Genomic DNA, 57,671 nt, shown 5'->3' on the forward strand with positions numbered 1-57,671 from the left:
TCCGAGAAACAGCGCCTAGGTGCGCTGTCCCGTCACCAACATGCCGGGACGGCACACCTAGGGCGTGTATCGGAAGTGGATCTTCAGATGGGATGATCTTGTTCTGTGGCACGTGGAGACCTGACCGATACGCAGTGGGCTCGCCTGGAGCCGCTGTTGCCGAGGGGCAAGAGACCGGGGCGTCCGCCGGTATGGACCAGGCGGCAGCTGATCGACGGCATACGGTTTCGCACCCGTACCGGCATCCCGTGGCGGGACGTGCCGGAGCGGTAAGGGCCCTGGGCCCGGGGGTACGACCTGTTCCGCCGCTGGCAGCGGGACGGCACCTGGCAACGGATCTTCACCGAACTGCAGGCCCGGGCCGACGCCGAGGAGCTCATCACCTGGGACCTCAGCATCGACTCCGCTGTCTGCCGGGCGCACCAGCACTCCGCTGGGGCGCGGAAAAGGGGGAGCTGCAGGCCGAGCCGCCGGGCGGCGTCGCTGTCGAGCCGGATGACCACGGTCTTGGACGATCGCGCGGCGGCCTGACCACCAAGCTGCACCTGGCGGTCGAGCAGGGCCAGAAGCCCATGTCCATCGTGATCACTGCCGGACAGCGTGGCGACTCCCCACAGTTCGAGCCCGTCCTGAAGAAGGTCCGCGTTGCCCGCCTGGGTTCCGGACGTCCGCGCACCCGGCTCGACCGGGTCCGTGCAGATAAGGCGTACACCTCCCGCAAGAACCGTGCCTACCTGCGCCGACGTGGTATCCGCTGCACCATCCCGGACAAGGCCGACCAGGCTCGTAACCGCAAGAAGCTCGGTTTCCGCGGCGGCCGGCCGCCCAAGTTCGACGCGGAGGACTACAAGGCCCGGCACGCGGTCGAGTGCAGCATGAATCGCCTCAAAAGGCACCGTGCCGTGGCCACGAGATACGACAAGCTTGCGGTCCGCTACGAGGCGACCGTCCTCATCGCGGCCATCAACGAGTGGCTGTGACCAGCGCACGTGATGCACGCTGACAAGGAGTCCGCAAGCATGGAACTGCGGTCACTCCCCAGCTGCGGCGAGGAGGATCTGCGCCAGTTCGCTTGGCTGAGAGAGCATCGGCCAGTGGCCAGTGTCCATCTCGATCAGCCGCCAGTACTCGCTGGTCAGCAGCTTGGCCACGTCGTCGCTCGGCTCGGGGTCACCGAGCGTGCACTTGATGTACGTCGCCGGGAGATCGCCGAGTGGCCGTTCCAGCGCGGCGGGTTCGGTCAGTGTGGCGCCCGGGTGCGGCGTCGAACCGGCCACGATCCGTGCGATCTGCTCATCGGTGAGACCGTGGCCCTGGTAGTGGGCTGCGGGCGCGACCGGCCAGAATCCTCCGTTCTCGGCGATCGATGCCCTCACCATCGCCCCGCCGTCCGGCCAGGCGGAGACGAACGGTTCGCCATCGGCCGGAACACTGGCGTCGACGAAGACCACGCGGGCCAGCCGGTTGCCGATCTGCCCGGCGGCCTGACCGACTGGGATGCCCGAGTAGCTGTGACCTACCAGGATGACGTCACGCAGACCCTGGCGCTCGACCTCGTCAACGATGTCCTGGACGTGGGTCTTCTGCCCCGCCGGCATGCCATGCTTCTCGGCGAGGCCGGACAGCGTCAGAGGGTGGACGCCGTGGCCAGCCGCACCCAGATACGGCACCACCTCGTCCCACGCCCACGATCCGAGCCGCGCACCTGCAACCAGCACGAAGTTCGCCATGGCCGCACCGTAGCGGAGCGACACGACAACCGCTCCGGAAATACTTTCGATACAGGCCCTAGGGATTACGGCGTGCGCCGGGAATGGCCGCTACTCCGCTCGCGACCATTGCGGTGGTCAGCCCGGCCAGTTGCAGCACGATGCCGCCGAAGCCGAGTGCATCGGCGCCCGGGTTCGTCAGAACGGCGAGGGGCTCGGGGTTGATGAACACACCGAGGATGAAGGCGCCGCTCAGCGGGATGCACAGGAGCGGTATGGCCCGGCCGGGGACCAGCGCGACGAGGACGGCGAGCGCGGCGAACATGGCCGGCCCGGGGCCGTCCCAGCGCAAGCCTTCGGGTGCGGCGTCGCCGATGGCGTCCGCCAGCAGTCCCGCGATGACGATCCATACCGCGGGGCGGCGCGGATTCTCCGCGCTGAGCGGCTTGACGAGGGGTGCGGTCCGTTGACGGAGGTTGTGCCGGATGGCGAGTGCACCGGCTACGGTCGAGGTACCGAGACCCAGCAGCATGACGGCGTTGCCCGCGACCATCAGGGTGGTGTCACTGGCGAGGTTGGCGGTCAGATTTCCTCCGGCCAGCCCGCCGCCCACGATCCACAGGGAGAGCACCACAGCCGCCACCGGCGACCAGGGTGACCGCCGGTCCAGCCATACGATCGCCGCAGCCGCAGCGATGTAGACGAGGCCGGGCGGAAACCCGGGGAACCGGGCCGGCTCGCCGATCCACTGCAGCACGAGGCCCGCACCCGCCAGCAACTGGCCACCGATCGCCCCGGCAGTGGCCGGCGAGAGCGAGCGTAAGGGCGGCGGGGGCTGGGCGACAGGGCGCGGAGCGCCGGTGCGGGGCTGTGGGAACGCGTGGGGTGAATTCTTCATGGCCACGAGCATCGGCCGGTACGGCGCTGCCCGCGTCCACCGGCGGAAGGCTGTCGGCGTACTCCCGCGGGGGCAGCCGACTTCCCGTCGGCCGACGGGAAGTGCGTGCTCCGGCCCTGCGTGCCGGGTCTTCTCCTTCGAGGTCCGGCCCGCCGGTGGTCCTCGTCCCGCTCGCGCCGCGGGCTCACGCCCGCCGTGTCCGGGTGCCGCTACGGCGCGGGAGGTGACGCGGGCGGCGCCGCGCAGCGCAGCCGCGCCGGATCGGTTCGGGTCAGGGCCGCCGGGACGTCCAGCTGCCAGCCGGTCTCGTACGCCTCGGCGAAGCGCTCGTCGCCGAGTGCGGCCCGGCTGCGGCTGCTCAGCGTGCGGACCTGCGGATCGGTGGGGTCGTGGGCGCCGCGCAGCCGGGCCGCCGCGCCGAGCAGGACTGCGGCTTCGCGGTGGTGTCCGTACAGCGCGGCGAGGCCCGCCACGGTCACCGCCACCGTCGCCACGATCGGCATGTCCCTGCTGTCGACTGCCGCCACGTACGCCCCGCCCAGCACCTCTTCGGCTCCCGGCCCGTCGCCGAGTCCGAGACAGAGCGTGCCCCGTACCACGCCGACCAGTGCCTGCCCCTGGTGGCCGTCGAACAGGACCTGCTCGGACAGTCCGGCCTCGACCGACTCGACCAGCTCGCGCGCCCGGACCAGATCGCCGGTCCGCAGCCACAGAGCGGCTTCCCGCGCGTCGAGCAGAATCGCCGTCTCGGGCAACGCCGAGCGCAGCGCGCGCTCGCGGGCCCTGGCGGTCATCTCGGCCGCCCGTGCGGTCTCGTCGAGCCGCACGTACAGATCGATCAGACGCAGGTCGACGAAGATCTCGTCTCTGAGGCTGAGCGAGCCGAACTCGCGGGCGAGCCGTTTGGCCTGGTTCAGGTCGGCCAGTGCGCCGTCGAGATCGCCGTCGTACTGCCGGACCAGCGCGTGCAGCGGCAGCGCCTTGGCCAGGCCCCAGCGGTCGCCCGCCCGGGTGAAGCACTCCAGCGCGGCGCGCACGTCGCTGCGGACCCCGGCGAACCGGCCGTCGTTCTCGGCGAACTGGGCCCGGAACATGCGGGCCATTCCGGCCAGCCACACGTCGGGCCCGTCGACCAGCTGCTGGAGGACCGTCGTCGGCACCTCGGCCTCCGCCAGGGTGGCCAGCCCGACCGCGGTCAGCGCGCCGCGGAGGCCCGGCAGCTCCGGACTGCTCAGCAGCCGGCCGGCGAGCGCCCGCAGTTCCTCGCGCCGCTCCTTGATCCAGTCGTTGGCCGACGCCCCCTGGGTGGCGACGGTGTTGAGCACCAGCAGCCCCTCGGCGACGTCGCGTTCCGGGCTCGGCCGTCCGGTCGGCAGCGCGACCACCTCACCGAGCCAGTAGGCCGCGTCGGGGTGCCGGCCGAGCATCTGCCAGTACCAGACCAGATTCAACGCGAGCGTGATCGCGCCGGTGGTGTCCTCGGTGGCGCAGAGGTGGCGCAGGACGGCGAGCACGTTGTCGTACTCGGTGTGCAGCGTGTGGAGTGCGTCGAGCTGCCCGGGGCCGCGCAGCAGTGGGTCGTGGTGGGCGACCAACTCGGCGAAGTAACGGGCGGCCAGGTCCCGCACGCTGCTCAGGGTGCCCTGCTCGGCCAGCCGCTCCAGGCCGTACTCGCGGATGGTCTCCAGCATCCGGTACCGGCCGGTGTCCGGCGCGAGCTGCAGCAACGAACGGTCGGCCAGTCCCGCGAGCAGTTCCGGGACGTCGGCGAGCGGCACCGCGGTACCGGCACAGACCGCGGCGGCCGAAGCCGGTGTGACGCCGCCGGGCAGGACCGCGACGCGCTCCGCGACCGCGCGGGTGTCCGGGCCGAGCAGGTCCCAGCTCCACGCGATGACCGCGCGCAGCGTGCGATGCCGGGGGAAGGCGGTCCGGCTGCCGGTGGTGAGCAGGCGGAACCGGTCGGACAATCCGGCGGCCAGGCCGCCCAGGGAGAGCGTGCGCAGGCGGGCCGCGGCCAGTTCGAGTGCGAGCGGTATGCCGTCCAGGCCACGGACGACGCGCAGCACCTCGCTTACGTTGTGCTCGTCGACGTCGAATCCGGGCCGTACAGCCGCCGCCCGCTCGGTGAACAGGCGCACCGACGCCGTACGGCGGGCCTGCTCGGCCTCTTCGTGCGGGGCGGGCAGCGCGAGCGGGCCGAGCGGGACCAGCGCTTCGCCGTCGACCGCCAGTGGCTCCCGGCTCGTGGCCAGCACCCGCAGCGCGGCACAGCGGGCCAGCAGCGCCGCGATCAGGTGTGCCACGGCGTCGATCAGGTGCTCGCAGTTGTCCACCAGGAGCAGGTTCTCCCGGCCGTCCAGTTGGTCAGCCAGCACGTCCAGCTCGCCGACCGGGTCGCCGCGCAGCTTGGCCGAGGCCTCGAACAGTGCCGAGCCGCGCAGCCCGATCGCGGCCAGCAGCGCCGCCCCGACCTTGGCGGGCTCGGTGACGGAGGCCAGGTCGATCATCCACACGCCGTCGCGGTACTCGTGCCTGTGGCGGCGGGCGGCCTCGACCGCCAGGCGTGTCTTGCCGGCGCCGCCGGGACCGAGCACCGTCACCAGGCGTCCGGAGGCGAGCAGCGTGCCGATCCGGGCGAGGTCGTCGTCGCGGCCGATGAAACTGGTAAGCGGCGCGGGCAGATTGCTCGGTCCTACCTGCGCGGTACCGGGGGCGGGCTGCTCGGCGCGCAGCAGACGCAGGTGGCGTTCGCTTAGGGCGGCGCCCGGGTCGGCGCCGAGGATGTCGGCCAGGCTCTCGCGGACCTGCTCGTACAGGGCGAGGGCATCGGCCTGGCGCCCTTGGGCGGCGAGTGCGTCCATGAGCAGCGCGGCGGCGCGCTCGTGGACGGGGTGTTCGGCGAGCAGTGCGGCCAGACGGGCGGCGGCCGTGTCGGCGCGCCCCAGCGCCAGTTCGGCGGCGGCGAGGTCGGCGACGGCCTCGGTCGAGGCGTGGGCCAGCCGGGTCGCGACGGCGGGCGTCACCGCGGCGACGGCCGTGGGCTCGGCGCCGGGGCTGCCGCCCCACAGCGCCATGGCCTCGCCGAGCACGGCCGCCGCGGTGTGCGGGTCGTCGGCGCGCAGGCGCTCACGGCCGTCCGCGGCGAGCTGCTCGAACCGCAGCGCGTCCACGTCGGCCACGTCCACGGCCAGCCGGTAGCCGCCCGCGAGCCGCGCGACATCGCCGGCCGAGCCGAGGGCCCGGCGCAGCCGCGAGACGAGGGCCTGCAAGGCGTGGGCCGGGTCGGCCGGCGGGTCCTCGGCCCAGATCGCGTCGATGAGGCCGCTTCCCTCGACGGCGTGCCCGGCGGCGAGGGCCAGCCGTACGACCAGAGCCTGTAATCGGGAGCCGGGCACGGGCAGGGCGGTGTCGCCACGAGACACCCGAAAGGCGCCGAGCAGTGTGACACGAAGCCGCGATCCCCCGTCCATCAGCTGATCCTCGCACGCGCACGGCCGGGTCCTCACATCAGAGCGGTGCCCGCGTGCCGTCGTGTCAACGCCGTGTGCGCGCCGTGTGAGCGGGCCGCGGCAAAGTTGGCGTGTCGCCGAGAACCGGCTTCTGAAAGGGAGATCTCATGCATGACGTCGTGATCGTGGGCGCCGGCCCGGTCGGTCTGTTCCTTGCCTGCGAACTCGGCCTCGCGGGCTGCTCCGTCCTCGTACTCGAACGGGAGCCGGAGCCCGGCTCCCCCTGGCGGGCGGACCCGCTCGGCATGCGGGGCCTGTCCGCCGGGTCGGTCGAGGCGTTCTACCGCCGCGGGATGCTGCACCCGCTGCTCACGGCGTCGGGCGTCCACGATGGTCCCGGCCCCGCCCCCGACGCGGACGAGCCGTCACCCCCTCGTGACGTGGGCCACTTCGCCGGCATGGTGCTCGATCCGGTCAAAGTCGACCTGGCCGCCCTGCCGTTCCGGCTCCCCGGCCCGGCGATGGACGGCGTACTGACGAACCTCGAAGCGGTCGAGACGGTGCTGTCCGAGCGGGCTGCCGAGCTGGGCGTGGAGATCAGGCGCGGCGTCACGGTCTCCGCCGTCGTACAGGACGACGAGAGCGTGGTCGCGCACGACGGCGAGCACGAATACCCGGCGCGCTGGCTCGTCGGCTGCGACGGCGGGCGCAGCGCGGTACGCGGGCTCGCGGGCTTCGCGTTCGTCGGCACCGAACCGCTCTTCACCGGCTACGTCATGCTCGCCACCGTCGCCGGCCCCGGCAAGCTGAGCCCCGGGATCAACCTGACGCCGACGGGCATGTACATCCGGATGCCCGCCGAGGGGCACATCGGCATGATGGACTTCGACGGCGGTGCGTTCGACCGCTCGCAGCAGCCGACGTCCGGCCATCTCCAGGCGGTGCTGCGCCGCGTGTCCGGCACCGAAGTGACGTTACGTCACGTCCATCGCGTCTCGACCTTCACCGACCGGACGATGCAGGCGACGGCCTACCGGCGCGGACGCGTCCTGCTCGCGGGCGACGCCGCGCACATCCACTCCCCCCTCGGCGGACAGGGCCTCAACCTCGGCATCGGCGACGCCATGAACCTGGGGTGGAAGCTCGCGGCGACCGTGCACGGGGACGCGCCGGACGGGCTTCTCGACACCTACACCCGCGAGCGGCATCCGATCGGCGCACGGGTGCTCGACTGGACGCGCGCCCAGGCCGCGGTGATGACGCCGGGCCCACATGGCCAGGCGCTCCAAGGAGTGCTGCGCGACCTGCTCGGGACACGTGACGGAACGACCCACGTGTTCGAGAAGGTGTCGGGCACGTCGATCCGCTACGACCTCGGCAGCGAGCAGCCGCTGATCGGCCGCAACGCCCCGGACCTCCGTCTCGAAGACGGCACCCGCCTCGGCGAGCTGTTGCAGGACGGGCGCGGCGTCGCGCTCGATTTCAGCACCGATCGCGGCCTGCGCGAGGCGGCGACGGGCCGGCGGAGCCGCCTGCGTTACGCGGCCGGGCCGGCGAAGAACGACCTCGGACTGGGCGCCGTGCTCGTACGGCCGGACGGCATCGTCGTCTGGGCAGGCGACCGCGACGTCGACCGGCAGGCGTTCGAGCGGGCCGCCGACCAGTGGTTCGGCACCGCGGGAGTCTGAGCCGCCGCTCGGTTTCCTGGTGGGTCTTTCCTGGTCCTCGTTCCTCGCTCCCCGGCAAAACCGCTCTGTTCCCTGGTGGGCCTTCTCATTCCCCCACCCGTAACTCTTTCCCGACCAACGTTTCCTCCCCGACCAACGTTCCTTACCCGACCCACACTTCAAGGAGCACACATGACGATCACTCTCCGCCCGGGAACCACTGCGATGTTCACCGGCGATTCGATCACCGACAGCCAGCGGTTGCGGAGCGAGGACGGCCTCGGATTCGGCTACCCGCTGCACATTGCGGGCGAGTGGGGCTTCCGGCACCCGGACCGGCCCGTGACCTGGCTCAACACCGGGATCGGTGGTCACAAGGTGATGGACCTCGAAGCCCGGTGGCAGGCGGACGTGCTCGACGCGCGCCCGGACGTGGTGTCGGTCCTCGTCGGAATCAACGACATGGGCTGGCACACGCTGGACCCTGCGGGGTACGTGATTCCCGTGGAGGAGTTCCGAGCGGGTTACGACCGTCTGCTCGCGCCCCTCGCCGAGACGGGCACGGAGCTGATCCTCATCGAACCGTTCATCCTGCCGATCCGCGGCGTCGTCGAGGCCGGGGTCGGCACCGTGCTCATCGGAGAGAAGGAGCGCAAGGAATGGCGCGCCGACCTGGACCCGAAGATCCAGGCCGTGCGGGAACTCGCCGACCGGTACGGTGCCCATCTGCTCCCCGCCGACGACATGTTCGCCGAACTCTCGGCGTCGGCCGGACCGGAACACTGGTCCGAGGACGGCGTACACCCGACCCCGGCCGGTCACGCCGCGCTCGCGGCGGCCTGGTTGCGCCTGGTCGCGTGATCGGATCCTGCGGTGGCCCACGGCACCGGTGAGCGATGAACGGTGGCCGGTGACGGTGGCCGAGAGGAGCTTCGCCGGTCGGCACGCCGCTCCGCTGCGGGCGTAGGAGATCTCGTCTTGGCGGAGCAGGGTGGCGCGGGTGGGCGTGGGGTATGCCATGGGCACGGTATGCGCGTTGAGCCGTCGGGGCCGCGCGCTCCTGGGGTCCGAGGCGTCAAGTCCAGCCCTGCGCACGGAAGGCCCCGATCCTTTGATCCGACCTGCCCAGTATCACCTGCTCCTGCTCCCGGACGGCTCCTGGGACGCGGTGGAATGCCTTGCCGCCATGATCCGCCGTCGCGCCACGGTGCCCACCGTGATCGTCGATGTGTCGGCGGTCCACCGGTTGACCATCGACGCCCTGGCGATCCTGGTCCGCAAGGCGATGCGGCTGCATTCGGTCGGCGGGGAGATGCTCCTGGCCGGCCCGCACCCTGCCGTGCGCAAGCTCATCCTGCGCACCGCGACCGGCTCTCTTCTTCCCGCCTACGCGGGCAGTGCCGCTGCGGTCCGTGCACTGGCCCAGGACGGCCGCACCTGGCACCGGACGAATCTGGCTTCCGTACGGGGCGCGCTCTTCACCGACTCGTCGGTGGTGCACGGCTGCTGAGGACGCTCGGTGCCGGTCGTGTGAAGGGTGTCGTGGTACGCGTTGCCCACTACGGGACGCGGTCGTTGACCTGCCGTGAAGGTCTTCCCCGAACGATCCGACCGAACCGACCGAACCGGCAGACGCAGTACGGGCCGTGCCAGGGCGGATCCGGCGCCCCTGCCCTGTGGCGGCTCCCGGTCCGGGACCGGGAGCCGCCGCACTGATTGGTGAAGGGGATGAGGCAGGACGTCAGGTGCGCGTGGCGCGGCTGCGCGCGGTGCGGCTGCGCCGGATGAGCACCGCCCCGCCGAGCAGGAGCGCGGCGCTCGTGGCAGCCGCGGCACCTGCGTGATCGCTTCCCGTCTGCGCGAGCGTCGGCACCGTGGGCGGCTGGGCGGCCCGCGCGACCTCGCGTCCCGCCCCACCGGCCGCGGTCACAGCGGACGACGCGGTCCGGTGGTACGTAGCGGGCAGCGGCCGGGAGTCCACCGCGCCTCCGACCTCGGCCGGGGGCCGGTGACCCGGCAGCCGGGGATCGGTGGGCGGCTGGTGGCCGCTGCCCGGGCCGTGAGCAGTACCGGGGGCTTCGTGGGCGGGAGGCTGGTGGCCCGGGGGCTGGTGACCGGGAGGCTGGTGGTGGCCCGGCGGCTTGTGGCCTGGGGGCTTGTGCCCCGGAGGCCGGTGGCCGGGGGGCTGGTGATCACCGGGCGGCTTGTGGCCGGAGGGCTCGTGCCCCGGGGGCTGGTGACCAGGCGGCTTGTGGCCTGGAGGCTGGTGACCGGGAGGCTGGTGACCGGGAGGCTTGTGGCCGGAGGGCCGCTGGCCGGACGGGGGGTGCTGCCCGCCCGGGTGGTGCTGCCCGCCCGGATTGACGCATTGGTTGCCGAAGGCGGGGTTGAGCAGGCCGATGACGTCGACGGTGTTGCCGCAGACGTTCACCGGCACGTGCGCGGGGACCTGGAGCAGGTTGCCCGCGAGCACGCCCGGGGACCCGGCGGAGGTACCGCGCGCACCGGCGTCGGCGTGAGCGCCTGCCGCACCGCCGGCCAGCATTCCGGTCGCCGTCGCGGCGATCAGTACGCTTCTCTTCACGATGTGTTGCACGTGTGGTCCTTCATCTTTCCGAAGATGACGAACCGGGCACCCGGCATCGGCCGGATACCCGCATCCCGAAGGGGATACCGCTCAGCACCCCGAGCCGGGTGGCGTCGCCCGAACGGCGAACACCCGCTCGATCAGCCCCGTTGGTCAGCCGCAGCGGAGACCGTCAGCGGTGCTGAGCGCGTCGTATCGGACCAAACGAGTGACCCGCCCGAAGGAAACGCTCGACTTTCCCCGCGCCCCCGTGGCCAAACGGTTCACCCGTCACCCGAACACCACACGGGATTCCCTGCCGATGTGGCGCCCCGTACGGTCACGACCACTGCGGTTCGGCCACGATCTCCAGGACCGCGCAGCCGAAGGTGAACCCCTGTCCGAGACCGGACAGCACGAGCTTGTCGCCCGGGCCGACGGCCTTGGTCTCCAGCAGGTGGGCGAGTCCGGCTATCTGGTCGCCGGCGCCCAGGTGGCCGACTTCACGCCCGTACTCCCACGTCGTCTGCGCGAGGGCGAAGCCGAAATCCCGCTCGACCGCGTCCCAGTCGACCACCGACCGCCCGACGACCGGATACACGAACCGGGCGACGTCCTGGAGCCGGACGCCCGCCTCCCCCACCACCGCCTCCTCCACCGCCCGTTGCCCGGCCACGATGGCGGAGGCCAGCCCCTGCACGTCCGCGATCGACCTGCCCGGGGCTGCGGCGGCAAAGCCGGGAACGTAACACGCGTCGTGGAGAGTTGGCAGCCCGATTGCTGCCGGGGCGGGCCGTATGCCCCGGCAGCAATCGGAACTTCCAGCCGATCGGGCCGCTCCGGCCGATCCGGCCGATCAGACCGCTCAGACCGCTCAGACCGCTCAGACCGCTCAGACCGCTCAGACCGCTCAGACCGCTCAGACCGCTCAGACCGCTCAGACCGCTCAGACCGATCGAGCCGCTCAGGAGGCGGGGACGAGGGTCCGTTCGCGAGCGAGGGACGACGTGGTCGTGTCGCTGTTCAGGGTGAGGTGGCCGTCGGGCCACAGGACGACCACGTCGTCGTTGCGGGTGTCGCCGCCGAACGCGCCGACCGCGGCGAGGCTGACGGTGTTCCAGGACGACTTCGCGGGAAGCAGCCGGTGTTCGGCGGTCAAGCCCTTGGGGCCGACGCCGTTGTAGTTGGTGACTTCGCCGTCGGACCAGCGCACGAACAGACCCTGGTCGCCGGTGGCCGGGTCGAGGTCCGTGGCGGCCAGGTCCCGGGCGTGGGGCCAGGTGGTGTTGGGGGCGGCCAGGCGGCTTTCGGTGTGGAAGCCGTTGGCGTCGACGTCGGTGAAGAGGGTGACCAGGCCGTTGTCCCACCGGACCACGACGTCGTCGCGGCGGGTGGTGCCGCCTCCGAAGCGGCCCGCTGCCATCCCGGCGGCCTTGGTCCAGGTGGAGTTGGGCGCCTTGAGCTGGACGGCGTTCTTGAGCTTGTTGGTCTCGTTGACGTCCTTGTAGAGGGTGACCTTGCCGTTGGTCCAGCGCACCAGGAGGTCACTGGTGCCGTCGCCGGTGAAGTCGCCGGCGGTCATGACCGCCGCCTTGGTCCACTCCGGGTCCTTGGCCAGCTGGACGTCCTTGGCGAAACCGTAGGCGCCGTTGCCAGGGTAGAGGGAGACCTCGCCGTCCGACCAGCGCACGATCAGGTCGCTGGTGCCCTTGCGTACCGACGCGCTGTGGAAACTGCCGGTGGTCATGGCGCGGGCGTGCTTCCAGGTGCCGGCGCCGCCCATGGTGGACTTGCCGTCCAGCGGGAGGTCGGCGGCGGCCTGGCGGTAGAGCCAGACGGCGTCGTCGTCGAACTGGGAGGTGTAGGAGGTGTGGTCGTACAGGCCGCCGGTCTTGTAGCCGCCGATGACGCCTACGAGATTGCCGCGCCGGCCGTCGAAGTCCTCAAGGAACGGACCGCCGCTGACGCCCGACCGGTAGCCGTCACACTGGATTTCCATGAAGCGGCCCGCGTAGGCGCGGGTGTCGTTGGTGCACTGCAGCGGCGTCTTCTGACCGCCGGGGTAGCCGATGGCCGTCACACTCCCGCGGGCCAGGCGGGTGGAGTCGACGGGTGTGAGGGTGTTGCCCGGCCCGGCAGCGTCCTCCAGCAGCTGCCCCTGGGCATTGGCACCCACGCGCAGGAAAGCGAAGTCCACGTCGTCGTCGGCCGGGGCCTGCTGGTAACGGTGGTCGATCCAGACCTTGCCGTCCAGCAGGGGGAAGATGCCGTACGGCGCTTCGCCGGCCTGGCCCGCCTTCGTGGCCCCGGCGCGGTAACCGGGCACGAAGGCCGCGGAGCGCAGCGAGGTGTTGCCCTTGAGGCAGTGCGCCGCGGTGACCACCATGCTCTTGGACTCGGAGGCGACGATGCTGGCGGTGCAGAACTGGTTGGAGGTGGCGGCCCCGTCGCTGCCGCGCAGCAGGAACACCCCTACCGTGGCGATGCCCTCGGCCACCTGATGGGTCGGCTCCGCCGACCGCTTGCGCCGCACGCCGGGAGCCTGCGTGCCGCCCTCGCTCTTCGCCCCCTCCTCGGCCGTCTCCACCGGCACCGCGCTGCGGATACGTTCCGGCGTCCAGTAGCGCGCCACCTCCCGTGCCTTGCGCACCTGCTCAGGAGTCACCTCGCCCGGCGGGGTCGCGGTCGGCGCCGCCGTGGAAACGGCGGCAGAGCGGTACGGGGGTGGCGGGGTGGCGCCGGAGGCAGCCGCAGCGGAGACCGCGGGAACGGCGAGGGTGATCGACGCCACGCCCAAGGTGGTGGCGCGCGTCCAGAATATGCGTCTCATGAAGTGCTCTTTGCGAAGAAGCGGACTCGGCCGGCATTCCGGCTGAGGGAGTGCGAATGCGGTTTCAGGACACCCGCGGCCCGGTCACGGGCCGGGTGACGGGCCCGGTGACGGTCAGCGGGACGTCCAGGACGTCCCCGGACGGGGTGGTCAGGCGCAGGATGTACGAGCCCGGGTGCGGGCCGGTCCGCAGCGGCGGCAGAGTGAGCCGGCCTTCGGCGTCCGCGGGGGCCAGGAGGAGGGAGCGCACCGGCCGGCCGTGACCGTCCTGGAAGGACGGCCCGTCCGGACCGGGCTCCGGCTTCCCGTCCAGGTCGGACTCCGGCTTCCCGTCCTCGCCGGATACCCCGCCCGATACCTCACCCGGTACCTCGCCGGGCACCGGCTTCCCGTCCTCCCCGGCGGTGAGCACGGACGCGGCGATCCGCAGGCCGGCGGCGGCGTGGCCGTGCCGGGTGATCCGTAGGAACGGGAGCTCGGACAGGAGGCTGTCCGGGTCGGCCCGCAGCGGCACGGGCGGGTGCTTCCGGTCCTGGTCCCACAGTTCCAGCAGGTAGGAAGCGGGCCGGACGGTGACGGTGAAGTCGGCAGCCGGGCTGCGGTCGCCGGACACCGTCGTGCCGGACGCCGTAGCGGTGAGGGTGAAGCGGCCGGGGCGGTCGCCGGCCCGCAGTGCGGGCGCGGTGGCGATGCCGTCGCGGTCCGCCGTCACCGTCGCGGTGGTGGCCCCCTCCGGGAAACGCACCTCGGCGCCACGGAACGTGACCTCGGCGCCGGGCACGGGGTGGCCATGGGCGTCGACGGCCCGGACCTGCGGCTGCCGGCCGACGGCCGCTCCCGCTTCGGCCTCCAGGCGCGGGTCGCCGAGGCGTTCCAGCCGTACGACGGTGTGATGATCCGCAACCGGGACCGGATCGGGGGCCGGACCAGGCCCGGGGCCGGGGCCAGGGGCGGGCTTGTTGGACGGGCGGGACGGCGTGGTGCCACCTGTGGCGCCGCCGGATGTGTCAGAGACATCGGCCATCCGGGACGGCGTCGTCCGATCCCTGTCCGGCCGCGCCAACTGGCCGGGCCGGGCGGGACGGTGCGCCGGGGGGCGCGGAGTGGGCCCGGCGGCCGGGTCGGGGTGGTGGGGCGTGGCGGGGGCGTCGTCCGGAACTTCGGTGATCCTGGTGCCGCGGTAGGTGTCCATCCACTTCCGTACGGCGTTCACGTACGCGCGGGAGTTGTTGTAGCTGAGGATGGCCTTGTCGAGGTCGGCGGAGCGGCTCAGATCGCGTTCCCCCGCGCACAGGTAACGGGCGGTGCCCAGGGCCGCGTCGAAGATGTTGTTGGGGTCCTTGACGCCGTCACCGTTGCCGTCGGCACCCCAGCTCCCCCACGTCGAGGGGATGAACTGCATCGGACCGACCGCACGGTCGAAAGCGGCGTCGCCGTCCCACCGGCCCCCGTCGGTGTCCCGGATCAGGGCGAACTGCACGCCGTCCAGACGCGGTCCGCGGATCGGCCGCGCCGTCGTACCGTCGGTGTGCAGCCCGTAGCCGGAGGCGTGTACGGACTCCACCCGCCCGATCCCCGCGACCAGCTGCCACGGCAGATGGCACAACGGCTGGCTGCCGCGCAGCGTCTGCTCGGCCCTGCGGTAGGCGGCCAGGGCGGTGGCGGGGATACCCACGGAGCCGGCCGTCTCGGCACCGTCACCGGCCGGGGCCTTCGGATCGTTGCCCTCCCTCAGGAGGTTGGGCAGGTCCAGCGCGGGGACGCCGCGGTGCCGGGACTGCGGGCTGTCGGTACCGGCGTCGGCCTGGCGGGCGTCGGCGCGCGACGGGCCGGCGACCTGCAGGGGGCTGAGCGATGCGGCAGCGCTCAGGCTGGCGGCCAGCGCGCAGGCGCACAGGCTCTGGCGCACCCGGCGCGCGACCAGTGCGGGCAGGGTGGGGAACGGGTTCACGGGCGGACGGGTCCTTGGCGTACGGAGAAGTGAGAATGGCGCGGCGTCAGGGACGCCGGCTCGTGGAGGCGTACCGGCGCAGAAGAGGCACGAGGAGGGCCGGTACGAAGCTCAGGGCTCGGAGAGCGGACGATACGGCCGCGGCCCTGGCGGAAGTCTCGACGGAAAGCCCAGCGGACGGCCTGTAGAAAGTCTTGAGGACGGCCCGGCGGACGGCCTGAGGGAAGTCTTGAGGACGACCCGGCGGTAAGTCCGACGGAAGGTCCGATGGAAGCTCCGGCGAAAGGCCCGGCGGACTTCTTGGCGGAAAGCCTGGCCGGCCGTCTGGTGTGACGGCCGACCAGGCCGCGGTGCGGTGCGCGCCTCAGCCGACGAGTTGGACCTCGCCGTGGGTTCCCTGGGCGTCCACGCCCGGGTAGATGCTGAGCGCCGCGTCGGACCAGCGCACGATGACGTCGTTGGGCCGGTCGTTGGCGACGAAGGCACCGGTGTCGACCACGGTCGCGTTCTTCCAGGGCGACTTCGCCGGGCGGAGCTGGATCTCGCCGTGCAGGCCCGCGGTGTCGATGCCCTGGTAGATGGTGGCTTCACCGTCGGACCAGCGCACCAGCAGGTCCGCGGTCTTCTTGCCGGTGAACTCGCCCGCGCTGATCTGCGTGGCGTGCGTCCACGTGCCGTTGGCCTTGGCCAGCACCTTCTGGCTGGCCGGCTTGACGCCGTTGGTGTCCAGGTCGGGGTGCAGGGTGACCCGGCCGTCGTCCCACACCACGAGCAGGTCGTCGCGCTGTGCGTTGGCCGTGTACCGGCCGGCGCTGATCTGCGTGGCCTTCGGCCATGTCGTGTTCTTGGCCGGGGCGAGCGTCTTCTCCCCGTGGAAACCGTTCTTGTCCACGTGGGTGTACTGCGTCACCTCGCCGTCGACCCAGCGCACCACGAGGCCGTCCGAACCGTTGCCGAAGCCGGCGCCGGTGATCTGCCGGGCGTACTCCCAGGTGCTCTTCTTGGCCGGTGTGTTCGGGGCCGCCAGCCGGTATTCGGCGACGAAGGGGTGCTTGGCGTCCTTGTCGTCCCCGCCCTGGTAGAGGGTCATCTCGGCGTCGTTCCAGCGCACGATCAGGTCCATGTGCCGGGTGCCACCGGCCGAACCGCCGGTGAAGTAGCCCGACGCGAAGTGGGTGGCCTTGCCCCACGGCGCGTCCGGGAAGACGCTGCGGTAGCGGACCTTGCTCACCCAGTCGCCCAGGTCGTCCACGCGGGCGTCCACGGCGTCGGTGCGGGTCTCGTCCACGCCCAGGCAACCGCCCTGCCAGGAGGTGCTGTTGACCGCGACCAGCTCCGGTCGGCCGCCCGTCTCGCGCAGCGCCGGGCCGCCGGTGTCGCCCTTGCACACCGCCGCGTCCTTGCCGGTGATGCCCAGCTTCCCGTCCTGGACCGTGCCGACCGTGAAGGCGCCCGCGTGCAGCTTGCCGGGCACCCACTCGGTCTTCGTCCGGCCGAAGCCGGTGACCTGCAGCGGCTCACCGGCCACCGGGGCCGTGGTGCCGATCGCCACCGGAGTGACGCCGGTGACCGGCTTGGCCAGCTTGGCCATCACCACGTCCCGGCCCTGGTACGGCACGAGTTCGGCGATCTCGACCACGCTGCCGCCCGTACCGGACAGGTCGGTACGGCCGATGGTGGCCGTCGTCGGCCACTTGGGCTTGCCCTCGGCGGGCTGCGCGCCCTGGGCCGGGTCGTCGGCGAAGCAGCTCGCGGCGGTGAGCACCCACTGCTTGTCGACCAGTGCGCCGGAACAACTCCGCTTGCCCGCACCGATGTCCAGCTTGGCGGTGAACGCGTAACCACCGGAGGCCACGGGAGTACCCGCGACGGCGTGGGCGGTGGCGGTGGTCAGGGCGCCGGCCGCGACGGTGGTGGTGAGAATTCCCGCGAGCCATCCGGCGCGGGCACGTCTGCTGTACATATTCCTTTTTCTCAATTCCCCGTGGTGCTGAGGCAGTTAAGAGCCACAGCCTCGTCAGTCGTTGACGCTGAGCTCGATCAGGACGGCGGGCTTGCCGCCGGAGCCGACGTCGGCCACACCCACCGGGGTGACCTGGTTGGCGCCACCGGGCGTTTCGACGGTCTTGGTCTTGCCGTCCGAGGTGAGCTTGGCGCGCACGACCTGGTTCTCGGTCCAGATGCCGGTGACGTCGGGGACCTGCAGCGTGAGGTTGCCCTTCTTCGCCGTCACCTTGAAGCAGTATTCGACCGTGTCGAATTTCTTGTTGGCCTCGACCTTGATCTTCCAGTCCTTGGCCGCGCACTCGGTCAGGAGGATGTGCCCGTCGCCCTTGACGAGCTGAACACCCTTCTCTCGCAGAATCGTTTCTGCGCCGGGGTAGGCGAAGTCTTCGACCGCGGAGGGCGGGGTGTCACCGGCCGCGCCAGCGGGCTGCGGAGCGGCCTGGGCAGCGGCGAGTCCACAGACCCCGGCGACAGCGGCGGCAACGGCGATGACGCCGGCGGCCCGCTTTCCACGCATGCGAAGTATCAACGCAAGTTCCTTCCAGGAGGCATGAGTCGACGGCATAAGGCCGCGCATAAGGGCCCCATAAAGGCCGGGACGGAATCTATCACCAGCAGTCCTGGGGCGGAAATGTGACAGCCCGTCGCATAACGACAAGGAAACAGTTCCCCGGTCCGTACAACCTCGCCCGCCTTCGAGCGTCCGCGAGCACAGCGATTCCTGGGCGACAGTTTCAAGCCAGGCCTCCGCAGCCGTACTGGTCCCCCTTCCCCGATGGGGATATCCAAACCCTCCGGGACGGTTATGCTCACCGCGCCCCTACCGCACCCTGGTAGGCGCAACAAGCAAGAGAGGCACACTCGGTGAAACAACGAGCCTTCTTCTTGAAGGCGAAAAGAAAGTGGTCGCACGCGTCGCGCGTGGCGATTCTGGGCGCCGTTCCACTGGCGCTCGTGGCCGGTTCCCTTTCGACCACGCCCGCCCTCGCGGACGGCACCGACGGACCGGACGCGGTCCCGGGCACCGACCGCGGCCGGGTCGTCGAGTTCTGGAAGTCCGGCGGGCCCGGGGTCAAGGCGGCGGCCGAAGCCGCGCTGCTCGGCTCCGACGACGACGTACAGCGGTTCCTGACGGATGTGCAGATACGCGCCCAGGCTCAGGACGACCGGCTGGAGGGGCTCCAGATCCATTCGCTGGGCGGTGCCAACGTCCAGGCGGCGGCCGAGAAGGCGCTGAGCGGCACCCGTGAAGAGCTGGCAGCCTTCGTCAAGGACGGCTGGGAGAAGCCGCTGGCGGCCGACCAGCGGGTGCAGGCCCTGCAGGCCATCAGCAACGGCGGCAACAACGTCCAGGAGGCCGGCAAGGCCGCCCTCAACGGCACCCCCGAGGACGTCTCGGCATTCGTCAACGGCGGACGCACCACCGCCGAGCGGGCCGACGACCGCATCCGGGTCCTGCAGGTCCTGAGCACCGGCGGCCCGGCCACCAAGGAAGCTGCCAAAGTCGCCCTGTCCGGCTCCGCCGACGACATCAAGGAGTTCCTCGACGTCGGCCAGGACGTGGCCGACGCCCGCGACCAGGAGCGGGCGAGCATCGAGCAGTTGGCCGAGCAGGCCCGGCTGGCCGGAGTCCGCGCCAAGCGCGAGACCGACGCCGCCAAAGAGGCCTCCGACCGCGCGGTAAGGGCCTCCGAGCAGGCCCGGCAGGCCGCCAAGAAGGCGGCCCAGGAGAGCGCGGCGGCCAAGAAGAACAGCATCGAGGCGGCGACCGCGGCCAACGAGGCCGCCGAGGCCGCCCGCGGCGCGGCCCGCGCCGCCCAGCAGGCCATCAGCGCCGCCGCCCGTGCCAACTCCTCGGCCCGGGTCGCCGCCAACGCCGCCTCCCGCGCCGCGGCCGCCGCGGCCGGAGCGGCCAACGCCGCCGCGCAGGCCAACAGCGCCGCCGCCGGCGCGGCCGCCGACGCCTCCAAGGCGAGCGCGGCCCGCAAGGCCGCCGAGACCGCCCGCGACGCCGCCAAGGGCGCCAAGAAGGCGGCCAAGGCCGCCGAACAGGCGGGCGTGGCCGCGACCGAGGCGGGCAAGGCCGCCTCGGCCGCCCTGAGCGCCGGCGCCAACGCCGACGCCGCCGCGACCGCGGCCACCCAGGCCAGCGGCTACGCCGACGCCGCCGGAGTCGCCTCCGGCGAGGCACGCGCCGCCGCCGGACAGGCCCGTCGGCACGCCGCTGAGGCCACCCGCGCCGCCAACGCCGCCTCCGCCCTGGCCCAGCGCTCCGCTGCCGCCGCCTACCGGGCACGCGACGCCGCCAACAAGGCAGCCGACCACGCCGAGCGGGCAGCCGCTGCCGCCAAGGAAGCCGCCGAGCACGCTGTCGAAGCCGACAAGGCCGCCGACCAGGCCGAAGCGCACGCCAAGGCCGCCAGAACGGCCGCCGAAGCCGCCACCGACGCGGTCAAGCAGGCCGACACCACCCATCAGCTGGCCCGCGAGGCGGAGGCCGAGGACCTGGCCATCCGCACCGCGGAAGCCGTCGAGAAGGCCAAGGACCTCAAGGAGGAGGACGACCTCCGCAAGGCCGAGGACGCCGCCGACGCCAAGGAGTTCCAGGCGCTGAACGCCGAGGCCGACAAGCTGGCCACGGAGGCCGCGGCCCCCGGCGCCGCCACGGACGAGGTCGCCGCCAAGGGCCGTAAGGTCGCGTTGCGCGCCCTCAAGACCCGCGGACCGTGGAGCCAGGCGACGGCCGAGGCCGCCCTGGCGGGTGAGAACCAGGCCGTGGTCGCCTACGTGCGCAACGGCCGGCAGGAAGCCGCCGCGCAGGACGACTACGCCCGGGTCGAGCGGCTGGCCGACGAAGGCGTCTCGGAAGGGGTTCGGCAGGCCGCCGAGAAGGCACTGACCGGCGGCACCGAGGCCATCGGCGCCTTCTTGGGCACCGGCCAGCACCAGGCCGCGAACAGCGAGTACCGGGTCAGGGCGCTGCAGATCAACAGCACCGGCGGCACCCAGGTCAAGGAGGCCGCCAAGGCGGCACTGAACGACGGTTCGCCCGAGAAGCTGCGGACCTTCATCGACCAGGGCCAGTACACCGCCAGGAACGCCGACGAGCGGGTCACCGCCCTGCAGTTGATCAGCGCCGGTGGCCCGGAGACCAAGGCCGCCGCGAAGATCGCGCTGGCCGGCCCGCCGCAGCTGCTGCACACCTTCGTCGAGGCCGGCCAGTACATGGCCCGCCGCAAGGACGATCTCGCGGCCACGCACAGCGCCCAGATCGAGCGCCTGATCGCCGGGGCCGCCGCCGTCGCGGCCACCGCCCAGCAGAACGCCCACCTCGCGGGTGAGCAGGCCGCACGGGCCCGTAAGGCCGCGGACCGGGCCGAGCAGTACAAGAAGCAGGCCCAGGCGTCCGCTGCCGAGGCCCAGAAGTACGCCGACCAGGCCAAGAAGTCCGCCGAGAGCGCCGAGGCCTCCGCCCGTAAGGCAGCCGAATCCGCCAAGCAGGCCCGTGAGGCCGAGGCGAGCGCACACGCCGCGGCGCGCAAGGCCGAAGCCTCGGCGGCCCGCGCCGAAGCCTCCGCAGCCTGGGCCCGGTCGTCCGCCGACGAGGCCTGGACCGCCGCCGACAACGCCCGGTCCTCCGCCGTCCAGGCAGGCAAGGACTCCGAAGCGGCCGACAAGGCTTCCAAGGACGCCAAGGAGATCGCGCTCAAGAAGCAGCGGGAAGAGGAAGCCCGTCGCCGCGAGGAGGCGGCCCGCAAGGCCAGGGCCGCGTTCCAGAAGATGCAGGAGGAGGCGAAGGACGAAGCCGGCGACGAGGAGGACGGCTTCGGCTGGCAGGACGGCCTGCACCTGTTCCTCGACGGCGTCGGCAGCACCAACATCCCCTTCGTGGCCAACGCGGCGAACGCGGGCAACTGCGTGTGGTACGGCGCGGAGGGCGAAGCCATCGACGCGGCCGCGTCCTGCGTCGGCATCGCCCCGGGCGGCGGTTTCGCCAACGGCGCCAAGGCCGCCAAGGGGGGCAAGAAGCTCTGGAAGTTCCTCAAGACCAAGTTCAGCGGCAAGAAGCCCAGGTTCGGTGGCGTACGGGGCTGCAACAGCTTCACCCCGGAAACGCCCGTGGTCATGGCGGACGGCTCCACCAAGCCCATCCGGGCCGTCACGGTCGGTGAGCGGGTTCTGGCCACCGACCCCGTGACCGGCAGGACCGAGGCGCAACCGGTCGAGAACGTCATCACCGGCAGCGGCCTGAAGCACCTGACCACGCTCACCGTCGACACCGACGGCGACGCGGGCGACGCCTTCGGCACCGTCACGGCGACCGCCGGCCACCCGGTGTGGACCCAGGACCTCAAGGCCTGGACGAAGGCCGGCGAGGTCAAGCCGGGGGCGCTGCTGCGCACGTCCGCCGGCACCTGGGTGCGGGTCACCGCGACCCGCCAGTGGACGGCGTCCTCCGAGGTCTTCAACCTCACCGTGCGCGATCTGCACTCGTACTACGTCCGTGCGGGCGGGGCCTCGGTCCTGGTACACAACACGGGTGAGCTGTGCGAACTGGCCGCGAAGATCGACCTGCCCAACATCAAGATGACCGGCACGGTCGCCGGCCATCTGCGGGAGTGGGGCAGCAACATGCGCATGTCCCGCTCGTACATGAACGCGCCGCGGCTCACGGCTCAGGAGATCATGGCCGCCGGCAAGCCCATGGCGGACCCCCGCGGTGCGCCCAACGCGGTGGCCTGGGAAGTTCCCGGGGCGCACGGTGGCAAGCTGGGGAAGTGGGAGCTGGTCATCGACACCTCGACCAACACGATCCTGCACTTCCTCTACAAGGGTAACTAGGGAAACAGCGTTGATTCTGCTTCAGAAGAGCGGCACCGCACTGGCCGGGCGGTTGCTGTACTCGGAATCCGAGTACAGCTTCCGGTACGCCGTCGCGGACCGCACGGACATGACCGGACGCGTCGGACCCGACGGGGTGGCCAGCCTCTCCATCGGGACGCTCCAGATCGAGGTCGGCGTGGCGACACGGCAGCTCCTGTTCGTCTGGGGGCTGCACCCCAGGCAGAAGTGGCAGACGTCGCCCCTCACCCCGCCGGACGCCGGGCCGGGACGGCTGACCGTCGCCCCGCAGGAAGGCGGGTTCACGGCCGGTGAGGCACGTGCCCTCGATCCGGGCATGTCCTGGCTGGATGCCTGGCCCACCTGGTTCGATCCGGACAGCGGGTGGGTCCGCACCGCCGCGGACGAGTCTCCGGACGACGATCTGACGCAGATCGCCGACGGGGTCGTCGCGGGCCGGATCGCCGAGCGCCTGCACTCCCTCTGGCTGAAACCGGAATTCATCGCGTAACAGCATGACCTCACAGAAAGTGCCCCGCCGGAATCTCTCCGGCGGGGCACTTTCGCACTTTCGCCTCAGTTTTCGTCACGCGGTTGCTCGCGACGGAGTTTCAGGACCTCGCGGGCGAGCGCCGGAAGGGGGCGGCCGGTGGTGAAGGCGCAGGCCCGCAGGCGCGCCAGGGCCTCGCTGACCGGGATGCTCAAAAGGCCGGCCAGAACCCCGACCGCACGGTAGGTGGTGCCCCAGTGGTCGTCGATGATCCGGGCCGGACGCCAGGGCAAGGGAGCGTCCGCGGCGAAGTAGGGCAGGCACCGGTCGGCGATGACGACAGCCGCCTCCTCCAGTGCCTGTGTCGCGCCGGTGAGCGAGTCGTCGTCCAGGCGCAGCGGCTCGTAGCACAGGCAGTCGGCCGTGGCGAGCGTGTGCGGCCCGAGGTTGAGGGGGAAGGCGCAGACGGCGCCGGCGTGGTCGAGTTCCTCGTGCAGGCGGGGAGCGAAGAACGGATACGGCATGGGATGCGCCCGTACGTCCGGGTAGAGCACGGCCCGGCCGGTGGCGGCAGCTTCGGGGCCGGGCCCCTCCCCCGTCTCGTACTGCACCTCTTCCAGGCGTAGCGCGGCCGGACCGGTCGCCGCGAGGAGCTGGCGGTCGGCCGAGGCGGTGGCCAGGCACAAGGACACGTCGTCCACGGGCAGACCCTGGCAGATCGCTCTGCACAGCCGTTGCGGAAGGCGGGCATCGTCGCGTTCGCGGGCCGCTGCGCGCACCAGGCGTGCCGTCCTGTGACCGAACGGTGTCACGGTCTCCCTCCGGGAATCGTCGGTTCCTGTCGGACGAGTGCCCTTGTCAGGGCGGAGTCAACACGAGTCGATGTCAACACGAGTCGATACGGGACTTACGGTGGGCAGCGGTTGCCCGGCGCCCTCACGGGGATCACGGGGAACGGCCTGCAGGTGCCCGGCACTCCCACGAGGAGCCGCCTGCATGCTCGCGGCCCCTACGGTTGGGAACCGGTCAGGTCAGGGCCCCGGCCCCGTACCGGACTGACCGCTTCGAGAGCGCTGCCCAGCCGCAGGATGGTCGCCTCGTGGTACCAGCGGGAGACCAGCTGTACGCCGACCGGCAGGTTGTCACCCGTGATGCCGAACGGCAGGGCCAGCGCGGGCAGTCCGGTGAGGTTGAAGGGAACGGTCGCCCGCATGATGCCGCGCGCCGGGACGGTCACGCCGCCTGCCTCGAACTCCTTCCTGCCGTGCGGCGGAGCAGGGATGGGGCATACGGGGCACAGCAGTGCGTCGTAGCGCTCGAAGTATCCGGCGAACAGCGAACTCAGCCGTTCGACCTGCTGCTGCGCCGCGACATGATCGGCCGCCGCCACCTCGGGCGCGGCGAGCGTCCGCCGGAGAACGGTGTGCAGCTCGGATTCACGCCCGGCCGCGGCCTGGCGGAAGTACGGCACGATCTCACCGGCGTACAGCACCGCGCTCAGCGCCGTCCCGTCGATGCTCTCCAGGCCGGCCGGAGCGGCGGGTTCGACGACGCAGCCCAGTTCCCGCAACGCGTCGGCCGCGGCCTCCACGGTGGCCGTCACTTCGCTGTCCACCGGGCCGAATGCGGGGGCGCTCGCCCAGCCCACCCGCAGTCCGGCGAGCTGTCCCGGCTCTCCGGCCGCAGCCGGGGGCGGGAGCAGGAACGGCGGCGCGTGCCGTACGTACCCGTCGACACCGTCGGGCCCGGCGAGAACCGCGAAAGCAGCCGCGATGTCCCGCACGCTGCGGGCCATCGGACCCACGTGCCAGTACCGGCGGGGCACCTCCGGCCAGTGTCCGGTGACGGGTATCCGGCCCCGGGTCGCCTTCAGCGCGACGATACCCGTGTCGTGGGCCGGGCCCCGTACCGAGATGGCGACGTCGCTGCCCAGCCCGAGCGGGGACATCCCCGCGGCAATCGCGGCGGACTCGCCGCCGCTCGAACCGCCCGGGGTGCGCTCGACGTCCCAGGGGTTGCGGGACCTGCCGACGAGCGGGTTGTCCGTCTCGGTCCAGTAGGAGAACTCCGGCAGGTTCGTCTTGGCCAGGGGGATCGCCCCGGCGGCCCGGAGCCGCGCGACCGTGGTCGCGTCGGCGTCCGCGATCCGGTCCTTGAACAGCGTCGAGCCGCGGGTGGTCACCGCACCGGACACGTCCAGCGAGTCCTTGACCGTGAAGGGCACGCCGTGGAACGGGCCGAGGGCCGTTCCGGCCGCCACGGCCCGGTCCGCCGCTTCCGCCCCGGCGAGCACCTGGTCGGCGAGCACCGTCACCATGGCGTTGACCTTCGGGTTGACGGCCTCGATCCGGTCCAGATGTGCGTGCGCCACCTCAGTGGCGGACACCTGCCGGGTGCCGATCAGCTCAGCCAGTCCCGTCGCGTCCAGTCGATGGAGCTCGATCTCGTCCATCGTCACCTCCTCGCGCGTCACGGTAGCAACACCGGGAACGTCCGCCACCGGCGCACCATCACGGCAATACGGGACCACTTCCCCTGCGCAGAGCGCCTGTTGGGGAGCAGCCCGCACGAGACCCACTACCGCTACGGACCTTCACGGCGCAAGGCGGCCGAAGACTCACCCACCCCCTCACCCCACCGCACATTCATTCGAAATCGGCCGATATACTTCCGTCCGGACAATTCCCTACACAAGGGGACGCGTGAACGCGGAACAACAGACCGGAATACGGGTCGAAATGGCGTACCGGGCGACGATCGAAGATTTCCGCGAGGCACTGCGAGCCCGCATGCGGGCCACGCGGGCCGGGCGGCGGGTGCGGCGGCTCATGACGCTGATCGCCGTACTGCTGCTCGCCTTCGCGACCGCGTCCTGGCTGCTGAACGGGACCGTCGACATTCCCCTCATGGCCATGCCAACGGTCCTGCTCCTCGTGATGCTCAGCGCACCCCGGATGCAGGCCCGCCAGTTCTACCGGCTGGCCGACGCAGGGGGCGCGTGCCGCACGGTGGTGGACGAGAGCGGCATCACCGTGACGAACCAGCAGCAGTCCAGCGCCCTCGCCTGGCGGGCCATGGCCCGCTATACCGAAACACCGCGCGTGTTCGTGCTGTTCAGCGGCGACAAGAACGCCTCAAGCCTGACGATCCTGCCCAAGCGCGGCGCCCCCGGACCCGGTGACGTGGACCGCCTGCGCACCCTGTTCGATCAGCATCTGACTCGCGCCTGAGCCGACGCGCCGCCACTGACCGTTCGGGGCCGCTTCTCAGGTGCGCCGGGACCAGAAGGCGACGAACGCGATGTAGGAGATGGCGGCCGTGGCCACGAACCAGAAGTAGGGGTCACCGCTCCTCCCGGATGCCAGCTCGCCGATGAAGGCACAGAGATTCCCCACGGTGAGCACCACACCCGTACCGGCCCAGGCGCGCCCTCCGATGCGGGCGAAGCGCTCGTCGGGATTCTTCTCGGTGACGCCCTGATAGGTCTCGCTCCGGCGCCCCAGCAGCACCAAGGCGAGACTGCAGACCGCCAGGATCCCGAACGCCACCAGACCGACGACGAGGCGGCCACCGAAAGCCGCGGCCACGAGACAGGCGCCTCCGAGGACGAGGAAGAAGCCGGGGACGGACCGCCCGGCCGTGTTACCGGTCTTCTGCCGGGCTCTCATCGACATGGAACATCTCCTCAACGCCAACCTCGAAGAACTTTGCCATGGACATGGCGAGCGGCAGGGAAGGTGTGTACCGCTCGGTCTCGATGGCATTGATCGTTTGCCGTGAGACCCCGAGGGCCGTGCCCAGTTGCCCCTGGGAGAGCCCTCGTGACGACCGCAGTTCCCTGACAGTGTTGCGCACGCGTAAAGCCTACTTGTCACCTCATGGTCGATGTCAAGCGCGCTTTACAGGGCTGGCGGGGCCGCGGGGCAGGCGGTTGCCGATGGGGCATCGGGGAGAACGCCGGGACAGGAGCAGCGCGCGCAAAAGCCGGGCGGCGTCACCGCCGCCCGGCGGGTGTCCCGGACCGGTCAGGCTACGGAGTGGTGAACAGCCACCACGAAGTCGTGCCGTTCTGCGAACAGAAGAACGACTGCCACTGGCCGGCTTGCTGGCCCTGGTTTCCCGCGACCCAGCAGACCTCGAAGCTGGCATACGGGCCATAGACCGCCGTCGGAGCGGCGGCCACAGCCCTGCTGACGGATTCCTCGGCCCGCGGCGCTGCCGCCGCGGCCGACGGCAGCGCGAACCCCGCAGCGGCCAGAACGGCCACGGAAACCACGCGCAGCATCTTCCTGAGCATGAGCATTCCCCCTCATCGTCGCCCGTGACGAGGACGACCCTAGGGCTCTCCCACTCAGCCGCACGATCACCCACACGGGTCGCCCGGACACCGGAAAGCAGTTCCCCGCACACCTCATCGGCAGACCCGGGTCAGGGCGTGACGGCGTACTCGGTGAAGTCTCCGCACGTGCGGAAACCCAGCCGGCGGTAGACCGGCTCGCCGTCCGCCGACGCCTGCAGGACGGCGGTCCGGAAGCCCTCGTCGCGGGCGGTGTGGAGTGTCGCGAGCGTGATCGCGCCCCCGTAGCCGCGCCGGCGGTCCGTCGCGAGGGTTGCGATGTTGTAGATCCCTGCCACGCCGGCGTGGAGGAAGACCTCCGCCGAGCAGACCGGCCGGCCCGCCACGTAGCCGACGAGGTAGCGGGCCGGACTGTCAGCGGCAAGGGCCCACTGGGCGGTCTCGGCGTAGAAACGGCGGACGGTGGCGGCCGGCGGGTTCCACAGCGCGGCCAGCACCGTGGCGTAGTCGACGAGTTGTTCGCGGGTGCTCACCGGGCGGATGTCCAGACCGTCGGCGTGCGGCTGCGGCTGGGCCTCGCGGAGGCCCAGCCACATCCCCGCCTCGGTCTCCGAAGGCGTCACGCCCGCAGCCTCCAGATGCGCGGCCAGACCGGCCGGTGCCGAGGCGGGACCCACCCACCACGAGAAGGGGCGGCCGGTGGCAGCGAGCTCCCGGACGGTCCGGCGGACACGCGGTGCGGCCGTATCCGTGGCGAAGCGCGCCGCTGCGACGATGTTGAAGGTGTCGTCGTCCAGTCCGCTGTCGGCGATCAGCAGGTCAGCCGTCTCGACGACCGTGGCGCCGCCCAGCCGCCGATGGAGGTGGCAGGCGTGTTCGGCGAGGTTCAGCTCCATCCTGATCTGTAGATCGGCCTGGTCGGCGGTCAGAGGCTCCGGTTCCGATTCCGATTCCGGTTCCGATGTATCCATGGTGTCTCCATTCAATGCTTGTGGTTGCGTCCCGGCATCCGGTTTTGCCACCGCCCGTCGCACCACGCCCCCGTCCGGCCTCAATGTGCTTGCGCGTCGCTTCAGCCAACAGCGGAACCGGGAGCGTGGGGTGCTCCCGAGGCGTTTCCGCAGCAGTGCCACGACCACGCCGACGGGCCACGAGCACCGCGCCACCGGCAGACGTGACGAGGAGTCAGTGCATGACCGCAGCACCCGCCATCCCCGCGGCCCATCGCGAGGTCCACCTCACGGCCCGCCCCGCGGGACCCGGATGTGCTGCCGGCCCAGGCCGCGCACCTCTCCCAGGGCGCCGCCGCCTACCTCGGCGTCGTACGGGTCGGCGAGGTCCGTGAGGGCGACACCGTGTTCGTGACCAGCGCGGCCGGCGGTGTGGGCTCCCTGGCCGGGCAGATCGCCAAGCTGCGCGGCGCGGCCCGGGTCATCGGCTCCACCAGCTCTCAGCGCAAGGCCGACTTCCTGACCGAGGAGCTGGGTTACGACGCCGCCGTCCTGCGCGGTGCCGGTTCCCTCACGGAACAGCTGCGGGCCGCCGCGCCCGACGGTCTCGACGTGGTCGTCGACCATGTCGGCGGCGAGCAGTTGGAAGCGGCCATCGCGGTGGCGCGGCGCGGCGCGCGCATTGCGATGATCGGGGCCTTGGCCGGGCAGCTCGGTGACGCCCCCGCCGCGAAGATCGACCCGGTCGCCGTCATCACCGGCGATCTCACGCTGCGCGGCGCGTCCCTCTACAACCACTTCGACATAGTCCCCGAGTGGACCGAGGTTTTCGGACGCGGACTGCGCGACGGCACGCTCACGTTTCCGCGCACTGTATTGAAGGGCCTCGACCAAGCGCCGCGCGCTTTGCGAGAGCTGACGGAAGGCAAGCTCACCGGGTCGGTGCACGTGGAACTGTGACTCGAACGGGTACCTGCGCTGCCTGGAGGACCCGGTGACCTACGTCGACGCCGCGTTCGCCCCGCCCCCGCCTGACTCCCGGGGCACCAGGAGGGCTCTGCGGTTCGCCCCTGCGGTTCGCCCCTGCGGACTTCTCCTGCCAGGCTCTGCGACCGTTCTGCCAGTACGTCGACTCCGGACTGGCGGACCGAGTGACTCAAGCGACGTTGCCGGGGCGAACCCAGACCTTGCCGCAGTGGTACTGGCCTGGGAACAGACCCTGCCAGCCGCGTGGCCGGGCGGGTCATCACGGCCTGGGATCCTCGCTTCGTGCTTGCGAGTTCTGATCAGCCGGCGCCAGCGGCATCCTGATCAGGACGGCCTGGCTGGTCATCGCCCGGCTCCGGAAACGGTTGACGGCCAGGAGGGGGAGAGATGGCCCGGCGGGTTTACTTCCCGCTGCCACCGGAGCTGCGGAGATCGTCCCGAATGTCCGGACCGAGGGACCCGGCTAGGGACCCGGCTGCGGAATGCGCGGCTACGTCTTGGTGCGCGCCCTGAGGAGGCGGGCCCGCGTAGACGCGCCGAGCGGAGCTGAGCACGTTCACGAGCACGCGGGCCGGCCCCGGCTGGAGGCGTCGGCGATTGTGCGGCAGCTGATGGAGGCAACCGGCCCATTGCACGCGCTCTACACCACGCGTCCGGCCCAGCTGTTCTTACAGGGGGTTCGCTCCCCTGGCCGCCCCGTGCGGCGGAGCGCTGGTCTCCCGTATGCCCACCCGGCCTCCCTCCGCCGCTGCCGCACCCTCCCTCCGAACCAAGCATCAAGAGGTTCAGCGGTGCTCTCACCGGTGACTACGGCCCGGCACTCTTGTGATGAGTGGTGCCGGGCCGTGGGAACTTCTTCAGGCTGACGACGGACCGGTCCCCGGTTGAGGGGGGCGGGGACCGGCGTGACCGGTGGCAGATGGAACAGGACCGCCGCGGCGACGAGGAAGGCGATTGCGTTGCCGACGGCCATCAGTTGATAGGCAGTGAGCGTGCTGAGCTGCGCCACGCAGCCCGCCAGCACGGCACCGAGGGAGATGCCGAGGTTGGTCACCGCACGCAGATAAGCCCGGAACTCCTGCGACCGGTCCCCGCCGTAGTGCCGGATGAGCGGGGGGGCGGGCGGCTGTCCCGGCCGCCCTCGCCCCGGCCACCCCCGGCCACCCCGGCCGCCCCGGCCGCCCCATCTGATCAGCCGATGGGCTCGGCCACGATGAGCTGGAACCGCTCGAAGGACAGCTTCACGGTGTTGTGCTGAGCAGTGGCGATTCCGAGTGACTTGCCGGTGAACGGGTCGGTCAGGCGGTACCGCGTGCGGCCAAGACCGCGCAGCTCGACCGTACCGTTCCACTGGTTGGCGTAGAAGGCGTAGTGGAGGGTCCGCTTCTTGGCCACGACATGCGCCTCGGGCTTGTCGAAGCCGATGTCGTACAGCTCGCCGCGGTACTCGCCGGTGGACAGCATGTTCTTCTCGTACAGGGACACCCACTTGCGCCAGAGGACCTCCTTCTCCGGGGTGAGGTCGGTCGCCTTGTCCGGGGCTCCGGTTCCGGGGAGGGTGAACTTGGTCGACAGGACGGCTCCGACGCCGTAAGAGGACGCGAAGTCGTTTCCGCCGTCGCTCAGTTCGACGTGGTCGCCGGCGTAGCTGCTGCCCTTGCCCATCAGCGCCTTCATCGACTTGCCCTTGCTCCGGACCTGGTAGGAGGACTCCGGGTCCGAGCTGGGGTACTGGTCGACGTAGGGCAGGTTGTGGAAGGCGAAGGCGGTGCCGCAGGGGCAGAGCTCGACGAGGGCGTCGGGGTTCGCCTCGTGCGCGGCTTCGTGGATCGCCTTCCAGAACAGGGCCACGCCCTCGGTGGATTCCTCGGGGCGGGCGTGCCGGTGCTTCGGGTTGTAGCAGGGCGCGACACCGTTGAGGTGCTGGCCGTCGATCTTGAGCCCCTCGTAACCCCAGTCGCCGATGAACCTCTTCGCCTGCTCGACGAAGTAGTCCACCGTCGGCTGGTAGGCCGGACAGAGGGTGTAGGCGTCCCACCAGGTGACGTCCTGCTTGTTGCCGTTGCGGTCCAGCAGCAGCATCTCGGGCCGGTCCCGGAACAGGTTGCTGTCGGGGTCCGCCGCCAGCGGGGCCCACCACAGGCGCGGCCGCAGACCGGCGTCCCGTATCTCCTTGGTGAAGGCCCGCATGTCCGCTTCGCCGCGCGGGAACTTCGCCGTGTTGATGTCCCAGTCGCCCTCGTTGGTCTGCCAGCCGTCGTCGAGCGCGGCCCAGCGCAGGCCGACCTCGTGCGCCTTCGGCAGCGCTCCGGTGACCTGCTCGGTGGCGAAGTTGCGCTCGTAGCCCCAGGCACACCAGATGGGCTCGAAGGCCGAGGCGGGGACCTTGGGGGCGCGCTGGCCGATGTCGCTCATGTAGTCGCGGTACCGCTGGAGCGGCACGAAGTGGTCGCCCGGGAGGGCGGTCAGGAACGTGGTGTCGGTGCTGAGCCGACGGCCCGGCTTCAGGGTGCGGGCGGTGTCGTCCTGGATGGCGATGCTCGCTCCGGCGTCCGTCTTGCGGACCGGCATGCGCAGGACCGTCGCCACGGGCTCGACATGCCCGACGGACAGGCCCGCGCCCCGGCGCCAGACGGTCGCCAGCGGGGTGCCGCCGCCGTAGTCGGAGGAGTCCATCCCCAACGAGTTCTCCTGGACATAGCCGTCCTTCACCGGCATCACCCAGTCGCGGCGGTCCGTGTACGTGGTGCCGGAGAAGGTGTAGAAGCCGCCGGGGGTCTCCAGGAGTTCGTGGGCTCCGTTGCGCCACCCGGTCACCTTCAGCGCGGTGGAGGATCTGTTGGTGTAGGTCACCTGCATCACGATCATGCCGGTAAGGCGCTTGAAGGAGGTCAGCTCGACCGTCTTCTGTACGCCTTCCTTGGACGTGCCCTCGATCGTCACCCGGACGCCCGCGCCATGGCGGGGGTGCCGGGTGTGCCGGGTCCGGTGCCCGCGGTAGGCGAACGCCTCGATGGCCTTACCGCCCACCAGCAGGGCTTCGCCGGCGTCGAAGCGGGTGAGGTCGACGCCCTTGAGCGCCACCCGGCTGCGCAGTTGGTCGTCGAACTCCAGGGTGATGGAGGTGTCGCCGACTCCGACGAGGTCAGGACCCGAGTTCGGTGCGGCGACCGCGGGTGAGGCGCCCATGGCCACGGCGGGGAAGGCGGCCAGGCCGGCACCCCCCAGCGCCACCTTCAGTACGCTTCGCCGGTTCATGTCCGTCATGTCGAACTCTCTTTCGGTCGTGCGTGCCCGACTGGGGCAGCCGCCTTTTGTCCGTCGTGGTGGATCGTCGAAGCCGAGCCGCACGCTCGCGACGAAGCGACCGTCCGTAAGGCTGGTCGTTGCCTGGTCTCCTACCGGTTTTCGCAGTGGATCGGCTGGGGTCGGGGGACGGCGTACCGTCCGAACGGGTACCCCAGTGCGAGGTCGCCTCCGGCAGTAGCGGGCGGGCATCCTCGGTGAGCTGTGACAACGCTGCCTCGATCACCGGCGGGTGCCCGGGGCACGGCGAAACGGAAGGTTACTCACGGGCGACTTCTTCATCACCGGGTGGCCTGCTTCGGGAACGTAAGCGGTATTCGAGTGTCATGTCAACGGGTGGTCCTCCTGGACGAGGGTTCGCGTCATCAACCGAATTGGTACGCTTCTGGTATGACAGATGCGAGAACGTCGATGCCCAGAGGTCTGTTCGGTGACGACGTCCTCCCGTTGTACGAGCGCACAGCCACGCAGTTGCTCGACGACCTGCGCGCCGCCGCCGCCCGCCCCGGTGACCGGCTGCCCTCCGAGCGGGCTCTGGTCGACCGGTACGCCGTGTCGCGCGTGACGCTGCGAGCGGCCCTCGCGCAATTGGAGTCGCGGGGCATCGTGCGGCCGTCGTCGTCGCGCGGGTGGTTCGTCGCCGAGCTCGGTCTGCTCCCCGAGGCGACGATGACATCCGCCTCGACGGCCCCGCAGGTCCAGGGGTTCGCCGACTATGCACAGGTCAACGGTTTGACGACGGCCGGCAAGGTGCTCTCCGCCACCGTTCGCCCGGCCACGGTGTCCGAGGCCGAGCAGCTCCGGATCGCTCCGGGCGCCGACCTCTTCGACCTCCACCGACTGCGCTTCCTCGACGGCCTGCTCGTCGTGCTCGAACACAACCGGCTTCCGTTGGCGGTCTGCCCTGCCCTGGCCGAGACCGACTTCACCACGGCCTCGCTCTACGCCACCCTGCGCGCCGCCGACCCGCCGCAACTGCCCCGCGTCGCCGACTACTCGGTCGAGGCCCGCCACCCGACGCCACGGGAGATCGAGCTGTTCGAGATCGGGGAGACCATGCCGATGCTCGTCGCGACCCAGCTGACGTCGAACCAGGAATCACGCCCGATCGAACTGACCGTCCAGGTCTACCGGGGGGACCGCTACCGGTTCCGGGCCTCCATCACCAACCAGAGTTAAACGATCACCAACCCGACTTGGACGATCACCAACCGGACGTGAACGATCGCCGCGGGATTGCCGGTTCGACTACGCAATACCAGTTACATACCAGAATAAGACTATTGACGACCCTAAATGAGACCAGTACTGTCCGGAATGAGCCGCAGGCCATGACGGCACATTGGCTTGAGATGCACGTTGAGTGTTGAGTAAGGGGTTGGCAATGCAGAGCCCATTGAGCGAGGTGGTCCGGCGTCAGAAGGCCGGACAGCCGCAGGGCATCACCTCGGTGTGTTCGGCTCATCCGCTGGTCATCGAGGCAGCCGTGGTGCAAGCACGGGAGACCGGCGGTCATGTACTGGTGGAGGCGACCTCGAACCAGGTCGACCAGTACGGCGGTTACACGGGCATGCGGCCCGCGGACTTCCGCGACCTCGTGTACGGCATCGCCGCCGAAAGTGGTCTGCCACTGGACCGCGTGATTCTCGGCGGCGACCACCTCGGACCGAACCGGTGGCAGTCCCTGACGCCCGACGAGGCGATGGAGCGGGCCGACGCCCTGGTCGCCGCCTACGTGGCGGCGGACTTCACCAAGATCCACCTGGACTGCAGCTTCGCCTGCGCCGGTGACCCCGTACCGCTGACCGACGACGTGGTCGCCGAACGCGCCGCGCGGCTGATCCGGGTGGCCGAGGAGACGGCCGGCCCCGAGCGGGCCGAGCGGATCCGGTACGTGATCGGTACCGAGGTGCCCACCCCCGGCGGCGCGCACGAGACGCTCGACGCGCTCGTCCCGACCACGCCCGAGGCGGCGCGCACCACTCTGGAGCAGCACCGCAAGGCGTTCGCCCAGCACGGCATCGACGAGGTCTGGCCGCGCGTCATGGCCCTCGTGGTCCAGCCGGCCGTCGAGTTCGACCATGTGCAGGTCGTCGACTACCGGCGCGAGCTGACCGAGGAGCTGCGCAAGGTCCTCGACGACGAACCCACCATGGTCTACGAGGCCCACTCGACCGACTACCAGACCGCCGAGGCGCTCACCGCGCTGGTCGAGGACCACTGGGCGGTCCTCAAGGTGGGCCCCGGTCTGACCTTCGCCCTGCGGGAAGCGCTGTTCGCCCTCGCCGCGATCGAGGACGAGCTGGTGCCGGCCGCCGAGCGGTCACGCCTTCCCGAGGTCGTCGAGGAGCGGATGCTCGCCGAGCCCGCCAAGTGGGAGGGCTACTACCCGGGCAGCGCTGCCGAGCAGCGCCTCGCACGCCGGTACAGCTACAGCGACCGGATGCGTTACCACTGGCCCGACCCTGAGATCGAAAAGGCCCAGGCCCGGCTGATGGACAACCTCTCGGCCGTGGACATCCCGCTGCCGCTGCTCAGCGCCCACCTCCCGCTCCAGTACGCCCGCGTCCGCCACGGCGAGCTCGCCGCCCGGCCGCGCGACCTGGCCGTGGACCACGTCCGCGACGTTCTGCGCGACTACGACCGCGCCTCCCACCCCCACCTGATGGAGCACGTGTGACCACGCCCTCCGGCCCCCTGTCCCTGGACGACGGCGCCGCCCACACCGTCCGCGAGATCGCCCAGCAGCCCGCCCTGTGGCGGGAGGTCGACCGGATCGTCGCGGCCTCCCGGGAGTCGCTGGACGCCTTCGTGCGTCCGCTCGTCGCCCGCGGTGACCTGCGCGTCGTACTCACCGGTGCCGGCACCTCCGCGTTCGCCGGCCAGGTGCTCCAGCCCGCCCTGGCCCGGCGCCTGGGACGCCGCGTCGACGCGGTCCCCACCACGGACCTCGTCGCCGATCCCCGCGGCTGTCTCGCCGAGGACGTTCCCACGCTGCTGGTCTCCTTCGCACGCTCGGGTGACAGCCCGGAGTCCGTGGCCGCCACCGCCCTGGCCGACCAGGTCCTCTCCGAGGTGCACCACCTCGTGATCACCTGCAACGAGCAGGGCCGCCTGGCCCGCGAGCACGCGGAGCTGCCGAAGTCCCACGTGCTGCTGATGCCGGCCGCGTCCAACGACCGCGGTTTCGCCATGACGTCGAGCTTCACGTGCATGACGCTCGCGGCACTGCTCGCCCTCGGCGGCAGCGCCTACGACGGGGTCGCCGAACGCCTGGCCGGGGCGGTCGAGTCGATCTGCGAGAGCGACGCCGTGGACCGCACCGTCGGCGCCCTCGTGGCCCGCGGGCCCGAGCGCATCGTCTTCCTGGGCAGCGGCCCGCTGAAGGGCCTCGCCGAGGAGTCGGCGCTGAAGGTGCTCGAACTCACCGGTGGGAGCCTCATGGCCGTCTCGGAGACCTCGCTGGGATTCCGGCACGGTCCCAAGGCGGTGCTCAACGACCGTTCGGTCGCCGTGGTGTACATGTCGAACGACCCCTACACCCGCAAGTACGACCAGGACATCTCCGCGGAGCTGCGCGAAAGTCTTCCCGCCGGCAGCGTCGTCACCGTCTCCGCGGGCCCCGACGCGGAAGCGGACGGCAACGACGCCTGGCCGCTGCCGGGCCTCGATGGCGTCGAGGACGTCGCCCTGGCGCTGTCGGCTGTGGTGTACGCCCAGCTCATCGCCCTGCGCGCCTCCCAGGCCCGGGGCCTGCGGGCCGACAACCCGTTCCCCTCGGGTGAGGTCAACCGCGTCGTGCAGGGCGTGACCCTGCACTCCTTGCACAACTGATCAAAGGCATCAACGGCGCGGATCCAGGGCGCCTGACGGAGGTACAACGATGTTCCTAGGTGTCGACGGTGGCGGTACGAAAACCGCATTCTGCCTGGTCGACCGGGGCGGACAAGTCGTGGCGCGAGCGCAGGCGGCAAGTTCGTACTACTTCTCCCACGGCATCGAGCTCGTCGAGCGTGTGCTGGGGGAAGGCGTCGACGCTGTCTGTGCGGCGGCCGAACTGACCCCCGCCGACATCGAGTACGCCTTTTTCGGCTTGCCCGGTTACGGGGAGGCGGCCCGCGATCTGCCCGTCCTGAACGCGACCCCGCGAGCCGTGCTCGGACACGACCGCTACGCCTGCGACAACGACATGGTCTGCGGCTGGGCCGGTTCACTGGGCGCGGTCGACGGCATCAACGTCATCAGCGGTACCGGCTCCATGACCTACGGCGAGCGGCTGGGCCGGGGGGTGCGCGTCGGTGGCTGGAGCGAGATGTTCGGCGATGAGGGATCGGCGCACTGGATCGCGGTCCGCGGTCTCAACGCCTTCTCGCGGATGGGCGACGGACGGCTCCCCGAGGGCCCCCTGGCCAAGGTGTTCCGGCGCCACCTGGATCTCGCGTCCGACCTCGATGTGATCGACGTCGTCCACAACCGGTGGCAGGGCGACCGCAGCCGGATCGCCGCGCTCAGCCGCTCGGTGGCCGAGGCGGCCGGTCTGGGCGACGAGGCCGCCTCGGCGATCCTCGCCAAGGCCGGCCGGGAACTCGCCCTGCTCGTCGACGTCACCCGCGAGCGGCTGGAGTTCGGCCCGGACGAGACCGTACCGGTCTCCTACTCGGGTGGCACCTTCAGCGCGGACGCGGTTCTGGAGGCGTTCGCCACCGGACTGAAGAGTCGTTTCACCCACTACGAACTGCGACAGCCTCTGTACGAGCCCGTCGTAGGTGCCGCCCTGTACGCGGCGAAAATCGCCGGAACCCCGCTCGACCAGCCCGCGCTCGACGCGCTGCGCATGGCCTCCGGGATCTCTGCCTCAGAAGGGGAAGACCGATGAACAGAGGCACGAAGAGCTGGATCCTGTACGCGTCGCTGCTGGTCCTGTTCTGGGGTGTGTGGGGCGCCTTCTCCAGCGAGCCGAACAGCAGGTACGACTACCCCAACGAGATGATCTACATCATCTGGGCCTTCACGATGCTCATACCCGCGTACTTCGCGATGCGCGGCAACACGTTCGACCGCCGGCCGGTCGCCGCCGTGTACGGACTGATCGCGGGGCTGACCGGCGCCGGCGGCCAACTCCTGCTGTTCCACGCGCTCGCCAACGGCCCGGCGTACCTGATCTTCCCCCTGGTGTCGCTCTCCCCGGTGATCACCGTCCTCATGGCGATGGCGCTGCTGCGGGAGCGGATCAACCGGCTCGCCCTGGTGGGTGTCGTCGCGGCGCTGGCGGCGATCGTGCTGCTCAGCATTCCCAGCGGCAAGGACGACTCGAACGCGCACGGCCCGTGGCTGCTGATGGCCATCCTGGTCTGTGTCGCCTGGGGCGTGCAGGCGTTCTGCATGCGCAAGGCCGCGGTGGTCGGGGTCAACGACGCGACGACCTTCGGCTGGATGACCATCAGCGGACTGCTGCTGGTTCCGGTGGCGTTCGTGATGATGGGCGACTTCCCGTCCGACGCTCCGTGGCAGGCGCCGGCACTCACCGCGGTGACGCAGGTCCTCAACGCGATCGGCGCGTTGTTCCTGGTCATGGCGTTCAGCCGGGGCAAGGCCACGGTCGTCGCCCCCATCACCAACGCGCTGGCCCCGGTGCTGACCATCGTGCTGTCCCTGGCGGTCTACCGGACGCTCCCGAACGTGTGGGGCGCCCTCGGTATCGTGCTGGCCCTCGCGGGCTCGACCCTGATGGTCTACAGCGACGAGAAGAGCGGCGAGAACTCCGTGGCCCCGGGCGCCGCGGACGTCGGCGCGGACGCGAGTCCGGCCCCGCAGAAGTCCTGACCGCCCACATATCCGTACCGGCCGAACCACGTGATCGCCCACGTATCCGTACCGGCCGAACCACGTAGCGGTACGGGCCGACACCGGCCCGTACCCACCGAACCGACAGGAAAGCGAGGGGACACCTTCATGCCCCTGGTTCCCACGCGCGAACTCGTCTCGAAGGCCGCCGCCGCAGGCCGGGCCGTCGCGGCGTTCAACGTGATCACGCTGGAGCACGCCGAGGCGATCACCGCCGGCGCGGCCGCCGCGGGCGCCCCGGGGGTGATCCTGCAGATCAGCGAGAACGCCGTACGGTTCCACGGCGGCCGGGTCGAGCCGATCGCACGGGCCGCGGCCGAGGTCGGCAAGGCCTGTGACGTCGACGTCGCACTGCATATGGACCACGTGACGGACATGCGGCTGCTGCGCACGGCGGCCGACGCGGGGTTCTCCTCCGCGATGTTCGACGCCGGGGCGCAGCCGTACGCCGAGAACCTCGCCGCCACCCGCGCCGCGGCCCAGTGGGCCCACGGCGCCGGCCTGTGGCTGGAGGCCGAACTCGGCTATGTGGGCGGCAAGCCCGACGCTCCCGCGAGCGCCCACGCCGCCGGGGTGCGCACCGACCCGCAGGAGGCGGCGCGCTATGTCGCGGACACCGGCGTGGACGCCCTGGCCGTCGCCGTCGGCAGCAGCCACGCGATGACCGAACGCTCCGCGACCCTGGACCACGCGCTCATCGAACGCCTGCGGGAGGCCGTGCCCGTACCTCTGGTGCTGCACGGTTCGTCGGGCGTCGGCGACGACGATCTGCGACAAGCCGTTCAGGCGGGCATCGTGAAGATCAACATCGGTACCGCTCTCAACGTCGCGTTCACCGGCGCGGTCCGCAAGACGCTGGCGGAACGCCCCGACCTGACCGACCCCCGCCCCTACGTCGCCCAGGGCCGGGAGGCGATGGCGGAGACGGTCCGGGTCCTGCTCGGTGTGGTGAGCGGCTGAGCGGGGGCGAAGCTTTTCCCGCATCTGGTGTCGCCTAGTGCGAGGTTCGGGAAGTGGAAGACCGTGTACGAGGGGCGGACGACCCGCCGGCTTCGACAAGACGATCTACAAGCGCAGGAACGAAGTGGAGCGGACCATCTTGGCGCTCAAGAACTCCCGTGCCGTGGCCACCAGGTTCGACAAGCGCGCCTACGTCTTCCACGGCACCGTTACCGTTGCCGCGATCCGCCTCCGGCTCAGGACGTGATCGGGCGGCCGGGCTTCAGAGCCACCGCTGTGCCGCCTCGACGCTGTCCCCGCCACTGGTGTTGAACGCAATCGCGGCCTGGGGAGCATGGCGCCGGATCAGGTTCACGACCTGTTCGAACAGCGGAAGCAGCGGCTCGGACTTGCGAATCCCGCCGCCGACGACCACGACATCCCACGGCTGCTTGGTCAACGATGCGACGAGGGTGGACTCGACCGATTCGTCGAACACGATCAGCGCCATGGCCGCGTCGATGCCGTGCTCACCGAATCGGGCCAGTTCCGCATCGAGCGCCGCACGAAGAGCCTCTCCGTCGACGCCAGGTATCGCTTGCGGGTCGTAACCAACAACAAGTGCAGAAGACATGCGGCCAACCTACGAGTCCTGCCCGTGCATGATCCGTTGGACAGGATCTAGGCACCCCGACCGGCCACCCCGCGCAGAAACGGCCCGGCAGCGCGCGGGCTGGCCCGGCCAGGCCGAAGTCAGTCTCGCGAGCGCTGCCGGAGCTGGGAGAGGCCGGCGCGCTGGTGCCTGAGCCGGTAGTTCTCCTCCACCGCCGCGCGCTTCCTCCCCCCGCAGCTCGCGAGCGTGCTCACGAGCTGCATCCAGCCGCTCCGACAGTTCGGCCCACCGCGCATCCACCGGCATGGAGTACAGCTTCCCGCGGTCGACCCCTGCCATGTCGGTATCGGCCGCACCTTGTTCTCCGGAAGTTATAGAAAGTCACAGGTCAAGGGGATATGGCGCAGCTTCTCACCAGAATGCAGGCGAGCCTTGAACTACTTGGGCAGGGCGGCTGAACGTCTCCCCGGTGGCGAGGACTCTGCCCGCGTCGTGACGGGGCCGGGCTACGGTTCTTCGGGCCCGGCGGCCTGCCTGGTCCGGGGCGGGAGGGTTTCGGTGCGCCGGCCGGCGAGCAGGGACGCATCGGGCCGGGACGGGCCCCCTCCCGGAGCCGCCGGCGGTCCTGCCCGGCCGGAAGGCGCCGCCGGCCGGGCAGGGCGAGCCGGGGTCAGGCCGGGCGGGTCCGCGCCCAGTCGTAGAGGATGTGCGCGTTGTCGCCGAGGCGGGTGGCGTAGAGGGTGTCGGGCTGCCCGCCTGCGAGGTCCTCCGTGGTGGAGGTGACGCCGACGACGGTGCCGGTGCCGGTCCGGGTGTCGAAACCGGCGAGGTGGGGCCCACCGCTCGCGCCGGACGCCATGTCGCAGCCCTCGCCCCACAGCAACGGGGCGTCGGGGCCCTGCCGGTCCGGCCCCGCGCAGTGGATCAGTCTGTTTCCGCTGTAGATGGCGCCCGGGTCGTTGAGCTTGTCCTTCGGGTACCCGAAGGTGTGGATGAACTCGCCCCCGGCCGGCTTGGTGAACGCGATCCGCTGGCTTCCCGTGATGTCCGCGATCCGGCGTCCGCCTGCTGCCGGGTTCGCCACGAGGAACGCCGCGTCGTGGCCCGCGACGGCGACGTCGTCGGACGTAACCGTGGCGGGATCGGCGTCCCAACGGGACGAGGTGGCCATGGCCTTGATGGTGAAGCCGCCGAGCGGTTTCGTCCCGTTGCGGTAGCCGGGTACGAAATAGAAGTTGTGGTTCCACGTGTCGTCACCGGCGGCCGGCCCGACGCCCCGCAGGCAGTGTGCCGCCGTGACGACGGTGCTGTGGTTCGCGCCGCTGACGACCGTGGCGGTGCAACTGCCGTCGTAGCCGTCGGAGAAGGTGAAGAAGAGGCGGCCGACGTTCCTGTCCACCGCTCCGCCGTGCGCCCACGTGGCGCCCGGATCCGGGGTGTTGGCGGGCAGCGGACGCGGGTCGTCGGGCGTGTTGTCGTCCTCGGGGACGGGCGTGATCTCGGGGATCATGGCGCCCGCGAGCTTCATCCTCGTGGGCGTCCAGTAGGTGTCGATCCGGCTGCGCTCCCCAGCGGTGGTGACGCCCGGATGCGTGGTGACGGACTTGGGCTGCGCCGCGAGGGCAGCGGTCGGCGGCAGCACGGCCGTCGTGGCGGCGCCGAGCAGGAGCGCTCCTGCGGTGGCGAGGCCGCGGTAGCGGGTTCTGCGGCGGACTGAGGTCGTTCCCATGGTCGTTCCTGGTCTCTTCCGGGGGTACGGGCCCGGCCCGCGGGAGGCTGCCGTGCCCTCCGCGGGGCGCCGCGCTGCCGGCCCGTGGCCGGGAGGGGACGCCCACCCGCTCCCCGCCCTGAACGGCGGGTGCCCGGCGCGATCGTGCCACCCCGGACCCGGGTGCGCTCCCTCCTCCGGAAAGACGTCCGACGAGGGTCGGGGTTGCCGACCGTGGGGGAAGATTCTGCGAGGCCGAGGCCGAGGCGGGGAGGCGGACGGGGCTCCCTTTGTACCGCTCCCCTCCTCCTGGCTCCTGGCCGATGGGCTTGGGCAGCAGCCGGCATCACTGCCCGCGCCCCGCCGCGAGGACGCTGACGGTGACGGCGACGGTGACCACGCTCGGCGCGGACGAGCGGCGTACGGCGGGCCGGACCTGGGCGGCGGAGGCGATCTCCGCGAGGTCGAGTGGGAACGTGACGGCCTGGGCCCGTGGCGCGCCCACACGTACGGCCTCGGCGGCCTGGTCGAGCCGGGCCTGACCTGACCGCGTCCGGCGAGGATGACGCGGGCGCCGTGCCGCGCGAGCACACGGCGGTCTTCAGCCCGAAGCCGCCGCCCCCACCTGTAATCAGTGCGGTGCGGCCGGACTGGTCGGGGATGTCGCCGGGGGGCCAGTGGTTCATCACCGCCACGCTCCCTGGGTGTGCTGCTTCCGTGCTCAGGACCTCCGGCCAGGCTGCACAGCCTCTCTCCTCTCCGAGGGGCCTTCATGCAGTCAGGGCTGTATGACCCGCAAGGCATCGCGATCAGTGAGGGTACGCGGCAAGGCCAGCGGATCGTGATGGCCAGGAACCTGCTCCGGGGCCGCCGAGGCTCACGAGAGCCAGTGGGTGTAGCGGGTGGGGGCGAGGCGGGCGTCCTTGCCGGTATCGGTGAGGACGTCACCTTTGACGGCGGCGAACATGCCGGCGGCGGGGTCCGTGACGACCGTACGGTGGTCGCCCCGTCGGGACAGGGTGAGACGGCCCAGCTCGTCCAGAGAGAAGACCTCGGGGCCGGCGATGTTGCGGATGCCGTGCAGCGGAGGCCCGGCGGCGACCTCCGCCACCGCGGCGGCCACGTCCTTGGCGGCGATCGGCTGGACCGGTGTGGCGGGGAGCCGGATGGTGTCGCCGTCGGCGGTCCAGGACAGGACGCTGTCCATGAACTCCATGAACTGCGTTGCCCGCACGATCGAGTAGGGAATCGGGCCGGCCGCCAGAATGTGCTCTTGGAGTGCCTTGGCCCGGTAGTAGTCCAGTTCGGGCACCTGGTCGACGCCGACGATCGAGAGGATCACGAAGTGGCCGACAGCGCTTCGCCGGGCCGCGGCGAGGAGGTTGTCCATGGAGGTCTGGAAGAAGGCCGGTGACGCCTCGTCGAACGTCGGGGAGTTCGTGAGGTTGACGAGGACGTCGGATTCCGCCACCGCGCCGTCCAGTCCCCGGCCGCTGATGACGTCGACTCCGGTGGACGGCGAGTGCGGCACTGCCTGGTGTCCCTCGGCGTTGAGGACCTTGACGACCTGCGACCCGATCAGACCGGTACCGCCCATGACCGCGAACTTCATGACATGCCTTTCGCCGGAGGTATGTGCGCGTTGTGCCGGGAGGGCGTGTGATCGTCGACGAACGTGACGGTCTCCTCAAGCGGCGCCCGGCCCGTACGGGGGCCTGCCGCCGCGACGTCCTCGAAGCCGATCGACAGGCCGCAGAAGAGGATGAGCCCGTCCGGGGGCGACAGCACCTCCGCGACGGTCCGGTGGAACTTGGCCCAGGCCATCTGCGTACAGCTGTGCAGCCCCTCCGCGCGGAGCAGCAGCATGACCGTCTGCAGATACATGCCCGCGTCGGACCATTGGGGCAGCCCCATGGTGCGGTCGATGTAGCAGAAGAGCGCGGCGGGCGCACCAAAACAGTCCCAGTTCGCCGAGGCGGCCCTCTGGCGCGCCTCCACGTCTTCGCGCGGAATGCCGAGTGCTCCGTAGCGCTGCTCGCCGAAGGCGGCCCGGCGCTCGCGGTACGGGGACTTCAGCGCGGGCGGGTACATCTCGTACTCCGCCCTGTCCCAGAGGTCGCCGACGGCCAGACGCTCACCGGCGCGCTTCTTCAGTTCGGCCAGCGGTCCGCCGGTCAGCACGTAGGCGTGCCACGGCTGGAGGTTCGACCCGGAGGGCGCCCAGGCCGCGGCGGACAGCACGCGCTCCAGAGTCTCTCTCGGTACGTGCCGGTCGGTGAAACCCCGCACCGCTCGCCGGCTCCTGACCGCTTCGTAGACGTCCACGGTGATCCGCCTCCCGGGCTCAGGTGGTGGGGATGTCGAGGGGCAGGGCGCTGAGTGGCGATTCGAGGGGGCAGGTGTCGTTGTCGAGCCTGCCCAGCGCATGCCCGCTCTTCAGCAGCGTGGCCACGAAGTAGCGGGCCATCAGGCTGTGGACCGCCTGGGTCGGATGGCGCGGGTCGCTGGTGGTGAAACACCGGCGGACCTGGGCCGGGACGGGGTCCTGGGCCGGGACGGGGTCCTGCGCCGGGACGGGGTCCTGCGCCGGTGCCGGAGGTGTGCCGGTGTCGTAGAAGGGCCGGACCCCCGTCGGCTGGGATTCACTCGACAACTGCCAGGCCGCCGGCTCGCGGCCGACATGCTCCATCCACTTGCTCATGGTCACCAGGTGGACATGCCCCTGGGCGGGCGCGCCGTTTCCTTGCGGCCAGTCCGACACGAGACTCGCGAGGAGCGCGTTGTAGCGATCGATCACGGGCTCGCCGCTGTATACGTTCGGAAGGTCGACGACCATGAAGTACTGCTCGGCCTCGGCCCCGGGAGAATCGGACACGATCGCTTCGATCAGTGACCGCGTCTCCGCCACGGCCGGAAAGGCGCCGACTCCGTCCTCGGATTCCTCGGGATGTGCCCGGCTCCAGGTCTCCCAAGCCGTGTAGTCGTTCGTGGACGGCAGGTTCGGCGCTTTCGTACGGTCGTGGTCGGGGCGTTCCACGGTGACGAAATCGTTGAGGCCGGCCCACAGAATGTGCAGGGTTGGCCCGTCGAACTCCGTACCCAGGAAGCTGCGCTGGGCCAAGTAGTCCTCCACCTGTCCCCTGAGGCAGCTGAGAGACCCGAACCCGCGGGTGAACGTCCGGTCCCGGGCGACGACGCACCCTCCCCTGGCGTAATTGACGTACCTGACCTGCTGCGGGGACGGAACCGGCCGTCTCTCCCATCCGCTTTCGCCACCCGGATGCCCGACGCATTCGTCGAGATTCCGCCACGGCCTCATCTCGGGCGGCTTGTCACCGGGATCGACGTCCAGGACCGAATAGCGTGTCAGGGTACGGTAGTCGGCCGACTTACGGATCGTCAGGTCGCTGTTTCCCCACATGAGCGCATCGCCGGTGGACCACTCGACCAGAAAATCGGTCCAGTTCTTCCCGTCGCTGTACCGGCCGGACTCGTTCACACACAGAGCGCCGGGCCACCGGTCCGGTCTCTCCGTCGGCCAGAGCCACCTGTTGCCGATGTCAGAGATGTTGTCGCCGAAGACGACAACATTCTTCATCTTGGCCACTCTACTCACCCACAGCTCATTGACTGCCAGGAGGATTTCGTCCGGCCCTGGCGCTGTGGACGGGGACCCTAGAACGGGATCCCGGTGTTGTGTAGGGGCGAGGTGCGACAGAATCCCCGTTTCGATCGCTGCCAGACGGGCCGCCTAGCGAAGATTGCCGAGACCCGCCGGCAAGGCCATCGGATCCCTGCATCGCCGGCGCGCTGAGATCAGACGCCTGATCCACTCGGGCGGTACTCCGCGCGCACAGGTGTGTCGGGCGCGCGGGCCCGCGCGCGGCCGGTTGTTTTCTTCCCTGCCTTGGCTGGTTCCTGGTCCCGAATGGGCTGTGGTGGCGCGAGGTCGTTGGCGGTTGGTGATTCGAGCGACGTCCGTTGCCCGTGCTGCATTCGTGGTGAAACCTTATGGCCATTTTTGGTTGCGGATGGTTCAAAGGGCAGTCCCAGGAAAATCGTCACCTAGCCTCCTGCGAAACCAAGCAGGGATGCGCCGACTCGTCGAACATTGCCTGACGGTTTCCACGACTTGCCTTTGAACGGGGTGTACTGGCGAGAGGAACAAACGCGTCACCTGCTTGGCCTTCGCATGAAGCGAGGAGAAGAAACACGTCATGGTCAATTCATCCATCGCCATCGCAGCCGGGTTGGCCGGTCACCTCGAAGCCCCACGTGAGAAGGAACCTGTGAGCAATGCGCTGCTGGATCCCGCCGCGCAAGGGCAGGTGGACGAGGGGACGTTGGAGCGCACGGCCGGAACCAAGGCACACTGCCGCTCGGCTGAGTTCGCGGCCTACGAAACGGTGCTTTCCCGATTCCCCCTCACCCCGGCAGCGGACCCGTTCATTCGGCTCGCCCAGCCGGCATGCGCATCTCCCCCCCCCGCACCGCAACCTCAGGAAACCTCATGAACCACGACACCCGTCACGTACCCGACACTGTCCGCGCCTGGAACGACACCACCACCGATTACCCCCGCGACACGACGGTCCCTTTCCTCTTCGCCGGGCAAGCCCGTCGCAACCCCGACCGCCCGGCCCTGGAATGGGACGGGGGCCGCCTCACCTACCGGGAGTTGTACGCCCGTGTCCGCCGGGCCGCCGCGTACCTTCGGGCCCGTGGCATGGCGGACGGGGACACCGTCGCCGTACTGCTGCGGCGCTCCCCGGAGGCCGTGCTCGCCGTACTGGCCGTCCTGGAGGCCGGCGGTGCCTACCTGCCGTTGGACCCGGACGACCCGGAGGAACGCCTGGAGACGGTGCTGACCGGCGCCGGAGTCCGCCACGCGATCACCGGACCGGGCGAGCCGCCGGCCCCGGTCGGGCGGCATTGCACCCAGGTGACCACTGATGCCATGGCCGAGCAGCGGTCACCGGCCGACGACGAGCGCTGGGGAACGGACCGCCGCGCCACCGACCCGGCTTACGTGATCTACACGTCCGGCTCCACGGGAACCCCGAAGGGCGTCGTCTGCCCGCACCGCGGCCCGGTCCGGCTGGTGAAGAACACCAACTACCTGCAACTGGGTCCGGACGATCGCTTGCTGGCCACCACCGCGCTGACCTTCGACATCTCCTGCCTGGAGCTGTTCGCCCCGCTGCTGAACGGCGGCTGCCTGGTGCTGCCGGACCCCGAGGCGCTGCTGTCCGCCGACGCGCTGGAGGACATCCTGCGTACGGAGCGGATCAGCGTGCTGTGGCTCAGCGCCGGGCTGTTCCATCAGCACGCCGAGGACAATCCGCGCATGTTCGCCACCCTGCGCGCGCTGATCGCCGGGGGCGACGCGCTCAGCCCGTCCGCGGTGCGCGCCGTACTGCGGCACGGCCGGCCCGAACTGCTGATCAACGGGTACGGTCCCACCGAGGCGTCCTCGCTCGTGACCGCCCACCGGATCGAGGACCTCGCCTCCCATGCCGAGACGGTGCCGATCGGCCGCCCCATCGCGAACGCCACCGCTTATGTGGTCCGCGAGGACGGCCGCCTGGCCGAGCCGGGCGAGGACGGTGAACTGTGGGTCGGCGGTGACGGCGTCGCCCACGGCTACCTGGGCGAACCCGAACGGACGGCCGAGGTCTTCGTACCCGACCGGTTCGGGCCCGACCCCGACGCGCAGCTCTACCGCACCGGCGACGTGGCCCGCTGGCGACGCGACGGCATCCTGGAGTACCGGGGACGCCGCGACCGGCAAGTCAAGATCCGTGGCTACCGGGTGGAGCTCGACGAGATCGAAATCGCCCTGACCGGCCATCCCGAGGTACGGGAGGCGGCCGTGGACATCCTGGGAGCGGATGCCGGACAGCGCCTGGCCGCCGCGGCCGTGCCCGCCCCCGACGCCCGAGCCGAGGACCTCGCCGTACGGCTGACCGCCTACGCCCGGGACCGTCTGCCGCAATACATGGTTCCCGCGCAGCTGGCCACCGTCGAAGAGATCCCTCTCAAGACGAGCGGGAAGATCGACCGTGAGCGGTTCATGGAACTCGTCGCACGGCAGGACGGCCGCGCCGAAGGAGACGGCGCCCCACCGCGCGGCCCGGCCGAAGAGGCCATCGCCGAGGTGTGGAAAGACCTCCTCGGCTTGAACCACGTCGACCGCAACGACGACTTCTTCGCGCTGGGCGGCACCTCGCTGTACGCCACACAAGTCGCCTCCACCCTGCGAGACCGGCTCGACCTGCCCCCTGGTGCAAGCCGGACGTTGATACGTCACCTGCTGGAAGGCCCCTCCCTGTCCGACTTCGCCGCCCGCGCCGACGCGCTGCGCAACGGCGGCGACGAAGACGAAAGCCAGGTGGACTTCACCGCCGAAGCCCGGCTGGACGACCGGCTGCGCTTCGACGCTCCCGCAGCCTCCGCGCCCACCGCCCCCGATACCGTATTGCTGACCGGCGGCACCGGGTTCTTCGGCGTCCACCTGATCGACCAGCTGGCCAACGCCGGGGTGACGGAGATCCGCTGCCTGACCCGGGCCGACAGCCCCGACGCCGCGCACGCGCGCATCGCCGCGCGTATGCGCCACTACGGACTCGACCCGTCGTGCTGTGAGAACCGCATCGTGCCGGTCCCCGGCACCCTGGATTCCCCGCACCTCGGGCTGCCGGACGCCGACTGGGAGGACCTGGCCCGCACCACCGACCTCATCGTGCACGCGGGGTCCCAGGTCAACTTCGCCTACCCGTACGAGGCGCTCGCACCGGCCAACGTGGGCGGCACACGCACGATCCTCGAACTGGCCGCCGCCCAGCGCCTCAAGCCCGTCCACTACATCTCCACCGTCGCCGTCTGGGCCGGCGACGGGGCCGCAGGCACCCGCCGGGTGGACGAGGGCACCCGACCCGGCCACCCCGAACTGATCTCCCTGGGCTACCCGGAGACCAAGTGGGTCGCCGAACACCTCGTCCTCCAGGCCGCCGAACGCGGCCTGCCGATCGCCATCCACCGCCCCTACGAAATCACCGGGACGCGGGCGCGGGGCGTGTGGAACACCGACACGATGATGTGTGCCCTGTTCCGCACCATCGCCGAAACGGGCATCGCACCGGACATTCCGTTGCCGCTGGACTTCGTCCCGGTCGACTACACCGCCCAGGCCGTCGTGCACATCCTCACCCACGAGCAGCCCGACGGACGCACCTACCACCTCACCAACCCGCACCCCGCCCGCCTGCCGCTGCTGGCCGACCGTCTGCGGGCCATGGGCTATCGCCTCGACGACCTGACCTACGACTCCTGGGTCTCCCGCATCGCCGAGCTGACGGCCCGGCATCCCGATCACCCCATGGCGCCCTACCTGCCGATGTTCACCGACTCCGCCCACGGATCGGGACACACCGTCAAACAGCTCTACTTCGCCGGCACCTTCCCCGGCCTGGACCGCGCGCACGCCGATGCCGCCCTGCACGGCAGCGGCATCACCTGCCCGCCGGTGGACGGCGACATGATCGACCTCTACCTGCGCCGCTTCCAGGACATCGGCTTCCTCGCCCCGCCCCAGGGCACGGACGGCTGACGGAGCGGAACGCGTCCCTTGACGCCGTCCCGATGCCCTGGTCCGGCCGCGCTGCACCGTGATGCGGCCGGACCGGGGCTCCGTCATCCGCAGGGCCCGTGACCCGAGCCGATTGGGGACGGGCGCCTGCCTTTCGCAAACGTACGCAGGCCCGCTGCCCCAGTGCTGGACAGCGGGCCTGCGTATGTTCTCGGCTCTACTCGCCGTCGAGGACATACTCCCAGTAGCCTGCAACGGCCGTCGGAAGCTGACGGGCGAAGCTCAGCATACGGTCGGAACTCTCACCGCGCTGGAGCCCGTAGGCGATGACGTCCAGAGTGCCTTCGACGATTTCCTGAGACGGTTCGCTTCCCCACCATTCCATGTACTCGATCAGCGGATTGGGCACCTGCTCCTGACGTCGGCCCGCCTCAGCCAATTCGCTGAAGACCGCGCACCATACGCACAGGTCGCTGTACAGATACAGGGCGGCCTCTCCAGGCTCGGTGAGTACTCCCGCCAGCGTCATGCTGCGCATGGCACTCGTTGTCCGCGCATCCGCAGGGATTGACAGACTGTCCGGTTCCAAACCGACCGACTGGGCGACGGAGCCGAGCAGCGCACGAGCTTTCGCGACCGTGTGGACGACGAGCCCGAAGTAGCCGGCGGGCACCGCATGACGATGCTGAGCGACCAAGAGCGGATACGTCGCCAGTTCTGCTTCCTGACAGCAGAACTCGGCGGTCACCAGCCTCTGGAGCTGCTCCGGGACCGCCTTTCCGTCACGCATACGGGAGACCATCTCGACGCTTTCGATTGACCGAGCGATGTCTGGCCGCATGTCGTCAAGCAGTTGCTGTGCGTTCATGTTGTTGCCTCCTTGGTTGAGTTTTGGTCGTGCAGCGGCGGACCACCGGATACGTACGCGTTGCGACGTCATCGAAGACAGGAGGGGGCATCCCCTTCGTGAACACGAGAGATGCGCGCTGTTGGGTGGACACGAGAGAGCCGATCGCGGCGTGCATTCCGGGTCGTACAGCAAGGGCCGTCCGCCCGGGCGGTCGCGTTCCCAAAGATGGAACGGCACGGCGATATGAAGTGTGATCTCTCCCGCGATATCGCAGCGGTACCTGTTATTCACATGCTCGCCATTGCCCGGAACCTCGTCAACCAGTTCAGGGTCGCATGGCTGAAATTAACGAGTAGCGGCTTCGAACGCCTCGACTGCTTCACACATGCGCTACACCTACAGCATCACATTGCGCAGGAGCGCTGCCCCTGGGTTCACTCATCTGGATACAGTTACGGATGAGCACGCCCTGGGTGGAGCGACGTTGCTTCCGCGATGCATTTTGCACGGCAGCCGATTCGGGTGGTGTTCGTGCTGCGCTCGTGGCGAAGTTTTGTGGCCAAATCCGGTTCCAGATGCTTGAACCGGCGTCCGCAGGTAATTCGCCACTTAGCCTTCGACGAAATCGGGGAGGGTGGTGTGCTCCGCGCCTTTGCACGGGCGAGACCGAGAGCCAGAACCATCGACGTCTTGACGCCAATCACCGCCCGTTCACCGATTCCGACCGAGCGGGTGCGGTCCTCAATACGCAGCCGGTCGAAGTCAATGTGTGGATTGCGGTAATCGGTGTGCAGCGGCGGCGGGATAACACCGCCGACCAGTCACCAGTCATTGGCGGAGCAGCCATGCCCGATCGGTTCCTGACCGGCCGGCACCTCTGGGGAGCCGACGCAGACCGCGCTTGGCAGAACGGGCCCAGGAGTTGGCGATCTCTCGGATGGGGTCGAGTTTCTGCCGGGGAAGCAGTACCTGGTTCGCTACGCGGATGGGCAGCGTTCGCTACGCCGGTGGGCAGCGTTCGCTACGCGGGTGGGCAGCCGCAGCTTTGGCGCAGGACCAGCGAAGCGCGCGCCGGGAGCTGCGGGGAGGTGCCGTTGAGGAGCAGGCCGACGGCCTGCTGGGCCATGGCGTGCAGGGGCTGTTCGGTGACGGTGAGGGCGGGGGCGGTGTAGGCGCTGTCGGGGGTGCCGTCGAGGCTGATGACGGCCAGCCGGTCGGGTACGGGAAGTCCGTGGGCCCGGGCTCCGGCGAGGACTCCGATGGCCTGTTCGTCGGTGGCGGTGATCAGCGCGGGGGGCATGGCGCCTTCGCCGATCAGGCGCTCGGTCAGGGCGGCCGCCGCAGCGCGGGAGTACTCGCAGCGCAGCAGGGGGGCATCGGTCCCGGCGAGGGCCGTTTCCCAGGTGGCGCGACGCCGACCGACCGGGCCGGCGTCGTGCGGTCCGGCGAGGAAGGCGATGCTGGTGTGCCCGTGGCTGCGCAGGTGGGCGACGGCCTGCTGGACAGCGGCTTCGTTGTCGGCAGTCACGGCCGGGGCCCGCCCGTCCTCGGGCTGGTTGTGTACGTATACGGCGGGAGCACCGGCTTGCCTGGCCTGGGCGGCGACGTCGGCGCCGCCGTCGGCGGAGACGATGAGGAGCCCGTCGACCTGGGCCGCGAGGAACTTGTCGGCAAGGTGCTTTTGCCGCTCGGGCGAATATCCGGCGTTGCCGATCAGGGTGAGCTTGCCGTGCTGATCCAGTATCTGCTCGATATGCCGGGCCAGCGCCCCGAAGTAGGGGTTGGAGGCGTCAGCCAGGATCAGGCCGACCACGCCGGTGGTGCGGGAGCGCAGGGCCCGGGCGATGCGGTTGGGGCGGTAGTCCAGCTCGGCCGCGGCGGCCAGGACCCGCTCGCGGGTCTTGGCCGCGACCGGCCGGGGTCCGTTGTTCATCACATAGCTGACCACCGCCGTCGAGGTCCCGGCCGCGCGGGCCACGTCGGTCAGCGTCGGCGCCTTGCCTGCTCGCTTCGTCATAGCCCTTGCATCCTCTCATCTAAACGATTAGACATGAAGCGTGGTGGTCAGCGGCGCCAACGCTCTGCTGTCGGCCCGGGACGTGACCGTCGTCGACACCACCGGTGCCGGGAACGTCTTCTGCGGCGCGCTCGCCGCCGAACTCGCCCACCCCACACCCTCGTACGAAAGGAGCACGGCCATGCCTGCCCTTCCCCTGATTGTTGATACCGACACCGGATCCGACGACGCGGTCGCGCTGCTGCTCGCTGCCGCCAGCGGGCTGGGCGACATCCGGGCGGTGACCACGGTGGCGGGCAACGTGCCCGTCGAGACCGGCACCCGCAACGCGCTGATCTCCCTTGAGACCGCGGGCCGCACCGACATTCCCGTCCACCCCGGCTGCGCCCGGCCGATGACGCGGACCCTTTCCAGCGCCCAGCACGTACACGGCGAGGACGGCATGGGCGACATCGGACTGCCCGACCCGGCCGCCGCCTGCCAGAGCTCCCACGCGGTCGAGGCTTTGCTGTCCTGTCCCCGCGAACACCCGGGAGAGCTGATGCTGGTCACGCTCGCCCCGCTCACCAACATCGCCGCCGCCCTGCTGCGCGACCCCGAGCTGTTCACCCGCTACCGGCACGTGTACTGCATGGCCGGCGCCGCCGACCTGCGCGGCAACATCTCCCCCACCGCCGAGTTCAACGTCTGGGCCGACCCCGAGGCCGCCCGGATCGTCACGCAGGCCGCCACACCCGAGAACGTCACGTGGATCGGCTGGGACGTCTCCCGCAAGGATGCCGTCATGACCGAAGCCGACCAGCGACGCCTGGAGCAGCTCGGCACCCCGATGGCGACGTTCGCGCACCGCATCAACCGCACTGTGGCGGACTGGGCCCGCGACGTCACCGGGCTGGCCGGCTACGACCTGCCCGACCCCGTCGCCATGGCCGTGGCACTCAAGCCCGACTTGATCACCGAACAGGAGCAGGCCCACGTCGAGATCTCCGTCGCCGACGACACACGCGGCCAGATGATCGTTGACCGGCGGGTGTCCGCTCCCGCCCCCAATCTCACCCTGGTCCGCCGCGTGGACGAGAACGGCTTCAAGAAACTCCTGTTCGACACCGTCACCACACCCATTCCCACCGGCTCGCCGCTCGCCGGCGCAGCTCCTTCCACCTCCTGAACCGGACCGACTTCATGAGCACCCCCACCACGCGAATCCCGCGCTACGAACTGCACTGCCACCTCGACGGCTCCGTCCGCACAGGCACCGTCGCCGACCTCGCCCGCGACCAGGGCATCACCCTCGACCGGCCCGTCCGGGAACTCGTCGTGGCCCCGGCCCACTGCGGCAGTCTGACCACTTTCCTGACCTACATCGACCTCCCCTTGCAGGTCCTGCAGACTCCCGATGCCCTCGCCCGGACTGCCCGGGAACTGGTCGAGGACTGGAAAGCCGACGGTGTCGTCTACGGCGAAGTGCGCTTCGCCCCGCAACTGCACGGCCGCCACGGCATGGCCCTCGACGACGCCGTCCACGCGGTGGCCGAAGGGCTGACCCAAGGCCGGGCCGCCACCGGTGTGGCCACCGGGCTGCTGCTGTGCTGCCTGCGCCACCAGAGCCCCGACGAAAGCCTCGCCGTCGCCGAGACCGCCCTGCGGCACCGGGACGTCGTCGCCGGCCTCGACCTCGCCGGCGACGAGACCCTGTACACCGCCCAGCCCCACCGGGCCGCCTTCGACCTCGCCCACAGCGCCGGCCTGCCCTGCACCGTCCACGCCGGGGAAGCCGCAGGCCCCGAAAGCATGTGGGAGGCCATCGACGTCCTCGGCGCCCGCCGCATCGGCCACGGTGTGCGCTGCACCTCCGACACCGCACTCCTGAACCGGCTCCGCACCGACAACATCGCCCTCGAAATGTGCCCCACCAGCAACGCGCAAACCGGCGCCGTCCCCAGCCTCACCAACCACCCCGCCACCCCACTGCTCGCCGACGGACTGCCCGTCACCATCAGCACCGACACCCGCACCACCTCCGCCACCACCCTGCAACGCGAATTCGACGCACTGCGGCAGACCACCGGATGGACCAGCCGCCACGAGGCCATCACGCAAGAGAACGCCGCCCAGGCATCCTTCAACCTCGGGCGCGAGGGCTACACGACGCCGCCTTCCGGAACCTGACGACCCGTCAGGGTCGTGCCGTAGTAGATGCCGGATTTGCGCACCCCTCACTGGATCGCCAGCAAGCCGACGGCGGGGGGCGGTGGGCCGAGCGAAGCCAGCCGACGGCGGTCTCGTTGTCGCCTGGACGGCGTTCCCGGCCACTGGGACGGGCGCTGAATCACGCCGCTTGATGGCATCGATAACTTTCGCTCTCACCTGGTGTGATACGTCAGAGATCGCGGGTTCGAGCCTGTCCCTGATTTACGGTGACCGACGGGGCGACCTTGGTGAGGTATTCAGCGAAGGAGTAAGAAATTTCGTTGGGTCTCGGCCCAAGTGAGGGACCTGGGTTCTCGTTCCACGAATCGGTCCAGGCTTTGGTGGCGTTCCGGAGCGCTTTCACGGAGGTATGGACGTCGCGGCGGATGAATGTGTCGCCGGACGCTCCGGGCGCGAGTCCACCCCTGCGGGCACGGCCCGCCGAACGTCTACTCGGGCCCCGGGGTCTCCCGCGCCCGCGCCTGGTGCCGACGGGCTTTGAGCCGGTTCCCGCACGTCTTCATCGAGCACCACCGTGCGGTGTTGGCACGACTGCGGTCCAAGAGAAAGAGACGGCACTCAGGGTTCTCGCACGGCCGCAGACGGCCAGGCATCCGCTCTTTGACGTCCGCCCACGCGAGCACGAGTTCCACGGCGAGCCTGCGCTCCGGCGGCACCTCCAAGTGCCATTCCAGGCCCGACGCGCTGGGCTGCGGGACTTTGCGGACGCCCGCGAGGATCCGGCGCATACGGGGCTCCGCCGGCGTGCCCGACTCCACCGTCTGGAGCACGTCCCGGGCGATGCGCAGCCACCGACGCTCCTCGGCGCCGCCGAGTCCGCCGTGCTCCCGCGCCCACCTGTCCACCTCATGGTCGTCACACCACAGGTCCCGGGCTCGGCCATCCACAACAGGCGTGCTGTTCAGCGCCTGCAGCAGAGCTTGCTCCGGCAGCACGGACCCCACCTTCCCAACTAACCCCATCACGTCGATTGACAGGTTACCCCAAGGGGGGTCTACTGGACAGCTGGAGGCTAACCACCACACGACACTGAAGGGGTTAGGCATGACGGAGATCCGACACCAATACGCGACAGTGGGGGCGCATCGCGTCTTCTACCGCGAGGCGGGGGCCCGCGAGGCGCCCACGCTCGTACTCCTGCACGGATTCCCCTCCAGTTCGCGCATGTTCCGCCACCTCATTCCGGCGCTGGCCGATCGATTCCACGTCATCGCCCCCGACCACCTCGGCTTCGGCAACTCCGATACCCCGCCCGTGGACGCGTTCACCTACACCTTCGACTCCCTGACCGACATCACCGAAGCCCTTCTGGCCCAGCTCGGCGTCACCCGCTATGCCGTGTACGTCCAGGACTACGGCGCACCCATCGGCTGGCGGCTGGCCCTGCGCACCCCTGACGCGATCACCTCGGTGATCACGCAGAACGGCAACGCCTACGAGGAGGGCTTCGTACCGGAATTCTGGAAGCCCATATGGGCGTACTGCGAGAATCCAGGCCCCCGGACCGAATCCGCCGTCCGTACCGCCCTCTCGCTCGACGCCATTCGCTGGCAGTACCTGCACGGAGTGGACCGGCCCGAACTGGTCGACCCCGACGCCTGGGCCGCCGACCACCGCGAGGTCAACCGGCCGGGCAACGACCTCGTGCAGCTCGCCCTGTTCCGCGACTACGCCGGCAACCCGCCCCTCTACCCTCAGGTGCACGCCTACTTCCGGGACCGCCAGGTACCCCTCCTCGCGGTCTGGGGGGCGAACGACGAGATCTTCGGCCCGGACGGAGCACGCGCCTTCGCCAGGGATCTGCCCGACGCGGAGATCCACCTGGTCCCCGGCGGTGGGCACTTCCTGCTCGAAAGCCACCTGGATACCGTTGCCGGCTACGTTCGCGGGTTCCTGACCGTCGCCGGATCACCAGCGTGAAGCCCGGGCAACGTTCACCCCGTTCATGACTTTCTGCGTCACGCTTTGGCGCCGCCGGATCGGCTCCTCCTGACCATCCCCGGCGTCGGCGTGCGTGCCGCCCCGGGCGCCCTCACCGAGAGCGCACGAGCGCGGACGCCAGGCTGCGTGATCGGCGGTGGGCGCGGTGTGGCTGATACGCGCGTTCCCTACCAGATCCGGGACCCAGGGGCCCCATGGGCCCCAGCGCTCGAAGATCCCCGGCGCACCGGATCGGCCAGGCTCTGGAGGACCGCGGCGCGCGCTGCACCATCCTCGGCAGGAAGGCAGCCGTCGGACAGCTCACGCCCGGCCGGCGCACCGGCGAGACTCCTGGTGCCGGTTGGCGGTGCGCCGTGTAGGCGGTGCGTTTCGGCTGGCGCCGCGGCGTTGTGATCGGGTCAGGGTGTGCAGGCGGCGTGGCGAGGCGGGTCCGGCAGGTAGGCGGAGCGTTCCTGGCGGGTCAGGTCGCGGTTGACGGTGCGGCAGATTCTGCGGATGGCTTCTTCGGGGGCCGGTACGTCCAGCCGCCACAGGTGCGCCTTGTTGTCCGACTGGCCGATGGCGAGCGTACGTCCGTCGGGGCTGACGGCCATCGAGGTCACCCGCCAGCCGCGGCCGGGCAGGGTCATGCGGGGCTGGGCCGAGTCGATGTCCCACAGCCGGACGGTGCGGTCGTCGCCGCCGGTGGCCAGGGTGCGGCCGTCCGGGGTGAAGAGGATGGCCCGTACGGGGCCGGTGTGGCCGGTCAGAACGGTGCGGATCCTGCCGGTCGCGGTGTCCCGCAACCGGATGGTGCCGTCCGAGCCGCCCGAGGCCAGGGTCTCCCCGTCCGGGCTGAAGGCCACGGCCCACACCGTGTCCCGGTGCCCGCTCAGGGTCGCGCTCAGCCGTCCGGTGGCCACGTCCCACAGCCGTACCTTGTGATCGTCGCCACCGGTGGCCAGGGTACGGCCGTCCGGGCTGAAGGCCACGGCCACCGCGGTCGGCGCGAACCGACCGAGGGTCGTCCGCAGTCGGCCGCGGGCCGTGTCCCAGAGGCGGATCCTGTCGGTCATTCCGCCGGTGGCCAGCGTGCGGCCGTCGGGGCTGAACGCCACGGCGAACACGCTGCCTTCGGCGTCGAGGGCCGCGCTCTTACGGCCGGTGGCGGTGTCCCACAGCCGGACCGTTGCGTCCTCGCTGCCGGTGGCCAGGGTACGCCCGTCCGGACTGAACGCCACGGCCAGCACTGCGCGGCTGTGGCCGCCCAGAACGGCCTGTGAGCGGCCGGTCCGCGTGTCCCACAGCCGCGCGGTGCCCTCGTCGCTGCCGGTGGCCAGGGCGTGTCCGTCGGGACTGAATGCCACGGAGGTCACGTCGCCGGTGTGTCCGGCGAGCGTCGTGCGGGCCTGGGGGCGGCGGACGTCCCACAGCCACAGCGCGCCGTCGGCGCTGCCGGTGGCCAAGGTCCGGCCGCCGGGGCTGAAGGCAATCGCTGTCGTGCCGCCGGTGTGGCCGCTCAGGGCTGCGCCGGACTTGCCGGTCCGTGTCTCCCACAGCCGTACGGTGCCGTCGTCGCTGCTGGAGGCCAGCGTGCGGCCGTCGGGACTGAACGCCACCGACGTGGCGGCGTCGGTGTGGCCGCTGAGCACCGCGCGGGTGGCGCCGTCGGCCGGGGCGCGCAGCCGCACCGTGCCGTCGTCGCTGCCGGTGGCCAAGGTCCGCCCGTCAGGGCTGAACGCCAGGGTCGCCACCACGTCCGTACGGTCGGTGAGGGTGGTGCGGGGGTCGCCGGTGACCGCGTCGCGCAGTTTGACCGCGCCGTCGTCGCCGGCCGTGGCCAGGGTGCGCCCGTCCGGGCTGAAGGCGACCGCCTTGATGCGGTCGCTGTGGTCGGTGAGGACGGTACGGGTGATGTGCCGCCTGGTGTCCCACAGGCGCACCGTGGTGTCCCAGCCGCCGGTGGCCAGAGTGCGCCCGTCCGGGCTGAAGGCCATCGAGGTCGCGGCGCCGGCGTGGCCGGAGAGCG

General features: G+C 70.6%; 42 protein-coding genes and 3 pseudogenes (1 of these 45 running past the window's edge). 19 read left to right on the plus strand and 26 right to left on the minus strand.

All coding sequences use genetic code 11. The features are described from left to right. The first annotated feature begins 105 nt into the window (after positions 1–105). Positions 106–980 (plus strand): annotated as a pseudogene (locus A6A06_RS31850) (IS5 family transposase). Positions 981–1,031: 51 nt separating this feature from the next. Here the strand turns inward: A6A06_RS31850 and A6A06_RS31855 are convergent. The 3 genes from A6A06_RS31855 to A6A06_RS31865 form a co-directional block, all read right to left on the minus strand. Next, positions 1,032–1,730, minus strand: a complete 699-nt coding sequence (locus A6A06_RS31855) for an alpha/beta fold hydrolase (protein WP_073767098.1) — start codon at positions 1,728–1,730, stop codon at positions 1,032–1,034. 58 nt (positions 1,731–1,788) lie between these two features. Continuing rightward, the gene (locus A6A06_RS42295; protein ID WP_199931313.1) at positions 1,789–2,607 is read right to left on the minus strand and encodes a hypothetical protein; all 819 of its coding nucleotides are present in this window, start codon (positions 2,605–2,607) and stop codon (positions 1,789–1,791) included. A gap of 209 nt (positions 2,608–2,816) precedes the next feature. Further along, the gene (locus tag A6A06_RS31865) at positions 2,817–6,080 is read right to left on the minus strand and encodes a BTAD domain-containing putative transcriptional regulator (protein ID WP_073766103.1); all 3,264 of its coding nucleotides are present in this window, start codon (positions 6,078–6,080) and stop codon (positions 2,817–2,819) included. 146 nt (positions 6,081–6,226) lie between these two features. Here A6A06_RS31865 and A6A06_RS31870 point away from each other — a divergent pair, with 146 nt between their 5' ends. From A6A06_RS31870 to A6A06_RS31880, 3 genes are all read left to right on the plus strand, one after another. Beyond that, the gene (locus A6A06_RS31870; protein WP_073766105.1) at positions 6,227–7,747 is read left to right on the plus strand and encodes an FAD-dependent oxidoreductase; all 1,521 of its coding nucleotides are present in this window, start codon (positions 6,227–6,229) and stop codon (positions 7,745–7,747) included. 171 nt (positions 7,748–7,918) lie between these two features. After that, a complete protein-coding gene (locus A6A06_RS31875) occupies positions 7,919–8,587 on the plus strand; it encodes an SGNH/GDSL hydrolase family protein (RefSeq protein WP_073766107.1) in 669 nt (222 codons plus the stop codon). A gap of 250 nt (positions 8,588–8,837) precedes the next feature. Then, entirely contained in the window at positions 8,838–9,236 is a 399-nt protein-coding gene (locus A6A06_RS31880) for an STAS domain-containing protein (RefSeq protein WP_242441059.1), read from the plus strand. Between the two features lie 231 nt (positions 9,237–9,467). Here A6A06_RS31880 and A6A06_RS31885 read toward each other — a convergent pair whose 3' ends face one another. The 6 genes from A6A06_RS31885 to A6A06_RS31915 form a co-directional block, all read right to left on the minus strand. Continuing rightward, complete coding sequence (locus A6A06_RS31885; RefSeq protein ID WP_073766109.1) at positions 9,468–10,322, minus strand: chaplin; 855 nt, start codon at positions 10,320–10,322, stop codon at positions 9,468–9,470. 310 nt (positions 10,323–10,632) lie between these two features. Beyond that, on the minus strand, positions 10,633–10,992 hold the full coding sequence (locus A6A06_RS31890; RefSeq protein WP_073766111.1) for a 3-oxoacyl-[acyl-carrier-protein] synthase III C-terminal domain-containing protein: 360 nt from the start codon (positions 10,990–10,992) through the stop codon (positions 10,633–10,635). A 264-nt stretch (positions 10,993–11,256) separates the two neighbouring features. After that, the gene (locus A6A06_RS31900) at positions 11,257–13,122 is read right to left on the minus strand and encodes a trypsin-like peptidase domain-containing protein (RefSeq protein ID WP_199931315.1); all 1,866 of its coding nucleotides are present in this window, start codon (positions 13,120–13,122) and stop codon (positions 11,257–11,259) included. Positions 13,123–13,186: 64 nt separating this feature from the next. Next, positions 13,187–15,073 carry a lytic transglycosylase domain-containing protein gene (locus A6A06_RS31905; RefSeq protein WP_079194490.1) on the minus strand — a complete coding sequence of 629 codons (1,887 nt, stop codon included), beginning with the start codon at positions 15,071–15,073 and terminating at the stop codon, positions 13,187–13,189. Positions 15,074–15,437: 364 nt separating this feature from the next. Beyond that, a complete protein-coding gene (locus A6A06_RS31910; RefSeq protein ID WP_073766117.1) occupies positions 15,438–17,036 on the minus strand; it encodes a S1 family peptidase in 1,599 nt (532 codons plus the stop codon). Between the two features lie 54 nt (positions 17,037–17,090). Further along, positions 17,091–17,597 (minus strand): hypothetical protein, encoded by a 507-nt coding sequence (locus tag A6A06_RS31915; protein WP_073766119.1) that lies wholly within the window; start codon positions 17,595–17,597, stop codon positions 17,091–17,093. Between the two features lie 404 nt (positions 17,598–18,001). Here A6A06_RS31915 and A6A06_RS43620 point away from each other — a divergent pair, with 404 nt between their 5' ends. Together A6A06_RS43620 and A6A06_RS31925 are read left to right on the plus strand one after the other, a co-directional pair. After that, the gene (locus tag A6A06_RS43620; protein ID WP_073766121.1) at positions 18,002–21,922 is read left to right on the plus strand and encodes a polymorphic toxin-type HINT domain-containing protein; all 3,921 of its coding nucleotides are present in this window, start codon (positions 18,002–18,004) and stop codon (positions 21,920–21,922) included. A gap of 10 nt (positions 21,923–21,932) precedes the next feature. Further along, the gene (locus A6A06_RS31925) at positions 21,933–22,433 is read left to right on the plus strand and encodes a hypothetical protein (RefSeq protein WP_073766123.1); all 501 of its coding nucleotides are present in this window, start codon (positions 21,933–21,935) and stop codon (positions 22,431–22,433) included. Positions 22,434–22,498: 65 nt separating this feature from the next. Here A6A06_RS31925 and A6A06_RS31930 read toward each other — a convergent pair whose 3' ends face one another. Beyond that, positions 22,499–23,113 carry a GAF and ANTAR domain-containing protein gene (locus tag A6A06_RS31930; protein ID WP_242441060.1) on the minus strand — a complete coding sequence of 205 codons (615 nt, stop codon included), beginning with the start codon at positions 23,111–23,113 and terminating at the stop codon, positions 22,499–22,501. A 308-nt stretch (positions 23,114–23,421) separates the two neighbouring features. Further along, positions 23,422–24,864, minus strand: a complete 1,443-nt coding sequence (locus A6A06_RS31935) for an amidase (protein ID WP_073766127.1) — start codon at positions 24,862–24,864, stop codon at positions 23,422–23,424. Between the two features lie 250 nt (positions 24,865–25,114). On the opposite strand from A6A06_RS31935, the gene A6A06_RS31940 reads away from it, so the two are divergent. Beyond that, positions 25,115–25,642, plus strand: coding sequence for a YcxB family protein (locus tag A6A06_RS31940; RefSeq protein ID WP_199931316.1), 528 nt, complete (start codon positions 25,115–25,117; stop codon positions 25,640–25,642). 36 nt (positions 25,643–25,678) lie between these two features. Here the strand turns inward: A6A06_RS31940 and A6A06_RS31945 are convergent, their stop codons facing one another. The 4 genes from A6A06_RS31945 to A6A06_RS31960 form a co-directional block, all read right to left on the minus strand. Beyond that, on the minus strand, positions 25,679–26,086 hold the full coding sequence (locus A6A06_RS31945; protein ID WP_073766131.1) for a hypothetical protein: 408 nt from the start codon (positions 26,084–26,086) through the stop codon (positions 25,679–25,681). Then, positions 26,055–26,267 (minus strand): helix-turn-helix transcriptional regulator, encoded by a 213-nt coding sequence (locus tag A6A06_RS31950; protein ID WP_073766133.1) that lies wholly within the window; start codon positions 26,265–26,267, stop codon positions 26,055–26,057. The genes A6A06_RS31945 and A6A06_RS31950 overlap by 32 nt, the downstream gene beginning before the upstream one ends. Positions 26,268–26,442: 175 nt before the next feature. Next, a complete protein-coding gene (locus tag A6A06_RS31955) occupies positions 26,443–26,709 on the minus strand; it encodes a hypothetical protein (RefSeq protein ID WP_199931317.1) in 267 nt (88 codons plus the stop codon). A gap of 131 nt (positions 26,710–26,840) precedes the next feature. After that, a complete protein-coding gene (locus A6A06_RS31960; RefSeq protein WP_073767104.1) occupies positions 26,841–27,605 on the minus strand; it encodes a GNAT family N-acetyltransferase in 765 nt (254 codons plus the stop codon). A 360-nt stretch (positions 27,606–27,965) separates the two neighbouring features. On the opposite strand from A6A06_RS31960, the pseudogene A6A06_RS31965 reads away from it, so the two are divergent. After that, a pseudogene (locus tag A6A06_RS31965) lies at positions 27,966–28,619 on the plus strand (MDR family NADP-dependent oxidoreductase); the annotation flags it as partial. Between the two features lie 1,218 nt (positions 28,620–29,837). On the opposite strand, the gene A6A06_RS31970 reads toward A6A06_RS31965, so the two are convergent. Further along, positions 29,838–31,913 (minus strand): glycoside hydrolase family 36 protein, encoded by a 2,076-nt coding sequence (locus tag A6A06_RS31970; RefSeq protein ID WP_073766139.1) that lies wholly within the window; start codon positions 31,911–31,913, stop codon positions 29,838–29,840. A 429-nt stretch (positions 31,914–32,342) separates the two neighbouring features. Here A6A06_RS31970 and A6A06_RS31975 point away from each other — a divergent pair, with 429 nt between their 5' ends. The 7 genes and pseudogenes from A6A06_RS31975 to A6A06_RS32005 form a co-directional block, all read left to right on the plus strand. Continuing rightward, complete coding sequence (locus tag A6A06_RS31975; protein ID WP_073766141.1) at positions 32,343–33,131, plus strand: GntR family transcriptional regulator; 789 nt, start codon at positions 32,343–32,345, stop codon at positions 33,129–33,131. A 205-nt stretch (positions 33,132–33,336) separates the two neighbouring features. After that, the gene (locus tag A6A06_RS31980) at positions 33,337–34,632 is read left to right on the plus strand and encodes a D-tagatose-bisphosphate aldolase, class II, non-catalytic subunit (protein ID WP_073766143.1); all 1,296 of its coding nucleotides are present in this window, start codon (positions 33,337–33,339) and stop codon (positions 34,630–34,632) included. Beyond that, complete coding sequence (locus tag A6A06_RS31985) at positions 34,629–35,786, plus strand: SIS domain-containing protein (RefSeq protein ID WP_073766145.1); 1,158 nt, start codon at positions 34,629–34,631, stop codon at positions 35,784–35,786. Before A6A06_RS31980 ends, A6A06_RS31985 begins: the two co-directional genes overlap by 4 nt. Positions 35,787–35,835: 49 nt before the next feature. Beyond that, positions 35,836–36,828, plus strand: coding sequence for a BadF/BadG/BcrA/BcrD ATPase family protein (locus A6A06_RS31990; RefSeq protein WP_073766147.1), 993 nt, complete (start codon positions 35,836–35,838; stop codon positions 36,826–36,828). Further along, positions 36,825–37,775 carry a DMT family transporter gene (locus tag A6A06_RS31995; protein ID WP_073766149.1) on the plus strand — a complete coding sequence of 317 codons (951 nt, stop codon included), beginning with the start codon at positions 36,825–36,827 and terminating at the stop codon, positions 37,773–37,775. The genes A6A06_RS31990 and A6A06_RS31995 overlap by 4 nt, the downstream gene beginning before the upstream one ends. 129 nt (positions 37,776–37,904) lie before the next feature. Next, the gene (locus A6A06_RS32000) at positions 37,905–38,756 is read left to right on the plus strand and encodes a class II fructose-bisphosphate aldolase (protein WP_073766151.1); all 852 of its coding nucleotides are present in this window, start codon (positions 37,905–37,907) and stop codon (positions 38,754–38,756) included. Positions 38,757–38,823: 67 nt separating this feature from the next. After that, a pseudogene (locus A6A06_RS32005) lies at positions 38,824–39,003 on the plus strand (IS5/IS1182 family transposase); the annotation flags it as partial. A 15-nt stretch (positions 39,004–39,018) separates the two neighbouring features. Here A6A06_RS32005 and A6A06_RS32010 read toward each other — a convergent pair. The 6 genes from A6A06_RS32010 to A6A06_RS43625 form a co-directional block, all read right to left on the minus strand. Then, on the minus strand, positions 39,019–39,369 hold the full coding sequence (locus tag A6A06_RS32010) for a hypothetical protein (RefSeq protein WP_073766153.1): 351 nt from the start codon (positions 39,367–39,369) through the stop codon (positions 39,019–39,021). 649 nt (positions 39,370–40,018) lie between these two features. Continuing rightward, positions 40,019–41,077, minus strand: a complete 1,059-nt coding sequence (locus tag A6A06_RS32020; RefSeq protein ID WP_073766156.1) for a trypsin-like serine peptidase — start codon at positions 41,075–41,077, stop codon at positions 40,019–40,021. 325 nt (positions 41,078–41,402) lie between these two features. Further along, entirely contained in the window at positions 41,403–41,561 is a 159-nt protein-coding gene (locus A6A06_RS42305) for a hypothetical protein (protein ID WP_199931318.1), read from the minus strand. A 372-nt stretch (positions 41,562–41,933) separates the two neighbouring features. After that, entirely contained in the window at positions 41,934–42,668 is a 735-nt protein-coding gene (locus tag A6A06_RS32025) for an SDR family oxidoreductase (protein ID WP_073766158.1), read from the minus strand. Continuing rightward, positions 42,665–43,381, minus strand: a complete 717-nt coding sequence (locus A6A06_RS32030; RefSeq protein WP_073766160.1) for a nitroreductase — start codon at positions 43,379–43,381, stop codon at positions 42,665–42,667. The genes A6A06_RS32025 and A6A06_RS32030 overlap by 4 nt, the downstream gene beginning before the upstream one ends. A 19-nt stretch (positions 43,382–43,400) precedes the next feature. Then, entirely contained in the window at positions 43,401–44,654 is a 1,254-nt protein-coding gene (locus A6A06_RS43625) for a hypothetical protein (RefSeq protein ID WP_199931319.1), read from the minus strand. 912 nt (positions 44,655–45,566) lie between these two features. Between A6A06_RS43625 and A6A06_RS32040 the strand changes: the two genes are divergently transcribed. Beyond that, entirely contained in the window at positions 45,567–48,665 is a 3,099-nt protein-coding gene (locus A6A06_RS32040; protein ID WP_073766164.1) for an amino acid adenylation domain-containing protein, read from the plus strand. 196 nt (positions 48,666–48,861) lie between these two features. Here A6A06_RS32040 and A6A06_RS32045 read toward each other — a convergent pair whose 3' ends face one another. Together A6A06_RS32045 and A6A06_RS32050 are read right to left on the minus strand one after the other, a co-directional pair. Further along, positions 48,862–49,512 (minus strand): hypothetical protein, encoded by a 651-nt coding sequence (locus A6A06_RS32045; protein WP_073766166.1) that lies wholly within the window; start codon positions 49,510–49,512, stop codon positions 48,862–48,864. 1,003 nt (positions 49,513–50,515) lie between these two features. Further along, positions 50,516–51,511, minus strand: coding sequence for a LacI family DNA-binding transcriptional regulator (locus tag A6A06_RS32050; RefSeq protein ID WP_073766168.1), 996 nt, complete (start codon positions 51,509–51,511; stop codon positions 50,516–50,518). Positions 51,512–51,551: 40 nt separating this feature from the next. On the opposite strand from A6A06_RS32050, the gene A6A06_RS32055 reads away from it, so the two are divergent. Continuing rightward, on the plus strand, positions 51,552–52,679 hold the full coding sequence (locus A6A06_RS32055) for a nucleoside hydrolase (RefSeq protein ID WP_242441061.1): 1,128 nt from the start codon (positions 51,552–51,554) through the stop codon (positions 52,677–52,679). A 14-nt stretch (positions 52,680–52,693) separates the two neighbouring features. Then, the gene (add, locus tag A6A06_RS32060; RefSeq protein WP_073766170.1) at positions 52,694–53,680 is read left to right on the plus strand and encodes an adenosine deaminase; all 987 of its coding nucleotides are present in this window, start codon (positions 52,694–52,696) and stop codon (positions 53,678–53,680) included. Between the two features lie 470 nt (positions 53,681–54,150). Here add and A6A06_RS32070 read toward each other — a convergent pair whose 3' ends face one another. Then, positions 54,151–54,657: a CGNR zinc finger domain-containing protein gene (locus A6A06_RS32070; protein ID WP_073766174.1), complete on the minus strand. Its 507-nt coding sequence runs from the start codon at positions 54,655–54,657 to the stop codon at positions 54,151–54,153. Positions 54,658–54,766: 109 nt separating this feature from the next. Between A6A06_RS32070 and A6A06_RS32075 the strand changes: the two genes are divergently transcribed. Next, a complete protein-coding gene (locus A6A06_RS32075; protein ID WP_073766176.1) occupies positions 54,767–55,642 on the plus strand; it encodes an alpha/beta fold hydrolase in 876 nt (291 codons plus the stop codon). Positions 55,643–56,061: 419 nt separating this feature from the next. On the opposite strand, the gene A6A06_RS32080 is transcribed toward A6A06_RS32075, so the two are convergent. Further along, positions 56,062–57,671, minus strand: the 3' portion of a protein-coding gene (locus A6A06_RS32080) for an nSTAND1 domain-containing NTPase (RefSeq protein ID WP_073766178.1). Its footprint extends 2,071 nt past the window's final position; only the last 1,610 of its 3,681 coding nucleotides appear in the window; its start codon lies beyond the right edge, outside the window; it ends in the stop codon at positions 56,062–56,064.

Origin of the sequence: Streptomyces sp. CB02923 (assembly GCF_001905005.1) — a bacterium.
In the GTDB taxonomy this organism is placed as follows: domain Bacteria; phylum Actinomycetota; class Actinomycetes; order Streptomycetales; family Streptomycetaceae; genus Streptomyces.

Bases quoted from the DNA above. Each gene is read 5' to 3' on its own strand.
- A6A06_RS31855 (WP_073767098.1), bottom strand. From the start codon at position 1,730: ATGGCGAACTTCGTGCTGGTTGCAGGTGCGCGGCTCGGATCGTGGGCG.
- A6A06_RS42295 (WP_199931313.1), bottom strand. From the start codon at position 2,607: ATGAAGAATTCACCCCACGCGTTCCCACAGCCCCGCACCGGCGCTCCG.
- A6A06_RS31865 (WP_073766103.1), bottom strand. From the start codon at position 6,080: ATGGACGGGGGATCGCGGCTTCGTGTCACACTGCTCGGCGCCTTTCGG.
- A6A06_RS31870 (WP_073766105.1), top strand. From the start codon at position 6,227: ATGCATGACGTCGTGATCGTGGGCGCCGGCCCGGTCGGTCTGTTCCTT.
- A6A06_RS31875 (WP_073766107.1), top strand. From the start codon at position 7,919: ATGACGATCACTCTCCGCCCGGGAACCACTGCGATGTTCACCGGCGAT.
- A6A06_RS31900 (WP_199931315.1), bottom strand. From the start codon at position 13,122: ATGAGACGCATATTCTGGACGCGCGCCACCACCTTGGGCGTGGCGTCG.
- A6A06_RS31910 (WP_073766117.1), bottom strand. From the start codon at position 17,036: ATGTACAGCAGACGTGCCCGCGCCGGATGGCTCGCGGGAATTCTCACC.
- A6A06_RS31915 (WP_073766119.1), bottom strand. From the start codon at position 17,597: ATGCGTGGAAAGCGGGCCGCCGGCGTCATCGCCGTTGCCGCCGCTGTC.
- A6A06_RS31935 (WP_073766127.1), bottom strand. From the start codon at position 24,864: ATGGACGAGATCGAGCTCCATCGACTGGACGCGACGGGACTGGCTGAG.
- A6A06_RS31945 (WP_073766131.1), bottom strand. From the start codon at position 26,086: ATGTCGATGAGAGCCCGGCAGAAGACCGGTAACACGGCCGGGCGGTCC.
- A6A06_RS31955 (WP_199931317.1), bottom strand. From the start codon at position 26,709: ATGCTCAGGAAGATGCTGCGCGTGGTTTCCGTGGCCGTTCTGGCCGCT.
- A6A06_RS31960 (WP_073767104.1), bottom strand. From the start codon at position 27,605: ATGGAGCTGAACCTCGCCGAACACGCCTGCCACCTCCATCGGCGGCTG.
- A6A06_RS31970 (WP_073766139.1), bottom strand. From the start codon at position 31,913: ATGACGGACATGAACCGGCGAAGCGTACTGAAGGTGGCGCTGGGGGGT.
- A6A06_RS31975 (WP_073766141.1), top strand. From the start codon at position 32,343: ATGACAGATGCGAGAACGTCGATGCCCAGAGGTCTGTTCGGTGACGAC.
- A6A06_RS31980 (WP_073766143.1), top strand. From the start codon at position 33,337: ATGCAGAGCCCATTGAGCGAGGTGGTCCGGCGTCAGAAGGCCGGACAG.
- A6A06_RS31990 (WP_073766147.1), top strand. From the start codon at position 35,836: ATGTTCCTAGGTGTCGACGGTGGCGGTACGAAAACCGCATTCTGCCTG.
- A6A06_RS31995 (WP_073766149.1), top strand. From the start codon at position 36,825: ATGAACAGAGGCACGAAGAGCTGGATCCTGTACGCGTCGCTGCTGGTC.
- A6A06_RS32000 (WP_073766151.1), top strand. From the start codon at position 37,905: ATGCCCCTGGTTCCCACGCGCGAACTCGTCTCGAAGGCCGCCGCCGCA.
- A6A06_RS32010 (WP_073766153.1), bottom strand. From the start codon at position 39,369: ATGTCTTCTGCACTTGTTGTTGGTTACGACCCGCAAGCGATACCTGGC.
- A6A06_RS32020 (WP_073766156.1), bottom strand. From the start codon at position 41,077: ATGGGAACGACCTCAGTCCGCCGCAGAACCCGCTACCGCGGCCTCGCC.
- A6A06_RS32025 (WP_073766158.1), bottom strand. From the start codon at position 42,668: ATGAAGTTCGCGGTCATGGGCGGTACCGGTCTGATCGGGTCGCAGGTC.
- A6A06_RS43625 (WP_199931319.1), bottom strand. From the start codon at position 44,654: ATGAAGAATGTTGTCGTCTTCGGCGACAACATCTCTGACATCGGCAAC.
- A6A06_RS32040 (WP_073766164.1), top strand. From the start codon at position 45,567: ATGAACCACGACACCCGTCACGTACCCGACACTGTCCGCGCCTGGAAC.
- A6A06_RS32045 (WP_073766166.1), bottom strand. From the start codon at position 49,512: ATGAACGCACAGCAACTGCTTGACGACATGCGGCCAGACATCGCTCGG.
- A6A06_RS32050 (WP_073766168.1), bottom strand. From the start codon at position 51,511: ATGACGAAGCGAGCAGGCAAGGCGCCGACGCTGACCGACGTGGCCCGC.
- add (WP_073766170.1), top strand. From the start codon at position 52,694: ATGAGCACCCCCACCACGCGAATCCCGCGCTACGAACTGCACTGCCAC.
- A6A06_RS32075 (WP_073766176.1), top strand. From the start codon at position 54,767: ATGACGGAGATCCGACACCAATACGCGACAGTGGGGGCGCATCGCGTC.